This window comes from Halolamina sp. C58 (assembly GCF_051195095.1).
In the GTDB taxonomy this organism is placed as follows: domain Archaea; phylum Halobacteriota; class Halobacteria; order Halobacteriales; family Haloferacaceae; genus Halolamina.
Genome location: NZ_JBNTJY010000001.1, coordinates 937,473 through 990,721, shown reverse-complemented (window position 1 = coordinate 990,721; position 53,249 = coordinate 937,473). Strand labels below are relative to the sequence as shown.

At 69.6% G+C, this 53,249-nt stretch carries 61 protein-coding genes (2 of these 61 cut by a window edge); 19 read left to right on the top strand and 42 right to left on the bottom strand.

Annotation, left to right across the window (positions count from 1 at the left end; all coding sequences use genetic code 11):
- Positions 1 to 1,534, top strand: the 3' portion of a protein-coding gene (locus ACQUSM_RS05170; RefSeq protein WP_435116417.1) for a Na+/H+ antiporter NhaC family protein. 101 nt of this gene lie to the left of the window's left edge; the window shows 1,534 of its 1,635 coding nt (coding positions 102–1,635); its start codon lies beyond the left edge, outside the window; it ends in the stop codon at positions 1,532 to 1,534.
- 24 nt (positions 1,535 to 1,558) lie between these two features.
- Here ACQUSM_RS05170 and ACQUSM_RS05165 read toward each other — a convergent pair whose 3' ends face one another.
- A complete protein-coding gene (locus ACQUSM_RS05165) occupies positions 1,559 to 3,442 on the bottom strand; it encodes an ABC transporter substrate-binding protein (RefSeq protein WP_435116415.1) in 1,884 nt (627 codons plus the stop codon).
- Between the two features lie 164 nt (positions 3,443 to 3,606).
- Positions 3,607 to 3,840 carry a DUF7542 family protein gene (locus ACQUSM_RS05160; protein ID WP_435116413.1) on the bottom strand — a complete coding sequence of 78 codons (234 nt, stop codon included), beginning with the start codon at positions 3,838 to 3,840 and terminating at the stop codon, positions 3,607 to 3,609.
- Positions 3,841 to 3,951: 111 nt separating this feature from the next.
- Here ACQUSM_RS05160 and ACQUSM_RS05155 point away from each other — a divergent pair, with 111 nt between their 5' ends.
- Positions 3,952 to 4,320, top strand: a complete 369-nt coding sequence (locus ACQUSM_RS05155) for a cupin domain-containing protein (RefSeq protein WP_435116411.1) — start codon at positions 3,952 to 3,954, stop codon at positions 4,318 to 4,320.
- Here the strand turns inward: ACQUSM_RS05155 and ACQUSM_RS05150 are convergent, their stop codons facing one another.
- The 6 genes from ACQUSM_RS05150 to ACQUSM_RS05125 all read right to left on the bottom strand — a co-directional run bounded on the left by ACQUSM_RS05150 (position 4,321) and on the right by ACQUSM_RS05125 (position 10,109).
- A complete protein-coding gene (locus ACQUSM_RS05150) occupies positions 4,321 to 5,052 on the bottom strand; it encodes a hypothetical protein (protein ID WP_435116409.1) in 732 nt (243 codons plus the stop codon).
- Between the two features lie 2 nt (positions 5,053 to 5,054).
- Positions 5,055 to 6,110: a protoheme IX farnesyltransferase gene (locus ACQUSM_RS05145; protein WP_435116407.1), complete on the bottom strand. Its 1,056-nt coding sequence runs from the start codon at positions 6,108 to 6,110 to the stop codon at positions 5,055 to 5,057.
- A 3-nt stretch (positions 6,111 to 6,113) separates the two neighbouring features.
- Positions 6,114 to 7,895, bottom strand: a complete 1,782-nt coding sequence (locus tag ACQUSM_RS05140; RefSeq protein ID WP_435116405.1) for a cbb3-type cytochrome c oxidase subunit I — start codon at positions 7,893 to 7,895, stop codon at positions 6,114 to 6,116.
- On the bottom strand, positions 7,896 to 8,867 hold the full coding sequence (locus ACQUSM_RS05135) for a plastocyanin/azurin family copper-binding protein (protein WP_435116403.1): 972 nt from the start codon (positions 8,865 to 8,867) through the stop codon (positions 7,896 to 7,898).
- A 6-nt stretch (positions 8,868 to 8,873) separates the two neighbouring features.
- Positions 8,874 to 9,017, bottom strand: a complete 144-nt coding sequence (locus tag ACQUSM_RS05130) for a hypothetical protein (RefSeq protein ID WP_435116401.1) — start codon at positions 9,015 to 9,017, stop codon at positions 8,874 to 8,876.
- A 123-nt stretch (positions 9,018 to 9,140) separates the two neighbouring features.
- Positions 9,141 to 10,109 carry a nucleotidyltransferase family protein gene (locus tag ACQUSM_RS05125; RefSeq protein WP_435116399.1) on the bottom strand — a complete coding sequence of 323 codons (969 nt, stop codon included), beginning with the start codon at positions 10,107 to 10,109 and terminating at the stop codon, positions 9,141 to 9,143.
- 92 nt (positions 10,110 to 10,201) lie between these two features.
- Here ACQUSM_RS05125 and ACQUSM_RS05120 point away from each other — a divergent pair, with 92 nt between their 5' ends.
- The 4 genes from ACQUSM_RS05120 to ACQUSM_RS05105 are packed head-to-tail and all read left to right on the top strand — an operon-like array spanning position 10,202 to position 14,032.
- Positions 10,202 to 10,492, top strand: a complete 291-nt coding sequence (locus ACQUSM_RS05120) for a transcriptional regulator (protein WP_435116397.1) — start codon at positions 10,202 to 10,204, stop codon at positions 10,490 to 10,492.
- A gap of 53 nt (positions 10,493 to 10,545) precedes the next feature.
- The gene (locus tag ACQUSM_RS05115) at positions 10,546 to 12,045 is read left to right on the top strand and encodes a DHH family phosphoesterase (protein WP_435116395.1); all 1,500 of its coding nucleotides are present in this window, start codon (positions 10,546 to 10,548) and stop codon (positions 12,043 to 12,045) included.
- 39 nt (positions 12,046 to 12,084) lie between these two features.
- Positions 12,085 to 12,882, top strand: a complete 798-nt coding sequence (locus tag ACQUSM_RS05110) for a CBS pair associated ParBc domain-containing protein (protein WP_435116393.1) — start codon at positions 12,085 to 12,087, stop codon at positions 12,880 to 12,882.
- Positions 12,883 to 12,919: 37 nt separating this feature from the next.
- Positions 12,920 to 14,032, top strand: a complete 1,113-nt coding sequence (locus ACQUSM_RS05105) for a M24 family metallopeptidase (protein ID WP_435116391.1) — start codon at positions 12,920 to 12,922, stop codon at positions 14,030 to 14,032.
- On the opposite strand, the gene ACQUSM_RS05100 is transcribed toward ACQUSM_RS05105, so the two are convergent.
- The 4 genes from ACQUSM_RS05100 to ACQUSM_RS05085 all read right to left on the bottom strand — a co-directional run bounded on the left by ACQUSM_RS05100 (position 14,033) and on the right by ACQUSM_RS05085 (position 16,963).
- Positions 14,033 to 14,311, bottom strand: coding sequence for a hypothetical protein (locus ACQUSM_RS05100; protein ID WP_435116389.1), 279 nt, complete (start codon positions 14,309 to 14,311; stop codon positions 14,033 to 14,035).
- Between the two features lie 86 nt (positions 14,312 to 14,397).
- Complete coding sequence (locus ACQUSM_RS05095; RefSeq protein WP_435116386.1) at positions 14,398 to 15,261, bottom strand: ABC transporter ATP-binding protein; 864 nt, start codon at positions 15,259 to 15,261, stop codon at positions 14,398 to 14,400.
- Entirely contained in the window at positions 15,258 to 16,409 is a 1,152-nt protein-coding gene (locus ACQUSM_RS05090; protein ID WP_435118287.1) for a FecCD family ABC transporter permease, read from the bottom strand. The genes ACQUSM_RS05095 and ACQUSM_RS05090 overlap by 4 nt, the downstream gene beginning before the upstream one ends.
- 74 nt (positions 16,410 to 16,483) lie before the next feature.
- Positions 16,484 to 16,963 (bottom strand): YbaK/EbsC family protein, encoded by a 480-nt coding sequence (locus ACQUSM_RS05085; RefSeq protein ID WP_435116384.1) that lies wholly within the window; start codon positions 16,961 to 16,963, stop codon positions 16,484 to 16,486.
- 85 nt (positions 16,964 to 17,048) lie between these two features.
- Here ACQUSM_RS05085 and ACQUSM_RS05080 point away from each other — a divergent pair, with 85 nt between their 5' ends.
- On the top strand, positions 17,049 to 17,405 hold the full coding sequence (locus ACQUSM_RS05080) for a DUF7522 family protein (protein ID WP_435116382.1): 357 nt from the start codon (positions 17,049 to 17,051) through the stop codon (positions 17,403 to 17,405).
- A 16-nt stretch (positions 17,406 to 17,421) separates the two neighbouring features.
- On the opposite strand, the gene ACQUSM_RS05075 is transcribed toward ACQUSM_RS05080, so the two are convergent.
- The 18 genes from ACQUSM_RS05075 to ACQUSM_RS04990 form a co-directional block, all read right to left on the bottom strand.
- Positions 17,422 to 18,903 (bottom strand): NADH-quinone oxidoreductase subunit N, encoded by a 1,482-nt coding sequence (locus tag ACQUSM_RS05075; RefSeq protein WP_435116380.1) that lies wholly within the window; start codon positions 18,901 to 18,903, stop codon positions 17,422 to 17,424.
- The gene (locus ACQUSM_RS05070; RefSeq protein WP_435116378.1) at positions 18,903 to 20,432 is read right to left on the bottom strand and encodes a complex I subunit 4 family protein; all 1,530 of its coding nucleotides are present in this window, start codon (positions 20,430 to 20,432) and stop codon (positions 18,903 to 18,905) included. The genes ACQUSM_RS05075 and ACQUSM_RS05070 overlap by 1 nt, the downstream gene beginning before the upstream one ends.
- Positions 20,433 to 22,517, bottom strand: a complete 2,085-nt coding sequence (nuoL, locus tag ACQUSM_RS05065; RefSeq protein ID WP_435116376.1) for an NADH-quinone oxidoreductase subunit L — start codon at positions 22,515 to 22,517, stop codon at positions 20,433 to 20,435.
- A gap of 1 nt (position 22,518) precedes the next feature.
- Positions 22,519 to 22,821, bottom strand: a complete 303-nt coding sequence (nuoK, locus tag ACQUSM_RS05060; RefSeq protein ID WP_435116374.1) for an NADH-quinone oxidoreductase subunit NuoK — start codon at positions 22,819 to 22,821, stop codon at positions 22,519 to 22,521.
- Positions 22,821 to 23,207 carry a proton-conducting membrane transporter gene (locus ACQUSM_RS05055; protein WP_435116372.1) on the bottom strand — a complete coding sequence of 129 codons (387 nt, stop codon included), beginning with the start codon at positions 23,205 to 23,207 and terminating at the stop codon, positions 22,821 to 22,823. The genes nuoK and ACQUSM_RS05055 overlap by 1 nt, the downstream gene beginning before the upstream one ends.
- Positions 23,208 to 23,474: an NADH-quinone oxidoreductase subunit J gene (locus tag ACQUSM_RS05050; RefSeq protein ID WP_435116370.1), complete on the bottom strand. Its 267-nt coding sequence runs from the start codon at positions 23,472 to 23,474 to the stop codon at positions 23,208 to 23,210.
- Between the two features lie 3 nt (positions 23,475 to 23,477).
- The gene (locus tag ACQUSM_RS05045; protein WP_435116368.1) at positions 23,478 to 23,939 is read right to left on the bottom strand and encodes a NuoI/complex I 23 kDa subunit family protein; all 462 of its coding nucleotides are present in this window, start codon (positions 23,937 to 23,939) and stop codon (positions 23,478 to 23,480) included.
- Positions 23,936 to 25,000, bottom strand: a complete 1,065-nt coding sequence (locus tag ACQUSM_RS05040; protein WP_435116366.1) for a complex I subunit 1/NuoH family protein — start codon at positions 24,998 to 25,000, stop codon at positions 23,936 to 23,938. The genes ACQUSM_RS05045 and ACQUSM_RS05040 overlap by 4 nt, the downstream gene beginning before the upstream one ends.
- Entirely contained in the window at positions 25,000 to 26,661 is a 1,662-nt protein-coding gene (locus tag ACQUSM_RS05035) for an NADH-quinone oxidoreductase subunit D (protein ID WP_435116364.1), read from the bottom strand. Before ACQUSM_RS05035 ends, ACQUSM_RS05040 begins: the two co-directional genes overlap by 1 nt.
- Positions 26,658 to 27,359, bottom strand: a complete 702-nt coding sequence (locus ACQUSM_RS05030; protein WP_053947731.1) for an NADH-quinone oxidoreductase subunit B — start codon at positions 27,357 to 27,359, stop codon at positions 26,658 to 26,660. Before ACQUSM_RS05030 ends, ACQUSM_RS05035 begins: the two co-directional genes overlap by 4 nt.
- Complete coding sequence (locus tag ACQUSM_RS05025) at positions 27,356 to 27,769, bottom strand: NADH-quinone oxidoreductase subunit A (protein WP_435116362.1); 414 nt, start codon at positions 27,767 to 27,769, stop codon at positions 27,356 to 27,358. The genes ACQUSM_RS05030 and ACQUSM_RS05025 overlap by 4 nt, the downstream gene beginning before the upstream one ends.
- A 121-nt stretch (positions 27,770 to 27,890) precedes the next feature.
- Positions 27,891 to 28,499 carry a 5-(carboxyamino)imidazole ribonucleotide mutase gene (purE, locus tag ACQUSM_RS05020; RefSeq protein WP_435116360.1) on the bottom strand — a complete coding sequence of 203 codons (609 nt, stop codon included), beginning with the start codon at positions 28,497 to 28,499 and terminating at the stop codon, positions 27,891 to 27,893.
- Between the two features lie 2 nt (positions 28,500 to 28,501).
- The gene (locus ACQUSM_RS05015) at positions 28,502 to 29,653 is read right to left on the bottom strand and encodes a 5-(carboxyamino)imidazole ribonucleotide synthase (protein ID WP_435116358.1); all 1,152 of its coding nucleotides are present in this window, start codon (positions 29,651 to 29,653) and stop codon (positions 28,502 to 28,504) included.
- A gap of 67 nt (positions 29,654 to 29,720) precedes the next feature.
- Positions 29,721 to 31,529: a flippase activity-associated protein Agl23 gene (locus tag ACQUSM_RS05010; protein ID WP_435116356.1), complete on the bottom strand. Its 1,809-nt coding sequence runs from the start codon at positions 31,527 to 31,529 to the stop codon at positions 29,721 to 29,723.
- A 47-nt stretch (positions 31,530 to 31,576) separates the two neighbouring features.
- Positions 31,577 to 32,587, bottom strand: coding sequence for a hypothetical protein (locus ACQUSM_RS05005; protein ID WP_435116354.1), 1,011 nt, complete (start codon positions 32,585 to 32,587; stop codon positions 31,577 to 31,579).
- A 72-nt stretch (positions 32,588 to 32,659) separates the two neighbouring features.
- A complete protein-coding gene (locus ACQUSM_RS05000; protein ID WP_435116353.1) occupies positions 32,660 to 33,517 on the bottom strand; it encodes a universal stress protein in 858 nt (285 codons plus the stop codon).
- Positions 33,518 to 33,568: 51 nt separating this feature from the next.
- A complete protein-coding gene (locus ACQUSM_RS04995; RefSeq protein ID WP_435116351.1) occupies positions 33,569 to 34,417 on the bottom strand; it encodes a hypothetical protein in 849 nt (282 codons plus the stop codon).
- A 279-nt stretch (positions 34,418 to 34,696) separates the two neighbouring features.
- The gene (locus ACQUSM_RS04990) at positions 34,697 to 35,473 is read right to left on the bottom strand and encodes a DICT sensory domain-containing protein (protein ID WP_435116349.1); all 777 of its coding nucleotides are present in this window, start codon (positions 35,471 to 35,473) and stop codon (positions 34,697 to 34,699) included.
- Between the two features lie 96 nt (positions 35,474 to 35,569).
- On the opposite strand from ACQUSM_RS04990, the gene ACQUSM_RS04985 reads away from it, so the two are divergent.
- On the top strand, positions 35,570 to 35,881 hold the full coding sequence (locus ACQUSM_RS04985) for a hypothetical protein (protein WP_435116347.1): 312 nt from the start codon (positions 35,570 to 35,572) through the stop codon (positions 35,879 to 35,881).
- A 22-nt stretch (positions 35,882 to 35,903) separates the two neighbouring features.
- Here ACQUSM_RS04985 and ACQUSM_RS04980 read toward each other — a convergent pair whose 3' ends face one another.
- Positions 35,904 to 37,229: an isochorismate synthase gene (locus ACQUSM_RS04980; RefSeq protein WP_435116345.1), complete on the bottom strand. Its 1,326-nt coding sequence runs from the start codon at positions 37,227 to 37,229 to the stop codon at positions 35,904 to 35,906.
- A gap of 26 nt (positions 37,230 to 37,255) precedes the next feature.
- Positions 37,256 to 37,846 (bottom strand): sulfite oxidase-like oxidoreductase, encoded by a 591-nt coding sequence (locus ACQUSM_RS04975; RefSeq protein ID WP_435116343.1) that lies wholly within the window; start codon positions 37,844 to 37,846, stop codon positions 37,256 to 37,258.
- Between the two features lie 166 nt (positions 37,847 to 38,012).
- Here ACQUSM_RS04975 and ACQUSM_RS04970 point away from each other — a divergent pair, with 166 nt between their 5' ends.
- The 3 genes from ACQUSM_RS04970 to ACQUSM_RS04960 all read left to right on the top strand — a co-directional run bounded on the left by ACQUSM_RS04970 (position 38,013) and on the right by ACQUSM_RS04960 (position 38,947).
- Positions 38,013 to 38,225 carry a DUF7120 family protein gene (locus ACQUSM_RS04970; RefSeq protein WP_053947743.1) on the top strand — a complete coding sequence of 71 codons (213 nt, stop codon included), beginning with the start codon at positions 38,013 to 38,015 and terminating at the stop codon, positions 38,223 to 38,225.
- Positions 38,226 to 38,332: 107 nt separating this feature from the next.
- Positions 38,333 to 38,611: a UPF0058 family protein gene (locus tag ACQUSM_RS04965; protein WP_053947744.1), complete on the top strand. Its 279-nt coding sequence runs from the start codon at positions 38,333 to 38,335 to the stop codon at positions 38,609 to 38,611.
- Positions 38,612 to 38,947 (top strand): DUF4112 domain-containing protein, encoded by a 336-nt coding sequence (locus ACQUSM_RS04960; protein ID WP_435116340.1) that lies wholly within the window; start codon positions 38,612 to 38,614, stop codon positions 38,945 to 38,947.
- 3 nt (positions 38,948 to 38,950) lie between these two features.
- Here the strand turns inward: ACQUSM_RS04960 and ACQUSM_RS04955 are convergent, their stop codons facing one another.
- Positions 38,951 to 39,280, bottom strand: coding sequence for a winged helix-turn-helix transcriptional regulator (locus ACQUSM_RS04955; protein WP_435116338.1), 330 nt, complete (start codon positions 39,278 to 39,280; stop codon positions 38,951 to 38,953).
- A 98-nt stretch (positions 39,281 to 39,378) separates the two neighbouring features.
- Between ACQUSM_RS04955 and ACQUSM_RS04950 the strand changes: the two genes are divergently transcribed.
- Together ACQUSM_RS04950 and ACQUSM_RS04945 are read left to right on the top strand one after the other, a co-directional pair.
- A complete protein-coding gene (locus tag ACQUSM_RS04950; RefSeq protein ID WP_435116336.1) occupies positions 39,379 to 40,017 on the top strand; it encodes an NAD(P)-dependent oxidoreductase in 639 nt (212 codons plus the stop codon).
- 48 nt (positions 40,018 to 40,065) lie between these two features.
- Positions 40,066 to 40,476: a hypothetical protein gene (locus tag ACQUSM_RS04945; protein ID WP_435116334.1), complete on the top strand. Its 411-nt coding sequence runs from the start codon at positions 40,066 to 40,068 to the stop codon at positions 40,474 to 40,476.
- A 13-nt stretch (positions 40,477 to 40,489) separates the two neighbouring features.
- Here ACQUSM_RS04945 and ACQUSM_RS04940 read toward each other — a convergent pair whose 3' ends face one another.
- Positions 40,490 to 41,035 (bottom strand): GNAT family N-acetyltransferase, encoded by a 546-nt coding sequence (locus tag ACQUSM_RS04940; RefSeq protein WP_435116332.1) that lies wholly within the window; start codon positions 41,033 to 41,035, stop codon positions 40,490 to 40,492.
- Between the two features lie 114 nt (positions 41,036 to 41,149).
- Here ACQUSM_RS04940 and ACQUSM_RS04935 point away from each other — a divergent pair, with 114 nt between their 5' ends.
- Complete coding sequence (locus ACQUSM_RS04935) at positions 41,150 to 42,301, top strand: M24 family metallopeptidase (protein WP_435116330.1); 1,152 nt, start codon at positions 41,150 to 41,152, stop codon at positions 42,299 to 42,301.
- A 54-nt stretch (positions 42,302 to 42,355) separates the two neighbouring features.
- A complete protein-coding gene (locus ACQUSM_RS04930) occupies positions 42,356 to 44,074 on the top strand; it encodes a rhomboid family intramembrane serine protease (protein ID WP_435116328.1) in 1,719 nt (572 codons plus the stop codon).
- Between the two features lie 7 nt (positions 44,075 to 44,081).
- Here ACQUSM_RS04930 and surE read toward each other — a convergent pair whose 3' ends face one another.
- From surE to ACQUSM_RS04915, 3 genes are read right to left on the bottom strand one after another with little or no spacing between them, the layout of a single operon-like run.
- On the bottom strand, positions 44,082 to 44,873 hold the full coding sequence (gene surE / locus ACQUSM_RS04925) for a 5'/3'-nucleotidase SurE (protein ID WP_435116326.1): 792 nt from the start codon (positions 44,871 to 44,873) through the stop codon (positions 44,082 to 44,084).
- 45 nt (positions 44,874 to 44,918) lie between these two features.
- Positions 44,919 to 45,740, bottom strand: coding sequence for an HAD-IIA family hydrolase (locus tag ACQUSM_RS04920; protein WP_435116324.1), 822 nt, complete (start codon positions 45,738 to 45,740; stop codon positions 44,919 to 44,921).
- Positions 45,741 to 45,783: 43 nt separating this feature from the next.
- Positions 45,784 to 46,230, bottom strand: a complete 447-nt coding sequence (locus ACQUSM_RS04915; protein ID WP_435116322.1) for a DUF4112 domain-containing protein — start codon at positions 46,228 to 46,230, stop codon at positions 45,784 to 45,786.
- Between the two features lie 86 nt (positions 46,231 to 46,316).
- Between ACQUSM_RS04915 and ACQUSM_RS04910 the strand changes: the two genes are divergently transcribed.
- Both ACQUSM_RS04910 and ACQUSM_RS04905 read left to right on the top strand, forming a co-directional pair.
- A complete protein-coding gene (locus ACQUSM_RS04910; RefSeq protein ID WP_435116320.1) occupies positions 46,317 to 46,976 on the top strand; it encodes a hypothetical protein in 660 nt (219 codons plus the stop codon).
- 58 nt (positions 46,977 to 47,034) lie between these two features.
- Positions 47,035 to 47,796: a GTP cyclohydrolase III gene (locus ACQUSM_RS04905; RefSeq protein WP_435116318.1), complete on the top strand. Its 762-nt coding sequence runs from the start codon at positions 47,035 to 47,037 to the stop codon at positions 47,794 to 47,796.
- Between the two features lie 25 nt (positions 47,797 to 47,821).
- Here ACQUSM_RS04905 and ACQUSM_RS04900 read toward each other — a convergent pair whose 3' ends face one another.
- The gene (locus tag ACQUSM_RS04900; RefSeq protein ID WP_435116316.1) at positions 47,822 to 47,995 is read right to left on the bottom strand and encodes a hypothetical protein; all 174 of its coding nucleotides are present in this window, start codon (positions 47,993 to 47,995) and stop codon (positions 47,822 to 47,824) included.
- 96 nt (positions 47,996 to 48,091) lie between these two features.
- On the opposite strand from ACQUSM_RS04900, the gene ACQUSM_RS04895 reads away from it, so the two are divergent.
- Positions 48,092 to 49,000, top strand: coding sequence for a hypothetical protein (locus ACQUSM_RS04895; RefSeq protein WP_435116314.1), 909 nt, complete (start codon positions 48,092 to 48,094; stop codon positions 48,998 to 49,000).
- Positions 49,001 to 49,055: 55 nt separating this feature from the next.
- Positions 49,056 to 49,874: a BtpA/SgcQ family protein gene (locus ACQUSM_RS04890; RefSeq protein ID WP_435116312.1), complete on the top strand. Its 819-nt coding sequence runs from the start codon at positions 49,056 to 49,058 to the stop codon at positions 49,872 to 49,874.
- A 139-nt stretch (positions 49,875 to 50,013) separates the two neighbouring features.
- Here the strand turns inward: ACQUSM_RS04890 and ACQUSM_RS04885 are convergent, their stop codons facing one another.
- From ACQUSM_RS04885 to ACQUSM_RS04870, 4 genes are all read right to left on the bottom strand, one after another.
- Entirely contained in the window at positions 50,014 to 50,682 is a 669-nt protein-coding gene (locus tag ACQUSM_RS04885) for an alpha/beta hydrolase (RefSeq protein ID WP_435116310.1), read from the bottom strand.
- Entirely contained in the window at positions 50,675 to 51,784 is a 1,110-nt protein-coding gene (locus ACQUSM_RS04880) for a VOC family protein (protein WP_435116308.1), read from the bottom strand. The genes ACQUSM_RS04885 and ACQUSM_RS04880 overlap by 8 nt, the downstream gene beginning before the upstream one ends.
- On the bottom strand, positions 51,781 to 52,419 hold the full coding sequence (locus ACQUSM_RS04875; protein WP_435116306.1) for a VOC family protein: 639 nt from the start codon (positions 52,417 to 52,419) through the stop codon (positions 51,781 to 51,783). Before ACQUSM_RS04875 ends, ACQUSM_RS04880 begins: the two co-directional genes overlap by 4 nt.
- Positions 52,420 to 52,622: 203 nt before the next feature.
- On the bottom strand, positions 52,623 to 53,249 hold the 3' portion of the coding sequence (locus tag ACQUSM_RS04870; protein ID WP_435116304.1) for a carbohydrate kinase family protein. 327 nt of this gene lie beyond the right edge of the window; the window shows 627 of its 954 coding nt (coding positions 328–954); its start codon lies beyond the right edge, outside the window; the stop codon is at positions 52,623 to 52,625.

The following is a 53,249-nucleotide window of genomic DNA, read 5'->3' as shown; positions in this document are numbered from 1 at the left end:
GGCGATCCTCTCGCTGTTCCTCGGCGTCTGGTCCGGGGCGGTGATCTACACCGGCGGCCACGGGGTCGTGACGACGCTGACGTGGACCGCCCAGTCGATCGGGGAGAGCCTGTTCAACGCGAAGATCCTGATGATCGTGATGTTCTTGGGTGCGGGCGTCGCGATGATCTGGCGCCTCGGCGGCGCGCTCGCGATCGCCAACTACGCCACCTCACGGCTCGACTCCCAACGGAAGGTCGGGCTCGCGACGTGGATCTTCGGGATGCTGTGGTTCTTCGGGGACTACTCCAACACCGCCATCGTCGGAACCACGATGCGGGACATGGCCGACCAGATGCGGATGTCCCGGGAGAAGCTCTCCTACATCATCGACTCCACGGCCGCGCCGGTGGCGACGTTCGGCATCTCGAGTTGGGTCGTGTACCAACTGAGCATGATCGATCAGGGGTACGAGTCCGCGGGCATCACCGAGCAGGCGCCGGGCTCGTTCGCGGTGTTCCTCCAGAGCATCCCGTTCAACATGTACTGCATCTTCGCGGTCGTGATGGTCGGGATCATCGTCCTCACGCAGCGTGACTTCGGCGAGATGCTCGACGCCGAACACCGCTCCTGGAAGGAGGGGAAGGTGCTCCGGGACAACGCGACGCCGATGCAGAGCGCCGAGGACAGCCTCGGCGACGTGGTGACCGACACCCCGAGCCTCCGGTTCTTCCTGATTCCGGTCGGGTCGCTGATCACGGTCGTGTTCGTCGGCGCGGCGTTCACGGGCGTCACCGGCGCGGGCACGGGCGCCTCGTTGATCCAGATCGTCGACAACGCGGCGTTCGTCGACGCGCTGCTGTGGGGCTCGTTCACGATGGTGTCCGTGTCGATCATCTCGGGCACCGTCGCCGGCCTGATGGATCTCGAGGAGGCGATGGAGACCGTGATCGACGGGTTCAGCATGATGCTGACCGCCGCCTCCATCCTGATTATGGCGTGGACGATCGGCGGCGTCACCACGACGCTCGGGACGGGGACGTACGTCACCAACACGGCGGAGCCGTTCATCACGCCGACGCTGCTGCCCGTGGTGATCCTGCTCGCGTCCGCGGTGATCGCGTTCTCGACCGGCACCTCGTGGGGGACGATGGCGATCGTGACGCCGATCGCGATCCCGCTGGCGTGGCGGATCGGCGGCACCAGCCCGGAGCTGTTGCCGGTCGCGGTCGGGACGGTGTTCAGCGGCGCCATCTTCGGCGACCACTGCTCGCCGATCTCGGACACGACGATCCTCTCCTCGACGTTCTCGGGGGCGGACCACATCGACCACGTCCGGACCCAGATCTACTACGCGATGACGGTGATCTCGGTCGCACTGGTGATGCTGCTGATTTGGGGCGTCACCCGGATCACGCCGCTGATCCTGCTGCCCGTCGGCGTCGGCCTGCTGTACGGCGTCGTGTACGGGCTCTCGGAGTGGGACGCCAGTCGGAAAGGGGTCGATCCGAAGCCGTCGACGACCGAGCAGACGGTCGCGCCCTCGGACGACTGACTCCCGGCTCCCGCGCCGGGTGACTCACTCGGTGCGGTGCCACGCCGGGAAGTCCCAGCCGTTGAAGTACGTCTCGCTGGGGCCCTCGATGTCGCTGGCGTAGCCGATCGTGTTCGAGGGGAACGAGAGCATCCCCATCGGCTGATCGTCGGTGACGTGTCGGAAGATCTCCGTGAGCGTCTCCTGCAGCTCCGCCTCGCTCTCTGCGGCCCGAGCCGCCTCGAACAGCCCCTTCGCGTCCCAGTCGGGGTAGTAGCCGTACGGGTTGTACGAGTCGTCCTCGACGAAGAAGATGCTCGCGGTCGTGGGGTTCAGCGGGTAGGTGTTCAGCCCCCAGACGATCTCCATGTCCCACGCGTTGGCGCTGGTGACCTCACGCGGACCGGCGTTGAACGAGCCGTTCGACCACTCGTAGGCGTCGGGGTTCTCGGGGATCTCCTGCTGCCAGTACCCCGTGTTGAACGTCGTCGTGTCGATACTCTCGGGCTCGACGACGATGCCGGCGTTGGCCTCGATCTCGCTGGCGATGAACTGCGCCTTGCTCCGCTCGATGTCGCTGCCGGCGCTGTAGTAGAGGTCGATCTGACACCGCGTCCCGCTGGGGTTCAGCAGGTAGCCGTCGCCGTACTCGTAGTCGGTGTCGGCGATCGCCTCACGGATCCGGCTCCGGGTGGGCTCGGGGCCGTACAGCTCGCCGACGCCGTACTTCGTGATCTCCTCCTCGTCGGGGTACCACCGCGACCACCGGGGCTGCCACGTGTGCTCGACGTTGGCGTACCCGCGCTGGATCCCCCGAACCATCCGCTGCTTGTCGACGGCACAGGCCAGCCCCTGCCGGAACGCTTTCTTCCGGAAGAGGTTCCCGGGGCCGGTGTTCCACCCGTTGTCCCGCATGTTGTACGTGAGCACGTCGTTGTACGGCTGCGGGACGACCTCCACGTCGACCTCGTCGAGACCGTCCAGTCGGGAGACCTGGTTCGGCGGCACGCCGGCGCTGTCGGTCTCGCCGGCCTCCAGCGCGCCCACCCGCGAGGACTGCTCGGGCACCACTTCGGAGACGAGCCGCTCGAAGTACGGCGCTTCCGCGAACGCCCGGGGCGCGTCCTCGACGTCCCGCAGGTAGTAGTCGTCGTTCCGGCTGAACACGCGGCTGCTCCCCCGGTTCCACTCCTCCAGCGTGTACGCGCCGAGGTTGCCCGTGAACGCCAGCGTGAGCAGTTCTTGGTCCTGCTGGAGCCCCTGCTCGTCGGCCTCGGCGACGTACGGTTCGAGCAGCGCCTTCGGGACGGGGTACAGCAGCGGGTCCTGCGTCTCGGGGTAGAGGAGGTTCGCGGTTTCCAGTTCGATCTGGAACTCCAGCTCCCCCGTCTGCTCGACCGTCACCGAGTCGGGCCAACTACTCGCGGCGGCGGTCGCCGCCCAGTCGGACTGGTGGAGCTGCCGGACCTGATAGACGAAGTCCTCGGCGGTCACTTGTCCATAGGGCTCGCTGAACTCGAGCCCGTCACGGACCGAGGCGGTCCACACCTCGCCGCGGTCCGAGGACAGCTCGTAGAGCTGATCGAACCGCTCGTTGCCCGGGCGGTAGGTGTAGCCGCCGTCGAGGGCGTAGCCGATGATCGTCCCCGCACCCCCCGCACGGTTGTACAGGGGGTTGAGCGTGTTCACCCGCCCCGCCGTCACCGTCCGAAAGGTGCCGCGTACCTCCGGGAGCTCCCCGTCGGTCGCCGTCGGCGCCTCGGTCCCGAACGCGTTCCCCGCCGTCGTCGACGTGGCGGTCGTCTCGGTCTCGTCGCCGCCGGTACAGCCGGCGAGCCCGGCCGTCCCCGCGACACCCAGCGCCTGCAGCCAGCGCCGTCGAGTACTCGTTCCGTCGTCGTGCCGTCGATCCGCAGTCGAACGTCGCACTGTACAGCGTTATTCCCTTCGGGCATTGAAAGGGCTTTCTAAATGCTCAGAAGTAATTTGGCAGTTACCGGGGCTCTCGACGGGCGTAACAGTGGTTTGGGAACACAACCCACTCGAAAATTCGGCGTCGTCACTCCCCATCGATGCCGACGAGGAAGAAACGGCTACTCGCCCTGATACAGCGGCGACTCGGTGTCGGTACAGTCCGGCCGGCCGCAGACGCCGGCTTCGTCGCCCGCGCGCTCGACCCCGGACGCGAGCGAGGGAAGCTCCCACGTCGGGTCGTGGCCCGTTTCGGTGCGGTGTTCCTCGACGAACGCCCGGGCCGCGCCCAGCGAGTCGAACGTCTCGGCGAGGGCGCAGTCGTCGCAGGTGACCGTGACTCGGTCGTCGCTCATACTGGGAGTACGGTCGCCGGACACTTAGCGCTCGTGGACCCGGGTGTTCTCGCTCCGCCGACGAACGTGTTCGGCACAACTGGGAGCCCAGCGCCGGCCGGAGACACGCCCATGCCCGCGACGAGCGTCGACGCCGAACGCGCGTACAGCGACGATCGGTTCACCGCCCGCGAAGTGGCCAGAACGCCCCGCAGCAAGACCGTCTGTGGCTACTTCGAGCCGGGACAGTTCATCCCCGTCCACGCGCCCGACAGCGACGTGACCGTCGTCGTCCAGTCCGGCCACGGCATCGTCCGGGACGGCGAGCGGACCCACGAGGTCGATCCCGGCTCGGTCGTGACGGTGCCCGCCGGCGAAGAGCGCGGAGTCAAGGCCGACGACGAGCGGCTGGAAGCCGTCCTCGTGACGGCGCCGCCGCCGACCGACGCCGAGCACGATCCCGTCCGGAGAGGGATAAAGAACGACGAGTTCGAGCCGTAGCTACCCCTCGTCGACCAACGCCAGCCGACGGGTGTAGCGTCGGACCATCGTGCCGTCCTCGCTCTGGAGCATCACGGTGAACCGCTTCTCGCCGGCGACGGTTTCGATCTCCCGCTCGTGGATCGTGAACTCGTAGGGGGGATCCTCGTCGACGAGCAGCCGGCTGTCGCCGCTCCGTACTTCGATCCGATCGACGCCGTCGGTCTCGCTCAGGTGGCAGTGGACCGCGGTCCCGTTCTCCGTCGTCGACTTCGTACAGAGCAGGTCCGGGCTCACGTCGGCGCCGCTTGACTCCAGTGCGCTCTGGAAGTCGACCACCATCGGCCCAGCGGGGAACGTCCCCAGCACCACGACGGCGGCGAGGAACACTACCAGCATCCCGTTGGGCAGGCGCTTGCCGACGCGCTGTCTGAGCCCCGGAGTTCGCCGCCACCGGAACGCGAGCGGGAGCACAACGAGGTGGTGGATCGGGCCGTAGACGATCAGCAGGAACCCGTACGCCATCGGGTAGCGGAGCACCCCGAGCGACGGGTTGTACGAGTAGACGAGGTTCGACCCGGCCCAGACGAAGAAGCCGAAGAACACCAGCCCGCCGGCTTTCAGCACCCGCCAGCTCACCGAGTTGGCGTAGTACACCGTCTTGAGCGTGCTCCAGGCGTTGCCGACGAGGTCGGCGACGCTGATCGACGGCGCTTCGGTGGTCGGGCCGTCGTCGGTGGAGTCGCCGGCCATCGTCACTCACCCTTCCGCGGCCGTTCGTGCTCCCCGGAGAGCCGGAGTCGGAACGCCGCCACCCCGGCGCTCAGCCGGTCGGTGACGGGTCGCCACTCGCCGCCGACCGACGCCGGGACGCCCCGGAGCGACGGCTGTGCGGTCCACATCCCGACGAACAGCGCCGGCACCGTCGCCAGCGCCAGCAGGCTGCTCCAGGGTGCCATCCCCGGGACGACGCCGCCGGCGCCCCACGCCCCGAACAGCACGGCGAGGAACAGGTTCGACGTGAAGAACGCCCGCACCGCGGCGCGCTCGGTGCCGACACGGAGGAACGGCCGGAACCCCAGCACGAACAGCGCGCTCCCGACGACGGCGGTGGCGGCGTACGGCGGCCCGGCGAAGCCGCCGACTGCGGCGACGGTCGCGACCGTCGACCAGACCGCGTAGCGGATCCCGCGCTGGACCCGGGCGGTCGAGACGACGACCGGGAGCGTCGGCACGTCCACCGACGCGAACTCGTCGCGGTAGACGTACGCCAGCGCCCACGCGTGGGCGGGCGTCCACGCGAACACGACCAGCGCCATCAACACCGGCTCGACGGTGAGCGGGCGCACGGCGCTCCACCCGGCGAGCACGGGGAACGAGCCCGCGGATCCGCCCAGCACCACGCCGAGCCAGTGGCGTCGCTTGAGCGCGACCGTGTAGAGGCCGACGTACGCGGCGAACCCGAGCAGCATGTACACCACCGAGCGCAGGGGGAGCAGCGCGAGCCCCAGCGCCGTTCCGACGAGCAGCAGCGCCGTCGCGAACGCGGCGGCGACGCGGTGGTCGAGGCGGCCGCTGGGGAGCGGCCTGTCAGCGGTCCGCTCCATGTGCCGGTCGAGCTTCCGGTCGTACCAGCAGTTCCACGCCGCCGCGCTCGCGGCGACGCAGGCGCCGGCGACGACGAACCCCGCGAGCGTCGCCGCCGACGCGCCGCCGGCGGCGAGCAGCGAGAACGCGCCGGTGACACAGAGCAGCGTCACGATGCGGGGCTTGACCAGCGACCAGAGGTGTGCGGGGAGTTCGGTGTCCATGGGTTAGGGGCCGATCTGCCAGATCGTCGAGAGCAGGTACCAGTTCAGCGCCCAGAGCGTGACGAACGCCCCGAGGAACACGAGACAGAGCACGAACGTCCCGCGCATGCTGTAGGCGTGGGCGGCTTTCCCCTCGCCGCCGTCGGATCGGAGGTCCGACGAGGATTGCGAACCGTCGGTTCGCTCACCCCCGTCAGTTCGACCACCGCCGTCGGCCGCCGCCCGGTCGACGTCGCCCACGGGGCCGCCTTCGAACGGTTTCCCGAACAGCAGCGACGTGAGGGCGACGACGACGAACAGCGCGCCCCCGAGGATCGCCAGTATCGCGGCGACGCCGAACACCGCGAAGAACGGCTTGGCCGGCGAGAAGCTGAACGCCGTCCCGGGGATGTCCATCACCGAGGGGTGGCGCCGGGGCACGCCGAACAGGATGCCGGTGTACATCATCATCAGGACGGTCAGCCCCATCGCGCCGCCGTAGAGGTACGGCTGGATCTTCGCGAGCGGGCCGAGCGACCATTCACGGCCGAACACCAGCCTGAGGACGTAGTAGCCCAGCCCCATGAACGCCAGCGTCGTCCCGGTCGCGACGGTGGCGTGGAAGTGACCGACCGTCGCGAGCGTGTTGTGCCAGGTCATGTTGAGCTGCATCTGGCCCATCATGACGCCGGTGATCCCGCCGAGGAAGCCGAACAGGATGATGCTCAGGATGGTCGCCGAAAAGCCCGGATCGTCCCACGGGCTCGACCAGAGCCAGCCGAACAGGCCGCCGGCTTTCCCCTTCGCCCGGCGGCCGACTTCGAGGCCCGCCGGGATCGCGAACGCGTGGATCATGCTCGCCACCACCGCGCCGTAGGCGGCGTAGGAGGTGTTCCACATCCGCCAGCCCGCCGAGACGACGGGGTCGGACATCAGGTGGTGGGCCGCGCCGAGGTTGATGAAGAACAGGTACAGCACGAACGCCGCCCGCGAGACTTTCTGACTCGCGACGACGGCGCCGCCGACGACGTGGGTCAGGAAGTACCAGACGGTGATCATCGCCAGCAGATTGATCTGCTGGCTCCCGTGGCCGATGATCCAGTACATCTGCCGGTAGAACGCCGGGTCGAGGCTCTCGAAGTAGCCGACACGCCACAGCAGCGTCGGCACGTAGGTGACCAGCCCGCCCAGCAGCGCCTCCAGCGCGACGATGCTCGTGATGAACGCGCCGAAGGTGACAAGCGGGAGCGTCTCCGTCGGGTTCTCCTGCTGGTGGTGCCAGATCGTCGCGAGGAACGGCACCGCGGCGACGATGGCGCCGAGGACGAACACGGTCGCCCCGAGGTAGAACTGCCAGCTCGAGGGCAGCGGGACGTAGGAGGTGAGCAGCGGCGCCTGATTGGGGTACTCGGTGAACAGGATGGCGGCGTTGACGAGCACCGCGCCCGCGGCCATCACGACCCAGCCGACTTTCGCGACCCGCGGCAGCGAGAGCCGGCGGCCGAGCACGAACGGGCCGCCGACGTAGAGGATCGCGATCTCCATGAACACCATCCAGAAGATGAGCAGGTTCCAAGCGTGGACGCTGAGGTACGTGTAGAAGTCACCCGCCGAGAGCAGGCCGATCGCCTCCCAGCGCGTCAGCGCCACGGCCAGCGCGAACGCCCCTCCGATCGTGAGCGCGAGGATCGCGGTCAGGCCGTACAGTTTCACCATGTCCTCGGCGGACTCGTGGATGCTGAGCCCGGTGACGCTACACTCCCGGAAGCCGTCGCTGTCGTACTCGTAGGTGCTGAATCCGAACATCTACACCACCTCCACGACGCCCTTCATCCCGATGCCGAGATGGGGCTCGCAGTAGTACTTGTACACGCCGCTCGTCTCGAACGTGTGCTCGATGCTGTACCCCTCGTTCTCGAGGGACTCGTGTCCGCCCCAGTCCGCGCCGTCGGGCTGGGAGTCGACCAGTAAGTTGTGGTTGTTCGACGCCCACTCGAACGTCACCGTCGTCCCCTCCGAGACGGCGACCGCCGGCGGGTCGAACACGGCGGCCCCGTCCTCCCCGCCGACGGTGACGGTGACCTGCTCGGCGCCGGTCTCGTCGACGGTCGTCCCGTCGTAGTTCTCGGTCGCACCGCCCGTGGCGTCGCCGGTGAACCAGCCGCCGTAGTCGGCGTCGCCGCCCGATCCGCCGCTCTCCTCCGGCGCGGTGACGGCGGACTCGTCGTAGTCGCGGACGAGGAACTTCCCGTGCATCGAGCGGTGGCCCTCGCCGCAGAACTCGTTGCAGACCACGTGGTACGTGCCGGGGTCGTCGAACGTCATCTCCAGCACCCACTCGTAGCCGGGAAGCACCTGCAGCGAGATCTGCTGGCTGAGGTTGTCGGCGTTGCGCACGGAGAAGCCGTGCTGCACGTCGTAGGAGCCGAGGTGGAACCGGTACGTCTCGCCGGGCTTGAGCACCGCCGGCAGCCCGTCCCACCCCCACTGGAGCGCGCCGACGTACACGTCGTTCTCGGGGGGAACGAGCAGCTCCTCGCCGTCGACGGTCAGCGTGCCCGCCGACTGTTTGTACGTCTGTACCTTCTGCCGGAGCGCTTCTGTCGAGACGTCGTACGTCTCTCCGGTCTGGTTCTGCGCGCCGAACTCGGTCCAGCCGAGCATCCAGCCGAACAGCGTCAGCGCCCAGACGCCGCTGATGCCCAGCCAGATCGACTCGCGGCGGTTGATCTTCTCGCTCCACCAGTCGTCGTCGGGGGAAGTGAGTGGGGAGTCCATCGGTGATCACCCCATCGGGACCGTCAGCACGTCCACGATCCCCCAGACGACGTACGCCAACATCCAGTAGATGATGGCGGCGAGCGCGAGCAGCCAGATGCTGTCCAGCAACTGCTGTGGCCACGGTGGCGTCTCACTCTCCGTCGACATACCCGAAACTGGACACAACAACCCCCTGAACCTACTCCCGAACGTATTCGCCGTCGCGGCTACGGGGAGCGATGCGACTCGCGGTTCGGGAACGAGCGTGAGAACGGAAACTGAGAACGAGCCCTACTCCTCGCGGTCCGCGATCTCGGAGTGGGCGCCGACGAGCGCGCCCGAGAGATCTAGCCCCTCGACGTAGCTCGCCGTGTCGACGATCGAGTCACGCAGCGAGGAGTCGACGACCGTGGCGTCGTCGAACACGACGCTCCGGTCGAGGCGCCCCCCGTCGACGGTCGCGCCCGACATCACGTGGACGTTCTCGCCGAGTTCGGCGTCGACGGTCGCGTCGTCGGCGATCAGGTTCTCCCCGTCGAGCTTCCACTCGACGGCGTCGAGGTAGCTCTCGGGCGTCCCGATGTCGAACCACGCGCCGTCGAACGTGAACGCGTGGACGGCCTCGCGGGACTGGAGCCACTGGACGAACCAGCCGGGCTCGTCGGGGTTGTTCTCGCCGGCGAGATACTCGTCGAACTGCGGCAGCGTCTCCGCGGGGAACGCGTAGCAGGCGATGGAGACCAGCGTGCTCTTGGGCTGCTCGGGCTTCTCCTGGAAGTCGACGATGCGGTCGCCGTCGAGCTCGACGAGGCCGTACGAACTCGCTCGCTCCTTCGAGCCGACGTCGTAGGCGGCGAGACAGGGCGTCCCCTTCTCCTGGAAGAAGTCGCCGAACTCCGCGAGATCGAACGAGATGAGGTTGTCGCCGGCGACGACGAGCAGGTCGTCGTCGATCCCCTCGCGGTCGATGAGCTGGGCCAGCGCGCCGACGACGCCGAACTTCTCGTCCTCGTCGACGGTCTCCTCGACGGAGACGACCGGCTTCTCGAACTCGCTGTCGGCGAGGTAGTCGCGGAAGTCGTCGGCGAAGCGCTCGTTGGTCGAGACGTACACCTCGTCGACGCGGCTGTCGGCCTCCAGATCGGCGAACACGTCGTCGATGACGGTCCCCTCGCCGACGGGGAGGAACATCTTCGGGCGGTTGCGGGTGATCGGCCAGAGACGCGTGGCGTAGCCGCCCGCGAGAACGATAGCCTTCATGGCACCGTGGTCGGGATGGAGACGGTAAACGCTTTTTCAATTCTCTCCCCGCGGGCGGAAAGGCGTTTGTTCGCGCCGCCCCAACGGCGCCCATGGAGGAGTCGACTACCCGCCAGCGGATCGTCGACGCGCTCAGAGGGGAGCCGGCGACGCCGCGGGCGCTGTCCAAGCGCGTCGGCGTGCCGACGAGCGTCGTCTACGACCACGCCCGACACGTCGCGAAGAGCCTCGCGAACGACGACGAACAGCTGCTGGTCGCGCCGCCGGAGTGCAAGGAGTGTGGGTTCGACGGGTTCGACGACCCGCTGTCGGCGCCGAGTCGGTGTCCCGAGTGTAACTGCGAGCGGCTCACCGAGCCGCAGTTGGTGGTGGAGTCGCGGTAGCGCGCTCATCTCGGGACGGTAAGGTTTTCCCGCACCCACCTACTGCCACGGGTATGGTCACCCGGCTGGTGCTGGGCTGTGGCGCGGTCGGCTTCGACCTCCTCCAGCGGCTTCCCAACGGGGAGACGACCGTCGTCACCGACGACGAGCCCCGCGCCGAGAGCCTCCGCGAGGCCAGCATCGCCGCCGTCGAGGGCGATCCCACGGACCCGGCGGCCCACGCCCCCGACGCCGACATCGTGCTCGTCGCGAGCGACGAGCCCGAACGCAACCGGACCGTCGCCGCGGCCGCCCGCGAGACGTTCCCCGACGCGATGCTGATCGCGTACGCCGGCGAGGGGGCACGACCCGACACCGTCGACGCGATCCGCGAGACGGTCGACCGCCTGATCGATCCGACCGAGGCGCTGGCCGGCCGCGTGCTCGACCGGACGGTCGGGTTCGAGAGCGAGCGCGCACGCGGCCTGCGCGGGGCGCTGCTCGCCGCCGAGGAGCCCGTCGCGGTCGTCGCCCACGACAACCCCGACCCCGACGCCATCGCGAGCGCGGTCGCGCTGTGTCGGCTGGCCGACCGGATCGGCGTCGACGCCGAGCCCTGCTACCACGGCGAGATCAGCCACCAGGAGAACCGCGCGCTGGTGAACCTCCTCGATCTCCCGATCGTCCGGCTCGAACCCGGCGACATCGAGGAGTACGGCGGTGTGGCGCTGGTCGACCACTCCCGGGCCGGCGTGAACGACAGCCTCCCCGAGAACACCGAGATCGACGTCGTGATCGATCACCACCCGCCGCGGGGCGCCGTCGACGGCGAGTTCGTCGACCTCCGCAGCGGCGTCGGCGCCACGAGCACGCTGCTCGCGGAGTACCTCGACCGGTTCGACGTGTCCGCCGACACCACGACCGCGACCGCGCTGCTGTACGGCATTCAGGTCGACACCAAGGAGTTCACCCGCGAGGTGTCGAAAGCCGACTTCGCGGCCGCGGCGTCGCTGATCCCGGACGTGGACGCCGACACGCTCTCCCGGGTGGAGTCGCCCAGCCTCTCCATCGAGACGGTGTCCGTACTGGCCGCGGCGATCGAGAGCCGCACCGTCGACGACGGCGCGCTCTCGACCTGCGTCGGCGAGGTGCGGGACCGCGACGCGCTGGCACAGGCCGCCGAGCGCCTGCTCGACATGGAGGGCGTCCAGATCACGCTCGTCTACGGGTTCATGGACGAGACGATCTACATCTCCGGCCGCGCCCGCGGCTCCGACCTCGACCTCGGGGAGACGCTGCGGGACGCCTTCGGCGCCATCGGCGACGCCGGCGGCCACGCGGACATGGCCGGCGCCCAGATCCCGCTGGGGATCCTCGCCGAGACCGGGCCCGACCGCACCGGCTCGCTGACGGACATCGTCAGGGAGGTGATCGAGGGGCGCTTCTTCGACGCGCTGTCGGACGCGCCCGACGCCCCGACGGCCGACGACTCGCTGGAGTACGACTACGCCCCCGAGGGCGCGGCGTCGGTCGCGCTGCCGTACGAGGAGGGCCGCGACGACACCGAGCGCTGAGCCTGTCCCTTTTTCGTCGCCGGGCCCGAACGGCGAGTAATGAGTGCCAAAGCGCGGGTCAAGGAGTACATGACCCGGGAGGTGGCGACGGTCGACGCCGACGACACGGTCGGCGACGTGGCGCGACGGATCGCCGAGAGCGACCACAACGGGTTCCCGGTGACCGACGGCCGGAAAGTCGAGGGGTTCGTCTCCGCGCGGGACCTGCTGCTGGCCGACGAGGCGGCGCCGATCTTCACCGTGATGGTTGAGGACATCGTCGTCGCCCACCCCGAGATGGACGTGACCGACGCCGCGCGGGTGATCCTGCGCTCGGGGATCCAGAAGCTGCCCGTCGTCGACGACGCGGGCAACCTCACGGGGATCATCTCAAACACCGACGTGGTGCGCAGCCAGATCGAGCGCGCCACCCCCGAGAAGGTGGGCGAACTGATGGAGACGCTCCAGCACATCCACGACGTGACGGTCAGCGAGGAGCGCCGGCAGGTCCGGCTCGACGACCTCGTCCCCACGCAGGACCGCGTGTACGCCGACGAGCTCGAGGGGCGGCGCTACGAGCTCGAACACGGGCTGGCCGAGCCGCTCGTCGTCATCGCGAACGCGACCGGCGACAAGGAGCTCCTCCTGCTGACCGACGGCCACCATCGCGCGCTGGCTGCCGACCGCTCGGACATCGAGGAGATGGACGCCTACGTGATCGTCGTCGAAGCCGACGAGCCGATCACGCTGGGGATGGAGCGCACCGCCGAACAGGAGGGGCTGGACTCCATCGACGACGTGGCGGTCGTCGACTACGCACGCCACCCGCTGATCGAGACGACAAAGCGACTGCAGTAGGCGGCAGCTATTCCTCCCCCGCGGCGCATCTCCCCCTGTGCACGACGACAGTCTCCGACGCCGAACACGGGCTGCCCAACAGCGACTCCGCGACCGCGGCGACGACGGGCTCGTCCTATTTCCCAGCCGGAACCTCCGCTACCTCGCGGGCTACTCGGAGAACCCCGGCGAACGCCACTTCCTCCTCTTTCTCCCCGCGGAGGGCGATCCCGTCTTCCTCGTCCCGGCGCTCTCCGGCGAGCAGGTCCGCGAGGCGTCGTGGGTCGGCGACGTGCGGACGTGGAGCGACGCCGAGGATCCCGTTCCGACGATCGCCGAGATCGCGGCCGAACTCGGGATGGCCAACGGGCACCTGCTCGTCGACGACACGATGTGGGCGCTGTTCACGCAGGACCTCCGCGAGGCGCTCGCCGACGCCACGTTCGGCCTCGCGAGCGAGGTGCTGGGCGACCTGCGGGTCCGGAAGGACGACGCCGAACTCGACGCGATGCGCCGGGCGGGCGCCGTCGCCGACGAGACGGTTCGGGACCTGCGGGCGATGGGCGAGGCGGCGCTCGGGCTGACCGAGGCCGAGCTCGCCGCCGAGATCGAGGAACTGCTCGAAGCCAACGGCGGCACGGGCGTCGCCTTCGAGACGATCGTCGGCGCCGGCCCGAACGGCGCGAAGCCGCACCACCACCACTCCGACCGGGAGATCGCGCCCGGCGAGCCGGTGGTGCTCGACTTCGGCACCCGGGTCGACGGCTACCCATCCGACCAGACGCGGACGCTCGTGTTCGGCGGCGAGCCCAGCGATCGGTACCGCGAGGTGCACGAGGTCGTCCGCGAGGCGCAGCAGGCGGGCGTCGAGGCAGTCGAGCCGGGCGTCACGGCCGAGGCCGTCGACGCCGCCACGCGCGAGGTGATCGAGGAGGCGGGCTACGGCGAGCAGTTCATCCACCGCACGGGGCACGGCGTGGGGCTCGACGTGCACGAGGAGCCGTACATCGTGGAGGGGAACGAGCGCGAGCTCCGGCCGGGGATGGTGTTCAGCGTCGAGCCGGGGATCTATCTCCCCGGGGAGTTCGGCGTCCGGATCGAGGACCTCGTGGTCGTCACCGAGGACGGTTGCGAGCGACTGAACGACACCGACCGCGGCTGGCGCTGCTGACTAGATCGTGTCGTCCGGGTCGTGCTGGGCGGCCATGCGGTCGGCCTCGGCGGCGTACTGCTCGCGCTTGTCGTCGCCGGTCTCGCCGAGGTTGCCGGGCTCGGCGTCGATCGCCGCAGTGGTGTCACGCCGGTCGCCGAAGGAGGTCAGCGCGCGCTCCTTCCGGAGGTAGCGCTCCCCGTCGGGCGTGGCGTAGACGAGGATGACGATGTTCTGCTCGTCGTCGGAGTAGGTGCGTTCGACCAGCCAGACGCGGACGGCGTCGCTGTCGTCGGCCATGTCGGGACGAACGGTCGGGCTCGTGAAAACGCTTCAGGCCGGCCTCGTCGCGTGAGAACGCCGGCAGGGCCGGCGATCTCGCGCCGTCACTCCTCGTCGACGGGTTTCCGGGGGACGATCGTCGGCCCCTCCGGGCCGAAGCCGACCTCGGCCTCGACGCCGAACACGTCCTCGAGCAGGTCCGGCGTGACCACCTCGTCGGGCGGCCCCCACTCGTAGGGCTCGCCGTCGCGGAGCGCGATGAGGTTGTCCGCGAAGCGGGCGGCCTGCCCGATGTCGTGGAGGACGACACAGACAGTCACGCCGCGCTCCTCGTTGAGTTCGCGGGCGGCACGCAGCACCCGGAGCTGGTGGTGGAGATCGAGGAACGTCGTCGGCTCGTCGAGCAGCAGCGCGTCGGTCTCCTGTGCGAACGTCATCGCGAGCCACGCGAGCTGTTGTTGCCCGCCGGAGAGCCCGCCGACCGCGCGGTCGGCGAGGTGGGAGACGCCGACGCGTTCGAGCGCGCGGTCGATCGCCGCGTGGTCCTCCTCGCTCAGCGACTCGAAGAAGCCGCGGTGCGGGTAGCGCCCGTGAGCCGCGAGCTCCCGCACCGTCGTCGACGCCGGCGCGTCGTTCTGCTGGGAGAGCAGGCCCAGTTTCCGGGCGAGCTCGGTCGTCTCGTACTGCTCCACGTCCCGGCCGTCGAAGTAGACCATCCCGTTCTCCGGCGAGAGCTCGGCGTTCATCGACTTCAGCAGCGTCGACTTCCCGCTGCCGTTCGGGCCGACCAGCGCGGTCACCTCGCCCGCGGGTACGGTCAGCCGGTCGAGCTCGACCACCGGCTCGCCCGGCTCGTACGCGAGGCTGAGGTCGCTCGCCTCGATCCCGGGCGGCGCCTCCTCGCCGTCGGTCGTCTCGCCGCTCGGTCCGACAGTGCTGTCCCCGTCCGGGGTGTCGTGTTTGCTCATAGCTGACCGACCTCCGTGCGACGCATCAGGTAGAGGAAGTACGGGCCGCCGACCAGCCCGGTGACGATCCCCACCGGGAGCTGCGTCCCGGGGATCGCCAGCCGCGCGCCCACGTCCGCGACGACGACGAGCGCGGGGCCGGCGAACGCGCTGCCCAGCACCACGCGCTTGTAGTCCGAGCCGACGAGCTGACGCACCATGTGCGGGACGATCAGGCCGACGAAGCTGACGATCCCCGCGACGGCGATCGCGGTGCCGGCCGCGAGCACCGCCACGCCCGACAGCAGGAATCGAACGCGCTCGACGGACATCCCCAGCGAGCGCGCGGTGCGCTCGCCAAGCAGCAGGACGTTGAGCTGTCGGGCGCCCGCGAGCGTGATCGGCACGGTCGCGATCGTCCACGGCAGCGCGATCCGGACCTGCTCCCAGTCGACGCCGGTCAGCGAGCCCGTCGTCCACGAGATCGCCGACTGGACGACGCCCAGATCGTCGGTGAAGAAAAAGAGCCCCGTCTGGAGGGAGTTGAACACCGTCGAGACGATCACGCCCGCGAGCACCAGCCGCACGGGGTTGGTGCCGCCCTTCCACGCGATCGCGTAGACGAGGCCGAAGGCGACGGCGCCGCCGCCGGCGGCGATCAGCGGGAGGAACGACGCCAGCCCGGTGAACACGACGAGCGTGAGCAGGATCGCCAGCCCCGCGCCCGCGGAGACGCCGAGGATGAACGGGGAGGCGAGCTCGTTGCGGGTCACCGCCTGGAACACCGCCCCCGAGATCGCGAGGTTCGTCCCGACCATCATCGCGACGAGCACTCGCGGCAGGCGGATCCCCCAGACGATCAGCGTCTCGCGGCCGAGTTCGACCTCCGCGGTCGAGAAGCCGAAAAACTCCGCGGCGCGTGTGCCCAGCCCGTCGCCGAGCAGCAGCCGCAGCGGGTACTGGGGGTTGGTCCAGACGGCCGGGTCGAACACGGCACCCCACGCGTCGAGAATCGACATCGTGTACGTCCCGAAGCTCACCTGTACCAGCCCGCCGACGCCGACGATCAGACAGCTCCCGAGGATCAGCGCCGCCACTCGGGAGTCGATCCACGAGACCGCGGCGCGGAGCTCGGGGACGATCTCTCCCGTCTCACTCGCCACGACGATCTCCCCCGCGTTGCATATGATTTAGGCAGCCCTAAATGGGCATAAGGGTAGCGATCCGCCGCCACCCGATCGCGTCACTCGGTGAACGCGACCGCCTCGGCGTCGGCCGTCTCGCGGAGTCGTTCGGGCTCGATCGACCACATCGACGTGGGCGTTCCCGCGGCGGCCCAGACGGTGTCGTACGCGAGCAGCGCGGGGTCGAACAGCGTCGGCAGGTCGCTCTCGTGGCAGATCGGCGGGACGCCGCCGATCGCCCACCCCGTCGACGACCGCACCAGATCGGGCGAGGCCATCGACACGTCCCCCACACTCACTCCGGCCCACTCGGCGATCGCCGCCTCGTCGACACGCTCGGCGCCGGAGGTGAGACAGAGCACTGCGTCGCCATCGACGTCGAACACGAGGCTGTTCACGATCTGCCCGATCTCGCAGTCGACCGCCTCGGCGGCGTCGGCGGCCGTCGGCGTCCCCTCCTCGGGGAACTCGACGGGGTCGACCGCGAGCCCGTAGCGCTCCTCGGCGAGCTCCGCGAACTCCGTGACGCGTGCGTGCATACACCGTGGATCGCCGGCGGGGTGTTTGTGTCTGTCGGGTGGATCGGCGTTAGATTGATAATCGTGTGCATTGTTAATGAGGGACATGGTTCGATCGGCGGACAACGCGACCGACCAGCGGTTGAGCGCCCTCGAACACGCCTGCCGGGGCGTCGTCGGCGACCGGCTTCGGAGCGTCAGCGTCGACGGCCCGGAGTACAGCGGGACGCTCTACCGCCGGAGCGACCTCGCGCCCGGCGCCGACGGCCCGGTTCACGAAGTCATGGCCGAGGGGGCGTCGTGTGCGGTGTTCGCGGACGGCGGTCGAACGGTCTGTGAGTTCGACCGCGGCTACGTCACTCGGATCCGGATCGGCGACACCAGCGTCGTCGCCACCACGGACGGGCTGAAGATGGATCGCGAGTCGGAGCTCTCCGCGGCGGTGCGTGGCGTCTTCGAGTAAAAGGACGCGGTGCCGGTCAGGCGAACAGCGCCGTCGCGGCCTCCTGTGCGGTCTCGATCACCGGACCGAAGCCGGGGAGCAGCAGCACCGTCCCGACCAGCGCGATCGCCAGCGCGGCGTACAGCGCGGTCGGCGCGCCGGCGAGGTCGTGCTCGCCCTCCTCGAACCACATCGCCCGCACGACGCGGGAGTAGTAGTACAGCGAGAGCGAGCTGTTGATCACCGCGATCACGACCAGCCACCAGAGGCCGGCCTCGACGGCGCCCGCGAACAGGAACAGCTTCGAGAAGAAGCCGCCCAGCGGCGGGACGCCCGCCAGCGAGAACAGGAACGCCGTCATCGCCACCGCGGCGAACGGCTTCTCGGCGCCCAGCCCGTTGTAGTCCTCGAACCGGCGCCCGACGCCCCAGTTCTCGGCGAGCGCGACGAACAGGAACGCGCCCGTGTTCATGAAGCCGTAGACGAACAGGTGGGCCATCGCGGCGCCCATCACGTCGCCGTTCGTCGTGGCCTCCGCCGAGATGGCGGCGAGGCCGATCAGCACGTAGCCGGCGTGCCCGATCGAGGAGTACGCCAGCATCCGCTTGACTTTCTCCTGGGTGGCGGCGGCGAAGTTACCGAGCACCATCGTCGCCACCGCGAGGATCTGGAACAGCAGCGCCCAGTCGATGCCGGCGCCCGTCGCGGCCCCGATCGGGAAGCCGACGACGAACACGCGGAACGCCAGCGCAAAGCCCGCGGCCTTCGAGGCCGAGGAGAGGTACGCCGAGACGGGCGCGGGCGCGCCCTCGTACGCCTCGGGCGCCCAGAAGTGGAACGGCACCGCGGCGGTCTTGAACAGGAAGCCGCCGGCGACCATCAGCACGCCGACGCCGGCGATGCCGGTCCGGTCGCCGAGCCCGGACTCGAACGCCGCCGCCACGTCGGGCAGCAGCAGCGAGCCCGTGGCGCCGTAGATCAGCGAGACGCCGAACACGAAGATCGCCGAGGAGAGCGCGCCGATCAGGAAGTACTTCAGACCGGCCTCGCTGCTCCCGCGGTCGTCTTTCAGGAACGCCACAAGCGCGTACGACGGCAGGCTGACCAGCTCCAGCGCGACGAACGCCGTCGCCAGCGAGTTCGCACTCGCCATCAGCGACATGCCGGTCGTCGCGAGCAGCACCAGCCCGTACAGCTCGCCGCGGTTGCCGCCGTCGAAGTAGTCGTACGCCGCCAGCGAGACGAGGATCGTCACCGCGGCAAACAGCGCGGTGAAGAACAGGTACATCCCGTCGACGACGACCGCGTCGGCGTACAGCGAGATGCCCTCGGCCGCCAGCCCGGTGTCGGCGGTCAGGAACCAGCCAGCGGTCCCCAGCGACGCGAGCGAGCCGACGACCGAGATACCCGCGAGGACGCTCGCGTCGGTCGAGTCGGGCCACACGCTGTCGTAGAGCAACACCGCAAGCGCCGTGAGCCCCAGCAGGAACGTCGGCGTCAGCGGCGGTGCCGTCACCATCAGGCACCACCTCCGACGAGCGGGGCGATCGCGTTCTGGATCATGTCGAGGAACAGGTCAGGGGCGACGCCGAGCGCGATGACTGCCAGCAGCAGCACCGCCAGCGGCGCCACGTCGTGGAACGGGGCCGGGCCGACCTCGTAGTCGGCGTCGAGGCTGAACGGCCCGAACAGGGTGCGCTGCATCGCGAGCAGCAGGTAGCCCGCCACGATCACGATCCCGAACATCGCCGCCGCGGTGAAAAGCGGCGCGCTCGGGATCACCGTGGAGTGGAACGAGCCGACGAAGATGAAGTACTCCCCGGCGAAGCCGGCCATCAGGGGCAGCCCCATGTAGCCGAACGCGCCGGCGATCAGGATGCCCACCGTGACGGGCATCCGGTCGGCCAGCCCGGACATGTCGCCGACCATCCGGGTGTGGGTGGTGTTGTAGATGACGCCGACGGCCATGAACATCAGCCCCGAGATCAGGCCGTGGGCGATCATCTGGAACGTTGCGCCGGCGACACCGAACTCGGTGAACGCGATCAGGCCGAGCAGCACGTACCCCATCGACGAGACGGAGGAGTACGCGACGATGCGCTTGAGGTCCTCCTGTGCCAGCGCGAGGATCGCGCCGTAGATCACCGAGAACGCGCCGAGGGCGGCGATCAGGATCGCGAGATCGCTCGCCACGTCCGGCAGCATGGTGAAGTTGAACCGCAACATTGCGTACGTCCCCATCTTCAGCAGCACCCCCGCCAGCATCACCGACGCCGGCGTGGGTGCCTCGACGTGGGCGTCCGGCAGCCACGTGTGCAGCGGCGCGACGGGCACCTTCACCGCGAACCCGACGAACATCGCGAGGAACGCCGCGAGCTTCAGCGTGTCCGGGGCGAGCCCCATGAACGAGCTCACGTTGCCGCCGGCGTTCAGCGCCATCGCGACCTCCGGCAGCGCCAGCGTGTCGATGCTGTCGCCGAGGCCGCCGAAGGTGAGCGCGACGAACCCGACGAACATCAGCAGGCTCGCCACGTTCGTGTAGACGAAGAACTTGATCGCCGCGTACTTGCGGCGCGGGCCGCCCCAGACGCCGATCAGGAAGTACATCGGCAGGAGGGTGGCCTCCCAGAAGACGAACCAGACGAAGAAGTCAAGCGCCGTGAACATCCCCAGCAGGTTCGCCTCCATGAACAGCATCAGCCCGTAGAACTGCGACTGCCGCGTGTCGATCGGCGTCCACGCGCTCACGATCGCGAGCGTCGTCAGGAACGCCGTCAGCACGACCAGCGGCAGGCTGATCCCGTCGAGCCCGGTGAACCACTGCACCTGATAGCCCGACAGCGTCAGCAGGTCGAACTGCGTCTCGAACGCGAGCGTCCCGCCCGTGAGGGCGTTGCCGCTCCCGTCGAACTGTGTCCACATCCAGAGCGTTCCCACGAGGGGAACGAGGCTCAGCGCCGCGCCGACGCGGTTCGCGACCTCGTCGGGGACGAGGAACGTGACCAGCGCGGCGACGAACGTGAAGCCGATGAGCGTCTCGATGATCATTCAGAACCACCCTCCGTAGATCGCGAAGCCGACGAGTAACACGGTCAGGCCGACCGTGAGCATCGCGGCGTAGTGTGTCACGAGCCCGTCCTGGATCCGCTTGATCCGGGAGCCGCCGAACAGGCTCACGCTGGAGGCGCCGTTGACCACGCCGTCGACGACCGCCTGATCGAACGTGTCGGCGACTTTCGACAGCGGGAGCACGACGCGCTCCGCGAGCCAGACCTGGTACTCGTCCTGGTAGTAGTTGTTGTACAGCACTTCACGCAGGCTGCCCAGCTTCTCGGTGTGGGGCTCGGGGTCGGCGCCGCCGTAGAGGACGTACGCCGCGCCCGCGCCGAACAGCGCCAGCGCCAGCGAGAGCAGGCCGACGAGGTACGACGGCAGGTCCGCCGCCGCGATGCCGGCCCCGTAGTCGGCCACCAGCAGATGGTGGTAGTGGTAGCCGCTGGTGCCGAGCGCCTCGGCCCAGCCGGCGCCCTCCGTCCCGTAGAGCCACTTGTGCAGGAAGTCGATCTCCGCACCAGTGAGGTCCTTGACCGGGACCATGTTGACGAACCCGACCGTCGTCGCGAGGATCCCCAGCACGACCAGCGGGAGCTTCACGTTCCAGCCGCCCTCGCTGGCCTCCTCGGCCGTCTCGGAGCGGGGCTCGCCGTGGAAGGTGAGCATCACCATCCGGAACGTGTAGAAGCCGGTGAACAGCACCGCGATCAGGCCCATGCCGTAGGCCACCAGCAGCGCGGTGCCGAGCCCGCTCGTCGTGCCGAGCCCGTGGACGAGCGCCTCGTACAGCACCTCGTCCTTCGACCAGAAGCCGGCGAAGGGGACGATGCCCGCGAGCGCGAGCGAGCCCGCGAGGAACGTGTAGTAGGTGACGGGCATCTTCTCCTTCAGGCCGCCCATCTCCCACATGTCCTCGTTGTGGTGCATCGCGATGATCACCGAGCCGGCGCCGAGGAACAGGAGCGCCTTGAAGAACGCGTGGGTGAGCAGGTGGAACGTGCCGGCGACGTAGCCGCCGGCGCCCAGCCCCAGCATAATGTAGCCGTACTGGGAGATGGTGGAGTACGCGAGCACCTGCTTGATCTCGTTTTTGACCAGCCCCATCGACGCCGCGAACAGGGCGGTGAACGCGCCGACCAGCGCGATCACGGCGAGTGCGGTGGGCGACAGCGCGTAGAACCCGTACATCCGGGCGACGAGGTAGACGCCGGCCGCGACCATCGTCGCCGCGTGGATCAGCGCCGAGACGGGGGTGGGGCCCTCCATCGCGTCGGGCAGCCACGTGTGCAGCGGGAACTGGGCGGACTTGCCGATCACGCCGCCCAGCACCAGCAGCCCGATCGCGGTGAACCACGCCTCGGGGCCGAGCCCGAGGAACGTGTTCACCGTCGCCTCGCCGTTGATCGCCTGCTCGGCGAGATGCGGGAACGAGTGCTCGCCCGCGAACTGCGCCGTGCCGAACGTCGCGAACACGGCGACGACGCCGATCAGGAAGAAGTAGTCACCGAAGCGGGTGACCAGGAACGCCTTCTTCGCGGCGCTGGGCGGGCCGGCCTGCCGGAACCAGAAGCCGATCAGCAGGTACGAGCAGAGCCCGACCAGCTCGAAGAACATGAACGCCATCAGGAGGTTGTCGGCGACGACGAACCCCAGCATCGAGGCGGTGAACAGGCCCAGCCCGGCGTAGTACCGGGGGAGCCCCGTCTCGTCCTCGTCGTTCATGTAGCCGAGCGAGAACACGTGGACCAGCAGCGCGACCAGCGAGACGATGAGCAGCATCATCGCCGACAGCGGGTCGAGCAGCAGGCCGAACGTCAGTTCGAGCGGCTGGCTCAGGCTGCCGGTCGCTTCGGTGCCGGCGGCCCACGTGTAGATCGTCTCGTTGTACGTCTCGCCGCCGCTGACGGTGAGGAACACCCACGCGGAGAGCAGCAGCGAGCCGGCGGTCGCCGCGATCCCGGGGAGCGCGCCACCTTTCGGTAGCAGGTCCCGCCCGGAGAGGGCGACCCCGACCGCGAGACAGAACGAGAGGAACGGTAGCAGTACGATCGCCGGTGCGTAGTCGAATGCTCCTACCATCTTACCACCTCATCGACTGCGGAAGGGTCACGTCGACGTCCTTGAAGTTACGGTACAGCACGAGGATGATGCCGATGCCGACAGCGACTTCGGCCGCAGCCAGCCCCATCACGAACAGGCTCATCACCTGCCCGGTGAGGTTCCCCCACTGGAGGCTGAACGCCACGAAGTTGATGTTCGCGGCGTTGAGCATCAGCTCGACCGACATCAGGAACAGCAGCGCGTTCTCCCGGGTCAGCAGGCCGTAGAGGCCGATGGAGAACACCGCCGCCGACAGCACGAGGTAGTACTCGATGGGGACCATCAGTCCGCCACCTCCTCGTCAGGCTCCTCGCTGCGTTCCGAGGAGCGTGGGCCGGCCGCCTCGCGGCCACCGTCGGTCAGCGCGGTCACGTACGAGCCCTCGGCCTCCCGACGGGCCAGCGTGACCGCGGCGACGGTCGCGACCACCAGCACGAGGCCGATGATCTCGAACGCCGCGAGAAAGCCCTCGACGGCGATCGCCGACATGCTCTGTAAGTCCATCAGCGCGTAGCCGATCCCCGCGACCAGCGACGCGTCCTCGGCGAAGCCCGCCGCCTCGCCGAAGCCGCTCGTGAGGAACACCGCCGCGAGCACGACGAACAGCACCGACGCCGCCAGCCCGTTGACGTAGTTGGCGTCCTCCTTGAGTTCCGGTTTCGTGACCATCTAGCTGTACACCTCCGATTTCGGTTGCTCGGTTCGCGTGAGCATGACGGCGAACGTGATGAGCACGAGCACGCCCCCGATGTAGACGAGGATCTGCATCGCCGCGGGGAACGTGGCCTGCAGCATCACGTAGTGCGCCGCCAGGCTCGTCAGCGCGCCGCCGAGCAGGAGTGCTGAGTGCCACGGGTCCTTCACGAGGACGACCCCCAGCGCACACCCCAGCGTCACGGCGGCGAACAGCGCGAACGTGATTGTCTCTGTGACCATTGTTTACTGGTAGTCGACCTCGCCCGCGCCCTCGCCGACCCACGCGGATCGGTCGGGGTTGCGGGCTTCGAGGGGATCGCTCCCCTTGTACCACGGGACGTTCTTCAGCTGTTCCTTGTTGTAGGCGAACTCGTCTTTGGTGTCCGCCGTGAACTCGAAGTTCTGGGTCAGCAGGATCGCGTCGACGGGACAGACCTCCTCGCACAGCCGGCAGTAGATACACTGCCCGACGTGGAGGTTGTACTGCTCGCCGTTGCGCTGCTCGTCCATCACGATCTGGATGGTGTCGTTGGGGCAGACGTTCTCACACTGCCGACACCAGATACAGCGCTCCTGGCTGAACTTGTGGACCCCGCGGAACCGCGGGCTCACTTCGGGCGCGACCTCCGGGTACTCGACCGTGAAGGTGTTGCCGTCCAACGCGTGCTTCATCGTCGTTGCCATGCCTTTCAGGATTCCGATCATACAACCACCCCCACGATTAGGGCCGTGAGCACCAGATTCAGGAAGGAGAGCTCGAGCATCCCCTTCCAGCCGACTTCGATCAGCTGGTCGATACGCAGGCGCGGCGCCGCAGAGCGCAGCCACTGGGTGAACAGGAAGAACGCCCAGATCTTCACCACGAACCAGAGGAAGCCGATGCTCTCCGGGCCGGGGCCGGCCGCGCCGCCGAGGAACAGCACCGCGGTGATGGCGCCACCGAGGAAGATGTGCAGGAACTCACCCAGGTACAGCAGCACGAAGTACACCGAGGAGTACTCGGTCTGGAACCCCGCGACGATCTCCGTCGGCGCCTCCGGGATGTCGAACGGGTTCCGCCCCACCTCGGCGACGTTGGCCGCGAGGAACAGGACGAACGCGAACGGATTGACGATCGCGAACCACGACGGGATCGCGAGGCCGCCGATCGACACCAGCGTCTCCTGCTGGACGGCGACGATCTCGCTCATCCGGAGCGAGCCCGTAAACAGCACCACTGAGATCCCCGTCACGACGAGGGGAATCTCGTAGGCGAGGTTCTGGGCGACCGCACGCAGCGCGCCCAGCATCGAGTACTTGTTGTTCGACGCGTAGCCCGCCATCACCATGCCGAGGCTGGCGATCGACGCGACCGCGAACACGTACGCGAGCCCGACCTCGGGGTCGGCGAGCTGGATGCCGCTGCCCATCGGGATCACCGCGAAGCCGAGCATCGCGGAGCCGGCGACGATCAGCGGCGCCACGTCCCACGCGGGGCGGTCGGCGCCCTCGGGGACGATCAGCTCCTTCGAGAGGAGCCGGAGCGCGTCGGCCGGGATCGTCCCGATCCCCTTCGGGCCGATCCGGTCGGCGGCGATGCGGTCGGTGAACTTCGCGGTGATCTTCCGCTTGGCCCACGGGCCGGCGACGCCGGTCATCGCGAGCATCACGTTGCCGACGATAAAGGCCGCCAGCAGCGCGGCGACGAACTCGCCGACGGCGCCGAAGCCGCCGAGCCCGAGCAGGTTCGCGAGCAGGTCCGGCAGCGGGGTCTCGGCCTGCAGCATCAACGGTCCACCTCCCCGAGCACGATGTCGAGGCTACCCAGCGCCGCGATCATGTCGGGGATGTACTCCCCGTTGCTCATCTCCGGCAGCGTCTGGAGGTTCGAGAAGCACGGGCTCCGGATCTTGAACCGGGCGGGCTTCTCGGTGCCGTCGGCGCGGATGTACACGCCGAGCTCCCCCTTCGCGCCCTCGACGGTGCGGTAGATCTCCGTGTCGTCGTCCGGGCGCAGCGTCCGCGGGACGTTGGCCTGGATGTTGCGCTCCTCCTCGGGCCAGTCCTCGAGCAGGTCGACACACTGCTCGATGATCTTCGCGGACTCCTCGACCTCGCGCATCCGGACGAGCAGGCGGCTGAAGTTGTCACAGCCGTCCTCGGTCACGACGTCCCAGTCGAGCTCGTCGTAGTAGCCGTAGGGATCGTCGCGGCGGATGTCGTAGTCGATGCCCGAGCCGCGGGCGACCGGGCCGGTGGCGCCGTAGTTCTTCGCGACCTCCGGCGGCAGGATCCCGGTGTCGACGGTCCGCATCTGGAGGATCTCGTTGCCCGTGATGAGGTCGTGGTACTCCTCCAGCGCCTCGGGGAGCTCGTTCACGAAGGTCCGGACCTTCTCGAAGAACTCCTCGCGGGGTTCGGGCAGGTCCCAGACGACGCCGCCGAGCCGGAAGTAGTTGAACATCAGCCGCTGGCCCGTGAGGTCCTCGAGGATGTTCTGGGCCTTCTCGCGGTCCCGGATCGCGTACATGAAGATCGCGGTGAAGTCGCCGTAGATGTCGAGCGCGAACGTCCCGACGGCGAGCATGTGGGCCGCGATCCGGCAGAGCTCCGCGCCCATGGTGCGGATGATCTGTGCGTACTCCGGCACCTCGATGTCCGCGAGGTCCTCGGCCGCGCGGGCGTACGCCCACTCGTTGAGCAGCCCCGCCGAGATGTAGTCCCAGCGGTCGGGGTACGGCATGATCTGGTGGCGGTACGTGCTCTTCTGGGCCATCTGCTCCTCGTTGCGGTGGAGGTAGCCGATGTCCGGCTCCACGTCGATCACCTGCTCGCCGTCGAGCGTGGTCTCGAGGTGGAGCACGCCGTGAGTCGCCGGGTGGTGGGGACCGATGTTGACGAACATCGTGTCCGAGTCGGAGTCGGCGCGCTGGTCCTCCTGCAGCGGGTTCGCGTTCTCCCGCAGCGGGACCATCTGGGGTCGGTCCTGGTCGTAGTCCCGGCTCATCGGGTGGCCCTGCCACGTCTCGGGCAGGAGGATCCGCCGCAGGTCGGGGTGGTCGTCGTACTCGACGCCCACCAGGTCGTACGCCTCCCGTTCGTGCCAGTCGGCGGTCCGGAACACCGGCTCCGCCGACTCGCTGACGGGGTTCTCCGAGTCGGTCGGCACGACGACGCTGACCTCGTCGGTCGGGTCGTCGAACTTCTTCAGGTGGTAGATCGACTCGTAGCGGTCGGGGTACTCCTCGGCGGTGACCAGCGAGAGGTGGTCGTAGCCCCCCTCGTTCTTCAGCCGCCCGAGCGTCTCCTGTACCGTGTCGGGCCGGATCACGAACGCCGGCGCGTTCATGTGGTCGTCGCGGTCGACCACGAGGTCGCCGAGCAGCGCCTCGAGCTCGGTCTCGCCGGCTTCGATCTCCGGCGTCTCCGATTCTTCCTGCAGGCTCATGGTGAATCAGCCCAGTTGTACCGCATCACGAGGTCCTCCTCGTCGATCTCCGAGGCGAGTTCGTCGACGATCTCGTCGCGTTCGAGGTCGCCGAACTGTTCGAGCTCGTACGGCTTCACCGTCACCGGCGACGCCTCGCCGTTGGCGATCCGCTCCTGGAGCTTCGCGACGCCGTACACCAGCGCCTCGGGGCGGGGCGGGCAGCCCGGGACGTGGATGTCGACCGGGATGACCTCCTCGGCGCCCTTGATCACGTTGTACCCCTCCTGGAACGGGCCGCCGGAGATGGTACAGGAGCCCATGCCGACGACGAACTTCGGCTCGGGCATCTGGTCGTACACGCGCTTCATCCGCGGGGCGAACTTCGAGACGATCGTCCCCGGGACGATCATCACGTCGGCCTGCCGGGGCGAGGCCCGCGGCACGCCGGCGTGGAAGCGGTCGAGGTCGTGCTTGACCGCGTAGGTGTGCATCATCTCGATGCTGCAGCAGGCGATCCCGAACTGCAGCATGAACATCGACGAGCCCCGGACCCAGTTCATGAACTTGTCGAACTTCGTGAGGATGAACGGCGAGGAGCCGAACGCCTCGCGAAGCTTGGAGTTGAACCGGTCGCCCTGCCCGCTCATGCGGGCGTCGCGGGTCTCAGTCTGTACTTGTGCGTCGTCGGTGCGGAAGAGTTCTCGTTCGCTACTCATTGGTTTGCCTCCGTCTTCTCCTCGAGCGCGCGCGGACTGGACACCCACTGCACGGCGCCCTGCCGCCACGCCCAGACGAGCCCGACGACCAGCACCCCGATGAACACCAGCATCGGCGCGAGCACCTCCATCATGGAGGCGCCCCCTTCGAGGGCCGGTCGGTAGATGACCGTCCACGGGAAGATGAGGACGGTCTCGATGTCGAAGACGACGAACAGCAGCGCAACCATGTAGTACTGGATGTTGAAGCGGATGCGCGTCGTCCCCGTCGGGATCTCGCCGCTCTCGTAGACGGCGCTTTTCCCCTGTTCAGGCACGCTGGGACGAAGTAGCGCCGACACCGCCATCATCGCAATGGGAATGCCGACCGCCACAAGCGCCAACGCGCCGATAGCTATCCATGGATTCATATCGGGTTCTCCGTAACGTTTCCGGGGTTCGACCCCACGGCTCTTAAGCGTTCATTTCCCCGCGCGGGCGAGCGTGTGGGTTCGTACCGCGATCGCGGGGGATCTCGCGGGGTCGACTGGGCTACCGCTGTCGGAACTTCTCGACGCCCAGATCGTGCAGCGCGGCGGACACGTCGCCGACGCCCTCGCGGCGTTCGTCGTGGAGCTCCTCGAGTCGCTTCCGGACCTCGGGGTACTCGCGGGCGAGGATCTGCGCGGCCGAGAGCGCGGCGTTGTACGACTTCCCGGCGTCGACGGCGGTGATCGGCGCGCCCGTCGGCATCCCGATCACGGAGTCGACGGACTTCTCCTGTACGGGAACCCCGATCACGGGCAGCGGGAACGCGATCGAGGCGGTCATGTTCGGCAGGTCGGCGGACTTCCCGCCCGCGCCGGCGATCACCACGTCCAGCCCGCGATCTTCGGCGGTCTCGGCGTAGGCGTACATCAGGTCGGGCGTGCGGTGGGCCGAGACGACGTAGGACTCGTAGCTGAACCGCCCCTCGGGCGGGTCGGCGTGGTCGGTCTGTTCCGAGAAGCCCAGCGCGTCGAGCGCGTCGAACGCGCCCTGCATCGTGTCGAGGTCGGAGTCCGACCCCATGATCACCCCCACGTCGGGTGTGGCGTCGTCCGGGCGGTCGGCGGCGGCGTCCGATTCGAGTCGGTCGATCAGGTCGGTGACTGAAGGCATGGTTACTGGGTGAAGGTGAGCCATTCGCGCAGCGATTCGGCGGTCGTCAGGGCGTCGGTCGCGTCCGCGGCGCCGGGGTCGGTGACGGTGAGGTGGCCCATCTTCCGCAGCGGCCGGGCCTCCCGTTTCCCGTACCAGTGGAGGCTCGCGTCCGGCGCCGAGAGCACGGCGTCGACGCCCGAGAGCGTCGCCTCTTCGGGCGCGTCCACGTCGCCCAAGATGTTCGCCGACGCGGTGGGGGCGACGCGGTCGACGGGGCCGAGCGGCCAGCCGAGCACCGCGCGGACGTGCTGCTCGAACTGTGACGTTTCGGCGCCCTCGATCGTCCAGTGGCCGGAGTTGTGCGGCCGGGGGGCGATCTCGTTGACGAGGATCTCCCCGTCCACGTCGAACAGTTCGACGCCGAACACGCCGCGGCCGTCGAGTTCGGCGAGCACGTCCGCGACGACCTCGCGGGCGCGCTCCCGAGTTTCGTCGTCGACCCGTGGCGGCGAGACGGTCCCGCGCAGTATCTCCTCGCGGTGGATCGTCTCGGTCACGGGGAACACCCGGGTCTCGTCGTCGGCCCCGCGGACGCCGATCGCGGCGAGCTCGCGGTCGAAGTTGAGCAGCTCCTCCGCCACGGCGTCGCCGCCGACCGTCTCCAGCGTGTGCTCGGCGTCGGCGGCGTCGGTCACCGGCTCGTTCCCCCGGCCGTCGTAGCCACCCTCGCGGGCTTTCAGCATCGCCCCGCCGAAGCGGTCGACGGCGGCCGCCGCGGCGGTCGGCGAGTCCGCCGGGACGAACCGCGGGACGGGGATCTCCGCGCCCGCGAGCATCTCCTTCTCCCGGAGCTTGTCGCCCGTGGCCGCCAGCGTCTCGGGGTCGGGGTGGATCGGCGTCCCGGTCTCGGCACGAACGTCCGCGAGCAGGTCGGGGTCGGCGGTCTCGATCTCGAACGTGAGCACGTCGGCGCGCTCGGCCAGTTCGCGGACGGCCTCGGGGTCGTCGAGCTCGCCCTCGATCTGCTCGGCGACACGCGCGGCCGGGCAGTCGGGTGTCGGGTCGAGCACGACCACGTCGACGCCCAGCGGCGACGCGGCCTCGGCGAGCATCCGGCCGAGCTGCCCGCCGCCGACGACGCCGAGCGTTGGTCCGGGTAGCGTGACGCTCATGCGCGACGATTCCGGACGAGTGTGTATAAGGATTGCTGGATCGGGATCGATATGGGCACGTTCGTGGTCACTCAGTCGGGAGCGCGTCCCGGTCGAGGAACACGACGATCTCCTCGCCCCAGAGCTTGAAGCGGTGTTCGCGGACCGCGTAGCCGTCGAGTTCGGTGGCGATCTCCTCGCGCGCGTCGTCGTGGGCGATCACGACCGGCGGGGCGTCCGCGAGCGCTTCGTCGGGCGGCGTGTCGGGCGCGCTGGAACTCACGTTCGCGCCGGCGCGTTCGAGGTACCACGGGAGCGGCAGCCGGGAGTGCCACGACGGGCCGCCCGGCGGCGGCTGGTCGAGGCTCGACTCGTTCGCGACGTAGAACTGCGTCCCGCCGCCGGCACTGGTGCCGTAGAACAGCACGTCCGTCCCGTCGTTCTCGGCTGCGATGGCTGCCACGTCGTCCATCGTTCGCTGGAGGTCGTTCCCGGGCTGGGCCCACTGGAGCACCTGCTTGTCCTCCTCGCTCGCGCTGTTCCAGTAGTCGGCGTTCAGGCCGACGACGCCGACGGTGCCCGCCGAGAGCAGCAGCGCCGCGACCAGCGCCGTGGTGCCGAGGTGGAGGCGTTCACCGTCAGCAACGCGGCGGAGCGCGTCGACGACCGACTCTCCTTCCGTGGTCAGTTCCCGCTCGACGGCACCGACCAGCGCGCCGACGCCGACTGCGGCGGGCACCGTCAGCGGGAGGATCACGTGCGTCACGGCCCACGGCGCCTGGATGTCGGTCGCGATCGGGTAGCCGACGACGCTGGCGGCCGCCCAGTAGAGGCAGAACGCGACGAGCAGGCGGCGGCGTGGTTCGCTGCGGGCGTCGGCGATCCCGTAGCCGTCCGTGAGAGTTCCGACGAGCGCCAGCCCGAGGACGACGGGCGCGCCGAACGCCAGCGTCTCCAGCGTGTCGTGGAAGAAGGCGAGGTAGGAGCGGTCGCCGCCGTCACGTTCGAGCCACGTGTCCACCAGCGCTTCGGCCGTCTCCACCAGCGCGGCGTCGAGCACGTCGAGCAGGCTCCCGACGGAGGAGAACGCCCCCCAGATCTCCGGCCGGGGCGCGTACATGAGGGCCGTGACCGCGAGGAACGTCCCCGAAAGCGCCGTGAGCGGACCGCCGAGCCAGACGATCCCCGGAAGTCGACCCGCGCGGCGGTCGATCCACGCCTCGACGCCCGCGAAGTCGGTCCGGACGCGGCTCCACCCTCGCGATTCACCGCTGACGGCCGCGCGCACGAGGCGGTGGTCGTAGCAGACGGCGGCGGCGCCGCCGAAGCAGGCCACGTAGAGGATCGCGTTCTCCTTGCTCGCGAAGCCGAGCGCGAGCGCCGCGCTCGCGGCGACCGCGGGCGCGAGCCGGCGTGTATCGGAGGCGCGGACGAGCAGCGCGAACGCCGCGAACGCGAACGCGCCCACGAGCATGTCCGAGCGCATGAACCGCGAGTAGTAGAGCAACAGCGGCTGGACCGTCAGCAGCAGCCCCAGCGCGACGACCTCCCGATCGTCGAGATGGTCGCGCAGCAGCCACGCCGTCAGCGGCAGCGCGGCGGTGACGACCGCGACCGGGAACCGCGCCCAGAAGTCGGTCGCCGGGACGACGTGGAACAGCAACGCGTCGGCGTGCTGAACGAACGGGCCGTGGATGATCGGCCGGTAGTGGAACTGCCCGGTCTCGTGGTAGCGCAGGATCCAGTAGCCGACGCGGCCCTCGTCCCAGTGGAACACTCGGCCGCCGAGGTCGAACAGCCGGAGCGCGAGCGAGAGGACCGACAGCCCGACCAGCGTCCGGAGCGCGAGACGGCCCGCGCGGTCGGACCGGCTCGACGAACGGGCCCCCGGTGACATGGCCGGGCGTTCCGAGTCGAGCTATGAAGCTCTGTGGGTTCGGTCCGCTACCCGTCTACCTCGCCGGACTCCTCCTGCAGGCCCTGCTTGACGCCGCGGACGATCGCCTCCAGCTCGTCCGAGTCGGCGTCGATGTCGACGCTCAGCGAGAGCGTGTGCGGCTGGGACGCCGCCGCGGAGTCCGTGGAGGCAGAGTCCCCGCCCTCGCCGGCGTCCGCTGCCGCGGCCGCCTTTGCCTCCTCGGCGGCCGCCTTTGCCTCCTCGGCGGCCGCCTTCGCCGCCTCGGCCGTCTCGGCGATCTCCTCGATCGCTCGCTGGATCGACTCCGGTGGCTCCTCCGACTCCGGGGCTTCCGCCGCCGGTTCAGCCGTGCTCTCGGGCTTCCCCTCGACGGGTTCGTCACCGCCTTCGGCAGCAGCGTCTGTGGTTCCTGTCGCTTCTTCGGCCGCCGCCCCGGTTCCTCCTGCTCGCTCGGCCCCGGAGTCGGCCGCCTCGTCGGGGCCCGGTACCGTTTCGGCTTCTGCCTCGTCGGACTCGCCGTTCTCACCCGACTCACTGTCCGTCACGGGAAGCCGGTACCGTCCCTCGTCGTCGCGGTCGAGGAGCCCGGCCCACTCGTAGGCGTCGAGCAGCGTGGAGAGCCCCGGCTCCACGCGGGCGGCGTCGATGTCCTGCTCGGTCAGGTCGGCGAGGATCGGGAGGAGCATCTCCTCGTCGGTCGGGTTCTCGGCGAGCACGCCGCGGAGTTCGTCGGTGAGCGGCCAGTCCGCGAGCAGTTCGCGCGCCTCCTCCCGGGCGCGTTCGTCGTCACCGGCCGCGAGCGCGTCGGCGAGCGCCGCGCCGGCACCCGTCAGTCGGTGTTTCTGCCGGTGCGGTTCGAGGACGCCCAGCTCCTCGAGAAACCGTGTCTGCCGGCCGACCGCGTCCGAGACGCTGGTGCGTTCCTCGACCGCCGAGGTGTACTGCGGCTCCTCGTCGGCCCCGGCTTTCGTCCACCCCGCGAGGATCTCCTTCAGGGTGTCGAGGCTGACGCCCTTCGGGATGTGGTGTTCGGCCATACCCGAAACGATCGCTCGGGAACAGGAAAACCTCCCGGCCGTTTCGCCGTCGAAGCGGCGCGTGACGGCGTCTCAGTTCTCGCCGACCGTGATCACGGGCACGTCGGCCTGCCGGACCGTCTTCTCGGCGACGCTGCCCAGCAGCACGCGGTCGATCCCGTCGCGGCCGGTCGCGCCCATCACGACCGCGTCCAGCGCTTCCGCCTCGACCGTCGCGAGGATCTCGTCGTCCGGATCGCCCGTCTCGACGTGGGTGGTCACGTCGTCGATCCCGCGGACCTCGGCGGCTTCGACCACCTCGTCGACGGCCGCCTGCGCGGTCCCCTCGCCCTCGCCGACCACGTCGCCGGCGCTTGCCAGCAGCGAGTCGTCGGTCACGGTGAGGACGTGCACGTCGGCGTCGAGTTCGGCCGCGAAGTCGAGGCCGTGTCGGGCCGCCCGGAGCGCCTGATCGCTGCCGTCCGTGGGGAGCAGGAGGCCGCCGTAGGGGAACTCGAACCCCTCCTCCTCGATCGGCGCGGTGAGCACGGGCATCGGCGCGAGCCGGACGACCTTCCCGGTCACGCTGCCCAGCAGGTACCGCGAGAGCCCCTCGCGGCCGTGGGTCGGCATCGCGATCAGGTCGTGGTCCTCGTGTTCGGCGTAGTCGACGATCGTCTTCGCGGGCGTCCCCTGCTCGACGCTGGTGGTGTACTCGACGCCCAGCGAGTCGAGCAGTTCGGAGGCCTCCTCGACCACGTCCTCGCCCTCCCGGACCAGCGCGTCGATCACGTCGCCGTCGCCGGCGACGGTCACGCTGTCCCGGCTGGTGTCGGCGACGTACAGCAGTTCGACGCTCGCGTCGTCCCAGTTCGCGAGTTCGGCGGCGTGGTAGAGCAGGCTGCTCTCGACGGCCGCCTCGTCGACGGGGAGGAGGATACTGTCGTACATGGGGCAGGGTTGGGGCGGGGGGTAGGTAAGCGCTGTTGCGGCGAGCGCCGGTCAGCCGTGGCTCACGCCCTCGCGCTCGTCGGCGTTCTTCCGCCGGATCGCGGCCTGAGCGTTGCTGGCGTCGTAGCCGAAGAAGGTGTCCTTCCCGTAGCGTTCAGCCACCTCCGTCGCGTGGATCAGGTCGTCCACGTCCACGTCGACGGCGTACAGCTCGATCGAGAACGGCGTGCCGGCCTCGGGCGTCTCCGGCGACCAGCCCAGCAGGTCCTGAAACCCTGACGCGATCGTCTCCAGCCAGTACGTCGTGCTGTAGTGGGTGTCGTACAGCGGGACGACGTACTCGTCGACGTACGCCGACAGCATCGAGAGGTCCAGCCCGGCCCGCTCGAACAGGTGGCCCGGGTAGGGGTCGGGGTAGAGCGTGAGATACGTCCGCCCGGGGATGCGCTCGCTGGCCTCCTTCACGAACTCGGTGATCACGCTCCCGCGCCAGTCGAACCGGTCCTCGTACTCGCTTTCGGCGAACAGCCGCTCACAGCGGTCGCACCGACAGTACTCCGCGCGCGGGAACCCAACGTCGTCGAGGCGTACGTCCTCGTTGGCCGCGGCGCAGTCCGCGATCGTCTCCAGCAGCCCCTCTCGATACCCCTCGTGGGTCGGGCAGACGTACCCCCAGTCGAAGTAGGGCTGCTCGCGGGTCGCCTCGTTCCCCTCGTCGTCGACCGGGAGGAGTTCGGGGCTGGACTCGCCGGCCGCGGTGTCGCCGAAACAGGAGACCATGTTCACCGCGTTCGGCAGCGGCTCCGCGGCCCGGCCGGTCACGTCCTTCACCTCGTAGAACCCCTGGTCGAACGCCGACCACTCTACCTCCTCCTCGTTGCGCGTGACGACCCCGTACATGGTGGAGAACTGGGCGGGGCGTCGGGTAAGTGGTTCGCTCCCGGCGGCCGGGGCGCTACTGGGAAGGGTGTCGAAAGAACGCTGTGCGACGGAGCGCGCAGCAGGTCACGCGCCGCAGTTGGCTTACTCTTCGGACTCGACTTCGACTTCCACCGGTTCGGCGTCACCGCCGACGAGGAAGTAGACGAGCGTCACGAACGCGAGCACCAGCAGCAGTTTGGCTTTGGTGGACATACGCGACCGTTGGAGCGTCCGTGACATAAAGCCGCCGACCCCGACTCAGAGCTCCCGGCGGACGTAGTCGTCGACGGCCAGCGCCTCCTCGCGGTCGCTGGTGAAAAATCCGTCCCAGACGCCGTCGTCGCCCTGAATTGCCAGCAGCGCCAGCGGCTCCGGCCCGCCGGGCTGCTCGGCGTCGGGCGGGCGATGGACCACGAACCACGAGTCGCGGTAGTCGGGGGAATCGCCGGCGTGGACGGTGACGCCGAGTTCGGCCGCCCGCTCGGCGCCGCCGTCGTCGACGCCGTAGACGTGCGTGTCGACGCCGCTCTCGCCCAGCCGGCGGTACACTCGCTGGGTCCCCTGCTCGTCGACGATCCGGGAGAGCCGCTGGAACGACGCGCGGTGGGTGCCGGCGTCGTGTTCCCACGCGGCCCGCTCGATGTGTCGGGAGACCGCGATCAGGAGGAGCTTCTCCTTGTGTGACTGGGGGTAGCCACGGAGCCGGAACTGCACCCCCTCGAGCCCGGTGATCACCGCCGGGAGGTTCGTCTCCGCGAGGCTCGTCGAGCCGGTGACGAACGCGTCGGAGTTGGTGAACAGCAGCGACTCCGACACCGCCGAGAGCGGCGACTCCGCGAGCACGTTCCCCTCCCCGTCGAGCAACAGCACGGTGTTCTCGGGGACCCCCTCGACGGCGGCCTCGTCGACGGTCACCGACTGCTCGGTGAACATCCCGGCGAGCATCGAGCGGAGCTGCTCGGGCTGGCTCCGGTTCGCGAGCACGAGCCCTCGCTGGGCGCCCTCGTGTTCCTCGACGAGCCGCCGTAGCGACATCGATACCGAGGTTGGCCGGTCGACATATATGCCCTTCGGCGGATCGATGCGAACCGCGGGGAAAACGCCTTGCGAGTCGGCGCACAACCGACGAGTATGGCCCTCCAGTCGGATCGGTACGTCGCGATCCTCCTCGGCCGTGTCACCCTCGGTGTGTTCGCCGCGACCGGCGCGCTGGTCGCGCTCTCGGAGTGGGGCGTCATCCCGCGGGAAGCGCTGCTCGTCGGCGCGCCGGCGATCGTCGCCGCGCTGCTGCTCGATACGTTCCTCTACAACGAGTTTCTGCTCGCCGGCGGCCCCCCGTGGCTCTGGGTGGAGATCTACGCGTTCCTCTACGTGCAGGCGGCCGTCGTCGGTGCGGTCGCGTACGTGCTCCGAGCGTACTGGTCGGAGCCGATCGACGGGTGAGTCCGGCGCTCCCCCCGCGCCGTCACTCCCCCAACGCCGCGAGGATCGGCTCCAGCTTCAGCCCGACCTCGTCCCACTCGGCCTCGGGGTCGCTGTCCGCGACGATCCCGTTGCCCGCGAACAGCGTGGCGCGCCGGCCGCCGGCCACCGCCGAACGGATGCCGACCGCGAACTCGCCGTCGCCGTCGGCGTCGAACCAGCCGACCGGGGCGGCGTACCAGCCGCGCTCGAACGTCTCGGTCTCCCGAATCACGCGCTCGGCAGTCGCCGGCGGCAGGCCGCCGACCGCAGGCGTGGGGTGCAGTGCCTCGACGAGGTCGAGCACGTGGCGGTCGTCGTGGAGATCGGCCTCGATCGGCGTGTGGAGATGCTGGACGGTCGCCAGCTTGCGGACGCCCTGCTCGGCGACGGTCACCTCCCCCATCGGGGAGAGGTGATCCTCGATCGCCTCGGCAACCAGCGCCTGCTCGTGCTGGAGCTTCTCACTCTCGAGCAGCGAGTCGGCGAGCGTGGCGTCCTCCTCGGGCGTCTCCCCGCGTGCGACTGTGCCCGCGAGCGCCTCCGTGCGGGCGTGACGGCCGTCGAGGCGGACCAGCCGCTCCGGCGGGACGCCGAAGAAGCCCGCCTCGTCGGTCGGCTGGATCAGGAAGCGGAAGCAGTCGGGGTAGGAGCGCCGCAGCCGTTCCAGCGTGTCCGGGATCGTGACTTCCTCCTCCAGCGTGACCGCCAGCGCGACCGCGAGCACCACCTTCCGGAGGTCGCCGGCCTCGATGCGCTCGATCGCCGCCTCGATGCCCGCGGCCCACTCCGCCTCGGTGGTCGTGCGGCGGCTGGCGACGACGCCCGGCGGGTCGCCGACGGGGCGCATCGCGGGGAGCTCGGCGATCTTGTCGGCGATACGCTCGACGTCGCGTGCGAGCGCGTCGCCGTCGCCGTCGGCGCGGACGACCGTGAGGAGGGTCGCGTCGTCGGTGCGGACCAGTTGGACCCGCGGGAGCACGAACGTCGCCGGCGGGAACCCCTCCCACGGCGGTGCGGGCTCGTGGTCGTCGTGGAACGCGGCGCCGCCGAAGAATCTGGGTCTCGCGGCGCCGTCCGGCGTCTCCGCGCCGGCGAACGTGGTCTCGGCGGCGTCCCGAACCGTCGCGAACCGCTCGGTCCCCTCGCCGGTCAGCCGGGCGGCCTCGCCCGCACCCACCACTTCCAGCCCGTCCGGGGCGGCCCAGTGGACACGCGGGGCTCCCCGGCCGGCGAGGAACGCGCGGAACGAGGCGTCCGGCACCTCCCGGCTCTCGGCGACGAGCGTCGTCTCGGCCGGGTCGATGCCGGCCTGCCGCGGTGACTCCATCTGCTCTCCCTTTTCGGTGGTCGGCCCTAACTGTACCGCTCCTCGTTCCACGGGTTCGCGGAGTCGGAGTACCCCCGCTTCTCCCAGTAGCCGAGCTCGGGCTCGGTGAGGAACTCGACGCCTTTCACCCACTTCGCGCCCTTGTAGGCGTACTTGTGGGGCGTGACCACCCGGAGCGGCCCGCCGTGTTCCGCGGGGAGGGGGTCGCCGTCGAACGCCCAGACGAACATGACCTCCCGGCGGTCACAGTCCGCGAGCGGGAGGTCGGTCGTGTAGCCGTCGTGGGCGTGGAACATGACGTGCTCGGCGTCGTCCCGTACCCCGACCGCGTTGGCGAGCTCGGGGAACGGCAGCCCGGTGAACTCGCAGTCGAACTTCGACCAGCCGGTGACACAGTGGAAGTCCTGCACCTGCGTCTCGGGCGCGAGCGAGCGGAACTCCTCGGCAGTAAACTCTCGTTCATCTTCGACGGCGCCGGAGACGGTGAACGTCCAGTCGTCGTCGACGGCCGGCGTCTCCCCCTTCGAGAGCACCGGGAAGCTCTCGGTCTGCCGCTGGCCCGGCGGGAGGCGCTCGCCGTCGAACTCCTCGTGGAGCGCCGTCACGTCCGTAGTCATACCCGAACCCAGTGGACCCGTTCACCTATGGTTATCGGAATCGGTGGAGTGCCATCGGGCGTGACGAGACCGCGAACCGGCGTGATGGCGGTTCTACGGTTCGTTCTCGGCTCCGGCGACCGCGCCAACGAACTTAAATACCCGCTGTGCCAAACCCCCCTGACAGATGCCCAAGGTCGATCTCACTGTCCCCGAGCACCTTGAAATGCAGATCGCACAGCTCGTCGAGCAGGGCGAGTTTGTGGACCGAAACGAGGCCGTCGAGGAGCTGCTCTCGACGGGACTGAAAGCCTACAAGACCAGCGGCCCCATGGACGACGAGGAGCCCGAGTACGAGGAGGAGGGCATGATGGGCCACGAGGACGAGTACGTCTTCTGACGCCGCCTTCTACGAGTATCGCTCGCCGTCGAGAGCGTCGGCTATCGATCGCCCGTATGAGAGTTCCCCCCAATAACGTTTAACCGCCGGAACCGCGTGGTTCGGGTATGCACAAGGACGAACTGCTCGAACTCCACGAACAGATGGTCATCATCATGGAGAACTTCCGGGACCGCGAGGACGTCGAAGACGGGACGTTCGACGAGTACGACGAGCTCGACGTGGACCCCTCACACGTCCACAAATCCAAGAGCGAGCACAAACACGCCGTGTTCGTGCTGGGCAACGCGCTCGCGAACGCGATGAGCGACGACGAGTTCTCCTCCGCCGGCCGGATCGGCAAGCGGATGCAGGAGCTCGCCGAGGACGCCGAGAGCCGACTGTAGATGGCCGAGCCGGCTCGGCTCACCCGGGCCCGCGCGGTCGCGGAGCTGCTGGACGCGGCGTTCACGCTCCCGCTGATCGGCGAGATCGGCGTCGACGGCATCGTCGGCCTCCTGCCGATCGCCGGCGACTGGCTCACCGTCCTCCCGTCGACGTACATCGTCTACCAGGGGTATCGGCTGGGGCTGCCCAAGCGCGCCTGCCTCTGGATGCTGCTGCTCGTTCTGATCGAAGCGACGCTCGGGAGCGTCCCGATCGTCGGCGACGCCCTCGACATCGTCTGGAAAGCCAACCGACGGAACGTCGCGCGGATCGAACGCCACGTCGACGCCGACTGATCCTCACTCGTCGAGCCACGTCTCCGCCCACTCGGCGATCTCGTCGAACGCGCCGTGGAGCTCCTCGCCCTTCCGCGTCAGCGAGTAGTAGACCGCGACGGGGCTTCCCTCCGTGACCCGCCGCTCGACGTACCCCTGCTCCTCCAAGTCGTCGAGCACGCGCGAGAGCGTCTGGGAGTTGGCGTCGGTAGCGCGCTTGAGCTCGTTGAACCGCAGTTCGCCCTCCCTGAGCACGTGGATGACGGTCATCCGCCAGCGGGAGCCGATCTGTTCGAGCGTCTCGATCACGGGACAGTTCCGGTACTTGGCTTCGAGGTCGGTGGTCGATGACATCGGTGTGACCTGGTCACGCCTACGTTCGCGGAACTATTTGACGGTCACTCTCCAACAGTAGGTGTGACGGCGTGACCACACGTCGTCGGACACTCACCATGGACGTACTCCTACTCGGTGCGAGCGGACGGATCGGACGACGAACCGCGACGGAACTCCTCCGACGCGATCACCGCGTAACCGGGGTCTCCCGGAGCGGCGCGGTCGATGGCGTCGACGACCCCGACTTCGACGCGGTCGCCGGCGACGCGACCGACGCCGACGCGGTCGCCAAGCTCGCGGCCGGCCACGACGCCGTCGTCTCCGCGCTCGGCCCCAGCGAGGACGAGGACCCCGAGGTGCTGACGACGATGATCGAGGCGGTGATCGAGGGGATGCGCCGCGCCGGCGTCGACCGCCTCGTCTGGACCGGCGGCGCGGGCATCCTCCGTGTCGGCCCCGACGCCCGCCTCATCGAGACCGAGGAGTTCCCCGAGGAGTGGGTCCCGGTCGCGAGCGCCGCCATCGACGCCTACGAGCGCCTCGAGGGGGCCGACGACCTCGAGTGGACCTACGTCGCGCCGGCGGCGCTGATCGAACCCGGCGAGCGAACCGGGGAGTACCGCACCGCGGTCGACGAACTGGTGACGGACGACGAGGGCGACAGCTACGTCTCGATGGAGGACTTCGCGATCGCGCTGGTCGACGAACTCGAATCGGGCGAGGGCGTTCACGAGAAGCTCGGCGTCGGCTACTGAGCACGCCGAGGCGGGACGCTTATGGGTTGGCTCGCCGACAGCCCGGCCGTGTCCTCCACCACCGACGAACCCAGCGAACGGACCCTCACCGCCATCGGCGTCGGATCGGCCCTGATGCAGATCGTCGCCTTCACCGCTGTCGGCGTGGTAACGCTCGAAAGCGTCCCCTACGGCGTCGCCGTCGGCGGCCTCTCCGGGGCCGGGGCGTTCCTCTTCCTCCCGTGGTTCCTCAGCCTCTCGGCCGCGACTGAGGGGGGCGAAGCCGGGCTGGGTCAGGCGGCCAAGCGGATCGATCGCGCCGCCGGGCCGGGGCTGTTCGGGCTCGGGCTCGAACTCGGCGCGATCGCCGCCCTCGCGCTCGGCTTCGTTCGCGGTCCCGACCTCCTGCTGGGGCTCCCGGCCGCGCTGGCCGTCGCGGTCGGCGTCTACCTCGCCGGCTCCGCCCTGCTCGGGCGGTAGCCGTGTCGACGGCTCACAGCGTCCGGGACATCCGGTGGGCGGCGCCCATCGGGTTCACCGTCGAGAAGCCGGCGCGGCTGTAGAACCGCTGGATGCCGCGCTTCCACGACTCGACGGTGAGCCAGACGTATCTGACGCCCTGTTCGCGGGCGTACCCCAGCCCGTTCGCCATGAGCCGGCTGCCGATCCCGGCGTGCTGGTACTCCTGATGGACGAAGATCGCGAGCTCGTGGCGGTCGGTGCCGTCGGGGACGAAGCTCACGTGGCCGACGGGCCGCCCGTCGTAGATCGCGACGACGTTCACGCCGTCGCGGAGGTCGTCGAGCCACGCCTCGATGTTCTCGGCGCCGATCGGGGGCGTCCCCTGCGCCCGCAGTTCGGGGTCGAACTCGTCGTACATCTCGACGAGCCCCTCGAAGTCGCCCTCGCGGTACGGTCGGATTCGTACCTCCCGCCCCTCGGCGTCGACGAACGTCTCCGGCGGCTCCGTCGGGCGGATCCGCGACGGCCTGATCCGGTCGATGAGCCCGTCGACGCCCCGGCGTAGCTTCCCTATCACGGCACACCACCTGTGCTACTCGTCCACACATCACGAGCCGATCGGTATAAACGCTCGTGCCGGAGTCGGGGCGACAGCCCCCGGAACTAAGCCCGGGCCGACGCAGGAGGGGGTATGGACGCGAGCCTCGTTGCGGAGAAAGTCGAACAGGCCCGCGACGCCGTCGCCGACAGCGACGCCGACGCGTGGCTGATCTTCTGCCGGGAGACCGACGAGATCCACGAGCCGACGCTGCCGTACGTGCTGGGGTTCGACGTGGTCTGGCCGACTGCGGTCGTGATCGGCCCCGAGGAGTCGACGGTCGTGCTCGGCCAGCACGACGCGCCGACCGCGGAGGAGCTCGGGGTCCACGAGGTTCGGCCGTACGACGAGTCGATCGAGGAGCAGCTCCGGGCGGCGCTCTCGGGGGCCGAGACGGTCGCGATCAACTTCGACCGCGACGACAACGTCGCCGACGGGCTCACCCACGGGATGTACCTGCGGCTCACCGACCTGCTGCCGGACCGGGAGTTCGTCGGCGCCGGCGGGATCGTCGCGGACGTACGCGGGATCAAGTCCGACACCGAACACGAGCGCGTCACGGCGGCCGCCGAAACGACGCTGGACCTGCTCCACGACGCCGCCGACGAGTGGACGCCCGAGACGACCGAGGCCGAGGTGGCGGACTACCTCCACGGGCGGATGCGCGAGGCCGGCTACGACAGCGCGTGGTCGTGGGAGTACTGCCCGACCGTCCACGCCGGCGGCGACGCCGACGTAGGCCACACGCTCCCCAGCGATCGAACGGTTCCCGAGGGGGAACTGCTCCACGTCGACTTCGGCGTCGTGTGCGACGGCTACGCGGCCGACCTCCAGCGGCTCTGGGTCCGGGGGGAGCCGCCCGCGGGGCTCGTCGAGGCGTTCGAGGACGTCCGCGCCGCGATCGAGGCGGGGTACGAGGAGCTCGAACCCGGCGCCGTCGGTCACCGCGTCGACGCTCGCGCCCGCGCGGAACTGGTCGCGCGGGACCGCGAGCTGTTCGATCACGCCCTCGGCCACCAAGTCGGGCGGAGCGCCCACGACGGCGGCACGCTGCTCGGCCCGGAGTGGGACCGCTACGGCGAGTCCGTCGAGGGAGAGGTCCGCCCCGGCGAACTGTACACGATCGAGCTCGGCCTCGACACCGAGTGGGGGTACGTCGGGCAGGAGGAGATGGTCCGCGTGACCGAGGACGGCGTCGAGTACGTCGTCGAGCCCCAGACGGATCTCTGGCGGCTGGCCGAGTAGGCCCCGAACGCTCTCGGGCGAGCTTTCAAGGGCGGTGACGGCACTACTACGCCCATGTCCGTGTCGCTCGCCCTCCAGTTCGGCGCGGTCCCGTGGGGGCTGCTCCAGCGCGCGTTCGTCGTCGTCGCGCTGCTCGCCGGCGCCGCCCTCGCGCTCCGCCTCGACGACGGCCGCCTCCCGGCTCGCCTCCGCGAGCGGTTCGTCCTCGGCGTCCCGTGGGGGACGCTCGTCACCGTCTCGGGGGTGCTCGCGGTGTACCTGTTCCTGCAGGGCGGCTACTGGCACTGGTACCGCCCGGTCGTGCTCCCGTTCCGCGCGTGGTCGTACGCCGAGCCGCTGGGGATGCTCGTCGCCGGCTTCGCCCACGCCGGCCCGGGCCACCTGCTCGGCAACCTCTTCGGTGCGCTCACGCTCGCGCCGATCGTGGAGTACGCGGTCGGCCACTACCCAGCGACGGGGCGGTCACCCCACTACGAGCCGTCGACGCGCCGCGAACGCCTCGCCGCGTTGCGGTACGATCCGATCGCTCGCGCGTTCCTGCTGTTCCCGCTCGCGGTCGCCGTCGTCGGCGTCGTTCTCACGCTGTTCACGGTCGGCGCCGTGATTGGCTTCTCGGGCGTCGTGTTCGCGTTCGCCGGCTTCGCGCTGGTGCGCTACCCGCTGGGGACGGTGCTGGCGCTGGTGGGATCGGACCTGCTGAACCTCCTCTACAACGCGCTCCGGGACCCGACGATCACCGCCTCGGGGCGTTCGCGGTTCGTCACGCCGTGGTTCGCCGACATCGCGATTCAGGGCCACGCGATCGGCCTGCTCGCGGGGGTGGTACTGGGCGCGCTGCTGCTCCGGCGTCGTCCGATCGACACCCCGTCGCCGTCTCGACTGTTCACCGGCGCGCTCCTGCTCGCCAGCGCACAGTCGCTCTGGGCTGTGTACTGGTACCGCGGCGGCACCGAGTACGTACTCTACCGCGCCGTCGGGCTCGGCCTCGTCGCGCTGGCGGCGGCGTTGATCGTCGTCGCCGTCACCGCCCCGGAACATCGCCCGTTCGGGCGTCTCCGGGACAGTGAGCCCGCTCGCTCCGGCGACACCCGGCTCGTGGACCTCTCCGTCCGGCAGATCGCGGTCGCGTTGATCGTGATCGTCGCGGCGGTGCTGTCGGGGCCCGCGGTCGCGGTTAACCTCGTCTCGACACAGGGCGATCTGCCGGGCGAGCCAGTCACCGTTCGGGGGTACGAAGTCACCTACGCGGAGGGCGTCGAGAACGAACTCGTGTCGGCGATCCCCGCCACGCTGTTCGGGGAGACCACACAGGTCACCACCTCGGGGGTGATCGTCTCGAACCGCGACAGGGGGGTCTGGCTGTCGGTCGTCCCGCGGGGACGGCTCGCGTCCAACGGTCGCGCGACGGTCGTCGTCGGCGGGGTCGGCTGGCGGGAGACGGTAACCGCAGTCCGTCGCGGCTGGACCGCGGTCGGCGGCGGCACCGCCTACGCGGTGGCGCTCGAAGACGGCGACGAACGGCGGACGGTGTTCACCTCCGGCCCCGCCCGGGCGGAGCCGCGTGTCGCGAACCAGAACGTCTCGGTCGTCGCCGGGAACGAGTCGTTCCACCTCCTCGTGAGCGAGGGGAACGACACGGTCCGTCGGCCGCTGCCGCGGGCCAACGAGTCGGTGACCGTGCGGAACGTGACGTTCCACGGGGGGAACGGGCGGGTCGTCGCCGTCCACGACGGGACGCGCGTGACGGTGCTGCGAGTCGAGACGTACAACTGAGAACCGGTCAGACCCGATACGTCGCCGCCAGCTCGTCGAGGTGGTCGTGGCGCTCAACCGAGTGCGGCGCCGCGAGCGGCGAGACGCTGATCTCGCCGTCGACGACCGCACGGCGGTCGGTGCCGTCCTCGTCGGGGATGTCGCCGCGCTGCATCCGCTGCCAGATGTTGTCCTCGAGCCGGATCGTCTCGCCGTCGAACTCGGCGGTCATCGCGTACAGCGGCGACGGCTCGGTGACGGTCATCGGCGGCCGGCCCTCGGCCGAGTCGGGCGCGGGGGCGTTGACGTTGAGGTAATCCGCCTCGTCGAACACGCCCGAGCCGAGCGACTCCTTGACCAGGTACGCCGCGGCGTCGCAGGCGTCGGCGTACGCCTCCTTCGGCGGGGTGAGGTTCTCGAACTCCTCGTCGTCGGTCGTCGGGACGTACTGGGAGACGGCGATCGCGGGCACGTCGAAGAACGTCGCTTCGACGGCCGCGGAGACGGTGCCCGAGCGGCCCATCACGTAGGAGCCGAGGTTGGCCCCCTTGTTGCAGCCGGCGACGACCACGTCCACGTCGGGGCAGAGCGCCTCGACGCCGGCGATCACGCAGTCCACGGGCGTCCCCTCGACCGCGTAGCCGAGTTCGTACTCGTGGACCGTCGCCTCGAAGGAGCGAGCGCGGCCGACGGCGCTCTGGTTCGAGTACGGCGCGACCGCGACCGGGTCGCCCACCGTTTCGAGCGCCTCGTACAGCGCCCGGAACCCCGGGCTCTCGATCCCGTCGTCGTTGGTCACCAGAATGCGTGGCTCGCTCATGCCCGTCGATGCGACGGAACCGCGGTTAAGCGGTTCGACTCCGGCTCAGTCGTACCGCGGCGCGGTCCCGTCGAGTACCGACTCGATCCCCGAGAGGTCGTCCACGACGTAGTCCGGCGTCACGGTCGAGCGGGCGAGCCGGCCCTCGTCGGTCACGCCCGAGCGCACGAGCACGGTCGTCATCCCTGTGTCGGCGGCCAGCGCGATATCCGTGTCGAGGCGGTCGCCGACGACCAGACAGTCCGCCGCCTCGCAGCCGAGCCGGTCGAGCGCCAGCTCTCGGGTGATCGCGTGGGGTTTGCCGAGCACCGCGTCGGGCTCGCGCTCGGCCGTGCCGGTGACCGCGGCGATCATCGCACCCGAGCCCGGTACGTCGCCGTCGGCGGCGGGGATCACCGCGTCGGGGTCGCTCCCGACGATGGGCAGCGCCTCGCTCCGGACGGTCCGCGCGGCGGTCGTGAGCGTGTCGTAGTCGAACTCGCGGTCGATCGACACCACCGCCACGTCGACGCCGCGCTCGGGGTTGCCGTGTCTGCCGGCGACGACGGTGTCGAACCCCGCGTTCTCCAACTGTTCACGCAGGCCGCGCTCGCCGACGAGGTACACCGTCTCGCCGGCGTGGTGGCGGCCGAGGTACGCGACCGTGCTCGCGCCGGCGGTGAGAATCTCCTCGCTGGCGGCGTCGACGCCCGTGCGCCGGAGCTTCTCGGCGTACGCCGCCGGCGGCCGCGTGGGGTTGTTGGAGACGAACAGCCGCCGGATCCCCCGTTCGGCGAGCGTCTCGAGGCCGGCCTCGGCCCCCGGAAGCAGCCGCTCGCCCCGGACCACCGTGCCGTCCACGTCGAGGATCGCGCCGTCGTAGCTCATGGGGGGTCCTACGGTCGGCAGGGTCGAAAAGGCGCCGCTCGGGCTACTCCGGCGTCGTGACCGGGATCGTCACCGCGTCGTCGTCCTCCTCGGGCACGTCGCCGAACAGGTCGTCCATCGCGGCCTCGACGTTCCACTTGTTCGCCTTGAACACCGCGTCGAACGCCGGCCCGACGAACGGGATCGAGCCGCCGGCGAAATCGACGGTTATCCGGGCGAGCATCCCCAGTAAGGTCGTGAACGAGACGCCCAGCCGGGCCGACTCGATCACGACGTACAGCGAGATGCCGGCGCTGAGCGCGTCGCCGACCCCCGGGAGCATCGAGAGCAGCGGGTCGACGCCGATCCGGTACTCGATCACGGGGATCTCGATCGACTCGTCGAGCACCATCGCGACGGTGCGCATTCGCTCCAGCGCCGCACGGTCGACCGATTCGGGCACATCGGCCGGGTCGATACCGTCGAACGCCGCGGCGATCTCGTCACTCATGGCTCCCGGTAGGGGCGTGAGCCGGGTAAGCACTGGGGCGGTCCGGTGCCGCCGACAGTTAAGCACCGTCGGCCCGAACTCGGGGTATGAGCACGCTCGACGTCGTCGACCGCTGGGACGGCGGTATCAGTTGGACGCTCGCCGAAGAGGTCGGCGAGATGCACCGCACCAGCCACGCGATCGAGACGGACGACGGCCTCTGGGTGATCGACCCCGTCGACGCCCCGGGGCTCGACGACGAACTCGCGGATCTGGGCGAGGTTGCCGGCGTGACGCTGTTGCTCGACCGCCACAAGCGCGACGCCGCCGCGGTCGCCCGGCGCCACGATGTGCGGGTTTCGCTGCCCGAACCGCTCTCGGGCGTCGCCGACGAACTCGACGCCGAGACCGAGCTGTACAGCCGGGCGCTCCCCGACACCGAGTTCCGAACGATCACGGTCGTCGACAACCGCTTCTGGCACGAGGTGGCGCTGTACGACCGCGATCGCGGGACGCTGATCGTCCCCGAGGCCGTCGGCACGGCCGAGTTCTTCAGAACCGGGGCGGAGCGATTGGGCGTCCACCCCGCACTGCGGCTGTTCCCGCCGCGGACCGCGCTCGGCGGCCTCTCTCCCGACAGCGTGCTCGTCGGCCACGGACCGGGCGTGTTCGACGACGCCGCGAACGCGCTGCGAGTCGCGCTGGCCCGCTCGCGGAAGAGCGCACCGAGGTACTACGCCGGGCTCCTGTTGTCGCCGCTGCGGTAGCGTCACGCATTCGGGAATACCAAACTACAACTGCGACAGCCACCCTACCTCGGGTAACGTGACACGTCCGCAGCTCACCCACATCCAGATCGACAACTACGGCCCGTGGACCGTCGAGCCCGAACCCCGCCGGGAGATGGACCTGCAGACGCTGCAGTCCCGGCTGTTCGCGGACATCGCACAGTTCGTCGGCTCCCGGGACGGCTACGCCTTCTTCACCCGGTTCGACAACATGGTCGCCGTCACCAACGGCCTCGACCGGTCCGACCACGAACTCCTGCAGGAGTCGGTCGGTAACCGCTACCCGATCTCCGTTAGCCTCGGCACCGCGATCGATCCCGTCCCGATCGAGGCACTGGAGGGCGCGACCGAGCGCGTCCAAGAGGCGGGCAGCGCACAGGATCGCGGCCGACGCGAGGTGCTCGGCGGCGAGTACCGGCCGCCCGAGGCCGGCGACGTGTCGATCGCTCACTTCGACGTGAACGACGCGACCGGGAAGTACACCGACCGGCTGAACGAGTTCGACTCGTTCATCCGTATCGAGCAGGCGTACGCCAGCCTGATGCGGTACATGCGTGAGGCCCACGGCGCCCTCTCCTTCTTCGTCGGCGGCGACAACGTGATCTCGATCGTCCCGGAGATGGACGAGGCCGAGTATCAGGACGCCATCGAACACGTCAGCGACGACGCCGACGTGGAGCTCAAAGTCGGCGTCGGGTTCGGTCCCACGCCCCACGACGCGGGGATCGACGCCAAACACGCGCTGGAAGACTGCCGATACGACGGGACGCGGGTGGAGTTCGCCGGCGACGAGCACTGAGGCGGTGCCCGCTTGGGGCCCGATCTCAGAGGCGCGTCACCAGCAGATAGCCGACGAGCGCCAGCCCGAGCAGCAGTCCGACGAGGTACGCGACGAACCGGCGGTTCCCGCCGCCGAGGGCCGCGTCGAACAGCACGCTGGCCGCACCCCATACGGCGAGCACGACGCCGACGAGAAGCACCGTCTCAGCGGCCGTCACCGTTGATCACGTCGGTTGGGGCGAGCCGACGCGGCTTAGCCGTTGTGACACGCCCCTTCCGCAACCGCTTTTTCCGTCGGCCCCGTCGCACGGGTAATGACTGAGCCGGTACCCGTCGCGGTTCCCCGCAAGGGGCGGCCGCTGGAGGCGGTGCTGGAGCGGGTCGCCACCGTCGCCGACACGCCCGACGCCGACGCGACGGTCGATCAGGTGACCTCCGTGCTCCGCTACGAGAAGGCGATCACGAAGGGCGAACAGACCGCCGAGAAGGGGAGCTACGAGCGGCTGCTCGAGTACTCCGCGCCGGCCGACTCGATGGGGCCGGAGTTCACGCTGCTCCGTGACGACCGGAAGGGGAAGCCGCGGCGGATCGTCTTCGACAGCCTCACCGTCGAGCTCGACGGCACGCCAGTCCACCTCGTGGGCCGGGAGGAGCCGTTCCGCGCGCTGCGGACCCACGAGTTCGCGCTCGGGTTCGACGCCGCCGATCTGGTGCTGGAGGAGGTCGTCTCCCTCGGCCCGGAGGGCGTCGACAACCTCGCCGCCGTCAACGAACGGATCGACCCGACGGAGTCCGACGTGCGCGTCGTCACCGGGCTCGGTGACACGGTGTACCACACGCTGCTCGGAACGCCCGAAACCGTCCCCTCCGGCACCGACCTCGACCGGGCGTTCCTCGCCGACTACGAGGGGCCGCTCTGTATCTCGCCACGCTACGAGCGGCTGGTGGAAGCGGTGCTGGGGATGGACGCGCTCGACGGCGTCGAGTTCGTCTACCCCGAGAACGGGCAAGAGGAGGAGGCCGCCATCGCCGAGGCCGGCGTCGGTGTCTATCTCACCGTGACCGGGAACACTGCTCGCGACCACGGCCTCGTGCTGGGTGAACAGCTGTTCCCCAGCGAGACCGTGCTGCTCGAGAACACCGCCGAAGTCGACGGCGAGATCGAAGCCGTGCGTTCGATCATCACCGGCGGGCTCCGTGAGAAGACCGAGCTCTGGGCGTAGCGCCGTTTCGAGCCGGAGTCGTCAGAGCTTACCCGGGCGGGTTCGACGCTCGGCTATGGATCTCGAAACCACCTTCGGGCGGAGCCAACCGATCGTCGGGATGGTCCACCTCGATCCGCTGCCGGGCGCGCCGAAGTTCGACGGCGACCGCGCGGGCGTGATCGAGCGGGCGCGTGCCGACGCACGCGCACTCGAGGCCGGCGGCGTCGACGCCGTGATGGTCGAGAACTTCGGTGACGCGCCGTTCTACCCCGACGACGTTCCGAAGCACGTCGTCGCCTCAATGACCCACGCCGCGGGCGCGGTCGCCGACGAGGTCGACCTGCCGGTGGGCGTGAACGTGCTCCGGAACGACGCGGCCGCGGATCTCGCGGTCGCACAAGCCGTCGGCGCGGAGTTCATGCGCGTCAACGTCCACACCGGGGCGCGCGTCGCCGACCAGGGGATCATCGAGGGGAAAGCCTACGAGACGATGCGGGAGCGCGAGCGCCTCGGCGCCGACGTGGCGGTGTTCGCCGACCACGACGTGAAACACTCCGCACCCATCGCTGCCGACGATTTCACTGCCGAGTCCTTCGCCGACAACGTCGAGCGCGGGCTGGCCGACGCCACGGTCGTCTCGGGGATGGGCACTGGCCACGCCGTCGACCGGGAGGAGCTCCAGCGAGCCGCCGACCGCCGCGAGGAGTTCGGGCTGGACGTGCCGCTGTTCGTGGGCAGCGGTGTCTCCGCCGACACGGTCGGAGAGATCCTCTCGATCGCCGACGGCGTCATCGTCGGCACCGCGCTCAAGTCGGGGTCGGCCTCCGGCGACCCCGTGAGCGAGGAGCGGACCCGGGAGCTGGTCGCCGCCGCCGACGAGGTCCGGGAGTAGCCGTCGCTGTCGACGCAGGGAGCGAACAGGCGGCCGCCGCATGCCCGAGGCGTGTGGCCGCACACCCGCAGACGCCCCGGGTCGGTTCTCAGCGCATCGACGGGCCTGCCCGCGCTCTCGCTCAAAAGGGTTCGTCCGATCAGTCGAGCAGATCGTCGAGAGTGTGGCGGATCCAGTCCATCTCGTTTTCGTTCACCTGATGGCCCAGCCCCTCGTAGAGCCGTTCTGTCACGTCGGCGCCGCGCTCGCGGTAGGCGTCGGCGGACTCCCGGACCCGGAACGCGGGGACTTGCGGATCGTCCTCGTCGCAGCCGAAGAAGACGGGCGTCCCGTCGAGGCTCTCCTCGTCGGCGTCGGGCCACGTCGTCCGCTCCGGGCCGATCAAGGCGCCGCTGAGTGCGGCCAAGCCGCCGTAGCGTTCGGGGTTGCGATACACGTACTCGCTAGCCAGACAGCCGCCTTGCGAGAAGCCGAGCACGAGTACCTTCTCACGCGGGACGCCGGCGTCGAGCGCCAGTTCGACCGCGTCGTCCACGGCGCGAAGCGCCGAATCGAGGTGTGGCTGGTTCACGTCGCGCTCGGCCATGAACGAGTGCGGGTACCAACTGCTGTGGTACGCTTCCGGCGCGATGTGGGTCACGCCGGAGCGGCCGAGTTCGTCCGCGAGGTCGAGCACGGTGCCCGGACGGGCCCCGCGACCGTGAAGCAGGACCAGCGCCGCCTCCGCGGCGCCCGTCGGCGCGCCCGCGGTCAGTATCGGCTGGCCCGCGTGGGGACCCTCGCCGCCGACGGTCGGGGGGTTACTCATCGGTCGCGTCCCGCCGTTCCGGATCGGCGCCGCCCGCCACGGGTTCGTCGAGCGGCGGGAGCTGCTCGCGGAGCATCCACTCGTCCTCTTCCAACCACGGTGGGAGTCGGAGGTCGCTTCCGAGTTCGTCGGTCGGCTCGTCGCGTGTGAGCCCGGGGCCGTCGGTCGCGAGCTCGAACAGCACGCCGCCGGGGTCGCGGACGTACACCGAGTCGAAGTAGTAGCGATCCCGGGGCGGCGACGGGGAGAGCCCGGCGTCGAGCAGTCGGTCGTGCCACGCGTCGAGCGCCGCGCGGTCGGGCACCCGGAGCGCGACGTGGTGGCCAGTTCCGGCGCCCTCCTTCCCCCACGGCTCCTCGCGAGCGAAGAGATCGATCACGGTTCCCGGCGTCGGTGATCGGGCGAGATCGGTCGTGTCGGCGCCCAGCCCTTCGGTCTCGACGCCGTCGGCGCCGGCGACGTAGCGAACGCGCTCGCCTTCCTGTCCGACGAGGCCGAAGCCGAACAGCTCCAGCACGCGGCCAGTGACGTAGGGGCTGTTCGAGCGCAGGGTGACCGAGTGCACGCCGCGGATCGCCCGCTCGCTCGGGACGCTCTCGTCCCACGGATCGACGGCGCGTGTGTCGGTCCCGAGGACGCCCGCGGCGGCGCTCTCGACCAACGCGAGGTCGAGGCCGTCCGGGTCGGTGAAGGTGAGGATCGGTTCGTCGAACCGGTCGCTGGGGTCGTCGACGGCGACGCCATGGTCGGCGAGGTGGTCCTGCCAGTAAGCGAGGCTCCCCTCGGGGACCGCGAACGTCGTCTCGCTTGGCTGCCCGGCACCGCGACGGCCGCCGACGTCCAGCGGGTAGGGGAACGCGGTGAACGTCGTTCCTGGCGTCCCTGTCGCGTCACCGAAGTAGAGGTGATGGACCGCGGGCTCGTCGTGGTTGACGGTTCGCTTGACGAGCCGCATCCCCAGCACGTCGCGGTAGAACGTCAGCGTCCCGTGTGGGTCGCCGCTGACGACGGAGACGTGGTGGATGCCGGGCGTGTCGGGCGCAGTCGTCTGTCCGTCGCCGCCGGGCGACAGCGTGTCGAGTTCGGGCTCCCGCTCGCTCACAGTCCCCCCGTCCCGGAGGACGCCGTAGTGGGGATGTCGATCTCCTCGACCGGGATACCGAGCTCCTCCAGCGCGGCGCGCATGTGCTCGTCTTTCACGTACTCGTCGCCGTCGTCGACGCGGTGGGCCTGTGCGTGGGCCAGCACCTCGCCCCGGCGGTCGTCCGGGATCTCGAACTTGTCCGCGGCGAGCTCGATCGTGAGGCCGTTGTGGTCCCGGGTGTACAGCGAGTGGAACGCGCCGCGGTCGAACTCGTTGTAGCCGTAGCCGTGGTCCTCCAGCGCCTCGGCGATCTCGGCCATTCGCTCGCCGTCGATGCTGAACGCGAGGTGGTGGACCCCGCCCATCCCGACGCGCTGGGGGCGGTTGTCGGAGTCCCGATCGCTCACGAAGAACGTGATGATCCGCCCGTCGCCGGCGTCGAAGAACAGGTGGGTCGCGTCGGGGTTGTCGAGGTTCGGCTGGCGCAGCACCAGCGGCATCCCGAGGATGTCCCGGTAGTACTCGACGGTGTCCTCCTCGTTGCTCCCGATCAGCGTGATGTGGTCGACGCCGGTGACCCCGACGGGGCTGTCGGGTTTCTCGGCGGTGACGGGGATGTCGCTCTCGTCGGCTTGGGTGGGTACGTCGGACATAGTTGTCTCGTGTTACCAGCTTCGTGGCCCTCACCTAAAGCCGTTCTTGGACACCACTACCACCCGGTGACACGAGTGTTAGCCGCCGGAAGCACGGATAGGCGGTCAGTCCCGCGCCGTTCGTCGGTCCGACCTCCCTCCCTCGTCCGTCGACCGAAACCGTCCGGTCTCGAACGGGAGTCCCGCCGTCGCCGGTGACGTGCTCAGTCCGCTCGGTTCGCGAGGAACACCCGGACGGACTCCGTGTCGGGCAGCCCGCCCCGAGCGCCCGCGGCGCGGCAGTTCAGCGCCGCCGCGGCCGCCGCGAACCGCCCCGCCGGCTCGGGGTCGGCGCCGCCGAGCAGCCAGCGTTCGGTCAGCGCCGCGGTGAACGCGTCGCCGGCGCCGGTCGTGTCCGTCGCGTCGACGTCGAACGCCGAGATGTCGGCCGTCGTCTCGCCGTCGAACAGCGTCGCTCCCTCGGTGCCGAACGTGACCGCGCCGCGCGAGCACCCCCGATCGCGGAGGGCGTCGACGGCCGCTTCCGCGGGGCGGTCGAGGTACGACTCCGCCGCGACCTCCGCCGTGACGAACAGGTCCGCGACCTCGACCACGCGGTCGATCGTAGACGGCTCCGTGCCGCGGCCTCGGAGCTCTTCGAGCGGCCCGGAGAGATCGAACGCGAGCGCGGGGCCGCCGTCTTCGGCGGCGATCTCGACGATCTCCGCGGTCACGGGATCGGGCGCGTACGCGGTGACGAACACCGCGTCGGCGGCCCGGACGGCGGCGCGATCGCCGTCGTCCAGTCGGAGTTGCACCGTCGAGTCGCCCGCCGTCACGATCATGCGCTC

Excerpts from the sequence above, each read along its gene's own strand:
- ACQUSM_RS04920 (WP_435116324.1), bottom strand. The coding sequence starts at position 45,740 with ATGAGCTACGACGGCGCGATCCTCGACGTGGACGGCACGGTGGTCCGG.
- ACQUSM_RS05055 (WP_435116372.1), bottom strand. The coding sequence starts at position 23,207 with ATGGTCACGAAACCGGAACTCAAGGAGGACGCCAACTACGTCAACGGG.
- ACQUSM_RS05120 (WP_435116397.1), top strand. The coding sequence starts at position 10,202 with ATGGAGGAGTCGACTACCCGCCAGCGGATCGTCGACGCGCTCAGAGGG.
- ACQUSM_RS05150 (WP_435116409.1), bottom strand. The coding sequence starts at position 5,052 with ATGGCCGGCGACTCCACCGACGACGGCCCGACCACCGAAGCGCCGTCG.
- ACQUSM_RS04950 (WP_435116336.1), top strand. The coding sequence starts at position 39,379 with ATGGACGTACTCCTACTCGGTGCGAGCGGACGGATCGGACGACGAACC.
- ACQUSM_RS05025 (WP_435116362.1), bottom strand. The coding sequence starts at position 27,769 with ATGAATCCATGGATAGCTATCGGCGCGTTGGCGCTTGTGGCGGTCGGC.
- ACQUSM_RS05045 (WP_435116368.1), bottom strand. The coding sequence starts at position 23,939 with ATGATCGGAATCCTGAAAGGCATGGCAACGACGATGAAGCACGCGTTG.
- ACQUSM_RS05015 (WP_435116358.1), bottom strand. The coding sequence starts at position 29,653 with ATGAGCGTCACGCTACCCGGACCAACGCTCGGCGTCGTCGGCGGCGGG.
- ACQUSM_RS05145 (WP_435116407.1), bottom strand. The coding sequence starts at position 6,110 with ATGGACACCGAACTCCCCGCACACCTCTGGTCGCTGGTCAAGCCCCGC.
- ACQUSM_RS04885 (WP_435116310.1), bottom strand. The coding sequence starts at position 50,682 with ATGAGTAACCCCCCGACCGTCGGCGGCGAGGGTCCCCACGCGGGCCAG.
- ACQUSM_RS05100 (WP_435116389.1), bottom strand. The coding sequence starts at position 14,311 with ATGGCCGACGACAGCGACGCCGTCCGCGTCTGGCTGGTCGAACGCACC.
- ACQUSM_RS05040 (WP_435116366.1), bottom strand. The coding sequence starts at position 25,000 with ATGCTGCAGGCCGAGACCCCGCTGCCGGACCTGCTCGCGAACCTGCTC.
- ACQUSM_RS04970 (WP_053947743.1), top strand. The coding sequence starts at position 38,013 with ATGCCCAAGGTCGATCTCACTGTCCCCGAGCACCTTGAAATGCAGATC.
- ACQUSM_RS05125 (WP_435116399.1), bottom strand. The coding sequence starts at position 10,109 with ATGAAGGCTATCGTTCTCGCGGGCGGCTACGCCACGCGTCTCTGGCCG.
- ACQUSM_RS04910 (WP_435116320.1), top strand. The coding sequence starts at position 46,317 with ATGAGCACGCTCGACGTCGTCGACCGCTGGGACGGCGGTATCAGTTGG.
- ACQUSM_RS05140 (WP_435116405.1), bottom strand. The coding sequence starts at position 7,895 with ATGTTCGGATTCAGCACCTACGAGTACGACAGCGACGGCTTCCGGGAG.
- ACQUSM_RS05050 (WP_435116370.1), bottom strand. The coding sequence starts at position 23,474 with ATGGTCACAGAGACAATCACGTTCGCGCTGTTCGCCGCCGTGACGCTG.
- ACQUSM_RS04890 (WP_435116312.1), top strand. The coding sequence starts at position 49,056 with ATGGATCTCGAAACCACCTTCGGGCGGAGCCAACCGATCGTCGGGATG.
- nuoK (WP_435116374.1), bottom strand. The coding sequence starts at position 22,821 with ATGGTCCCCATCGAGTACTACCTCGTGCTGTCGGCGGCGGTGTTCTCC.
- ACQUSM_RS04930 (WP_435116328.1), top strand. The coding sequence starts at position 42,356 with ATGTCCGTGTCGCTCGCCCTCCAGTTCGGCGCGGTCCCGTGGGGGCTG.
- ACQUSM_RS05035 (WP_435116364.1), bottom strand. The coding sequence starts at position 26,661 with ATGAGCCTGCAGGAAGAATCGGAGACGCCGGAGATCGAAGCCGGCGAG.
- surE (WP_435116326.1), bottom strand. The coding sequence starts at position 44,873 with ATGAGCGAGCCACGCATTCTGGTGACCAACGACGACGGGATCGAGAGC.
- ACQUSM_RS05075 (WP_435116380.1), bottom strand. The coding sequence starts at position 18,903 with ATGGTGACGGCACCGCCGCTGACGCCGACGTTCCTGCTGGGGCTCACG.
- ACQUSM_RS04990 (WP_435116349.1), bottom strand. The coding sequence starts at position 35,473 with ATGTCGCTACGGCGGCTCGTCGAGGAACACGAGGGCGCCCAGCGAGGG.
- ACQUSM_RS04935 (WP_435116330.1), top strand. The coding sequence starts at position 41,150 with ATGGACGCGAGCCTCGTTGCGGAGAAAGTCGAACAGGCCCGCGACGCC.
- ACQUSM_RS05160 (WP_435116413.1), bottom strand. The coding sequence starts at position 3,840 with ATGAGCGACGACCGAGTCACGGTCACCTGCGACGACTGCGCCCTCGCC.
- ACQUSM_RS04875 (WP_435116306.1), bottom strand. The coding sequence starts at position 52,419 with ATGTCCGACGTACCCACCCAAGCCGACGAGAGCGACATCCCCGTCACC.
- ACQUSM_RS05085 (WP_435116384.1), bottom strand. The coding sequence starts at position 16,963 with ATGCACGCACGCGTCACGGAGTTCGCGGAGCTCGCCGAGGAGCGCTAC.
- ACQUSM_RS04915 (WP_435116322.1), bottom strand. The coding sequence starts at position 46,230 with ATGAGTGACGAGATCGCCGCGGCGTTCGACGGTATCGACCCGGCCGAT.
- ACQUSM_RS05070 (WP_435116378.1), bottom strand. The coding sequence starts at position 20,432 with ATGATCATCGAGACGCTCATCGGCTTCACGTTCGTCGCCGCGCTGGTC.
- ACQUSM_RS05010 (WP_435116356.1), bottom strand. The coding sequence starts at position 31,529 with ATGTCACCGGGGGCCCGTTCGTCGAGCCGGTCCGACCGCGCGGGCCGT.
- ACQUSM_RS05000 (WP_435116353.1), bottom strand. The coding sequence starts at position 33,517 with ATGTACGACAGTATCCTCCTCCCCGTCGACGAGGCGGCCGTCGAGAGC.
- ACQUSM_RS05030 (WP_053947731.1), bottom strand. The coding sequence starts at position 27,359 with ATGAGTAGCGAACGAGAACTCTTCCGCACCGACGACGCACAAGTACAG.
- ACQUSM_RS05135 (WP_435116403.1), bottom strand. The coding sequence starts at position 8,867 with ATGGACTCCCCACTCACTTCCCCCGACGACGACTGGTGGAGCGAGAAG.
- ACQUSM_RS04960 (WP_435116340.1), top strand. The coding sequence starts at position 38,612 with ATGGCCGAGCCGGCTCGGCTCACCCGGGCCCGCGCGGTCGCGGAGCTG.
- ACQUSM_RS04995 (WP_435116351.1), bottom strand. The coding sequence starts at position 34,417 with ATGTACGGGGTCGTCACGCGCAACGAGGAGGAGGTAGAGTGGTCGGCG.
- ACQUSM_RS05095 (WP_435116386.1), bottom strand. The coding sequence starts at position 15,261 with ATGAGCAAACACGACACCCCGGACGGGGACAGCACTGTCGGACCGAGC.
- ACQUSM_RS04955 (WP_435116338.1), bottom strand. The coding sequence starts at position 39,280 with ATGTCATCGACCACCGACCTCGAAGCCAAGTACCGGAACTGTCCCGTG.
- ACQUSM_RS05080 (WP_435116382.1), top strand. The coding sequence starts at position 17,049 with ATGGTTCGATCGGCGGACAACGCGACCGACCAGCGGTTGAGCGCCCTC.
- ACQUSM_RS04975 (WP_435116343.1), bottom strand. The coding sequence starts at position 37,846 with ATGACTACGGACGTGACGGCGCTCCACGAGGAGTTCGACGGCGAGCGC.
- purE (WP_435116360.1), bottom strand. The coding sequence starts at position 28,499 with ATGCCTTCAGTCACCGACCTGATCGACCGACTCGAATCGGACGCCGCC.
- ACQUSM_RS04980 (WP_435116345.1), bottom strand. The coding sequence starts at position 37,229 with ATGGAGTCACCGCGGCAGGCCGGCATCGACCCGGCCGAGACGACGCTC.
- ACQUSM_RS05110 (WP_435116393.1), top strand. The coding sequence starts at position 12,085 with ATGAGTGCCAAAGCGCGGGTCAAGGAGTACATGACCCGGGAGGTGGCG.
- ACQUSM_RS05005 (WP_435116354.1), bottom strand. The coding sequence starts at position 32,587 with ATGGCCGAACACCACATCCCGAAGGGCGTCAGCCTCGACACCCTGAAG.
- ACQUSM_RS04895 (WP_435116314.1), top strand. The coding sequence starts at position 48,092 with ATGACTGAGCCGGTACCCGTCGCGGTTCCCCGCAAGGGGCGGCCGCTG.
- ACQUSM_RS05115 (WP_435116395.1), top strand. The coding sequence starts at position 10,546 with ATGGTCACCCGGCTGGTGCTGGGCTGTGGCGCGGTCGGCTTCGACCTC.
- ACQUSM_RS04985 (WP_435116347.1), top strand. The coding sequence starts at position 35,570 with ATGGCCCTCCAGTCGGATCGGTACGTCGCGATCCTCCTCGGCCGTGTC.
- ACQUSM_RS04965 (WP_053947744.1), top strand. The coding sequence starts at position 38,333 with ATGCACAAGGACGAACTGCTCGAACTCCACGAACAGATGGTCATCATC.
- ACQUSM_RS05155 (WP_435116411.1), top strand. The coding sequence starts at position 3,952 with ATGCCCGCGACGAGCGTCGACGCCGAACGCGCGTACAGCGACGATCGG.
- ACQUSM_RS05130 (WP_435116401.1), bottom strand. The coding sequence starts at position 9,017 with ATGTCGACGGAGAGTGAGACGCCACCGTGGCCACAGCAGTTGCTGGAC.
- nuoL (WP_435116376.1), bottom strand. The coding sequence starts at position 22,517 with ATGGTAGGAGCATTCGACTACGCACCGGCGATCGTACTGCTACCGTTC.